The organism is Nonomuraea sp. NPDC050383, from assembly GCF_044459125.1.
Lineage (GTDB): Bacteria > Actinomycetota > Actinomycetes > Streptosporangiales > Streptosporangiaceae > Nonomuraea.
In genome coordinates this window covers 288,645-345,330 of record NZ_JBITIP010000007.1, presented here as the reverse complement: position 1 = coordinate 345,330, position 56,686 = coordinate 288,645, and the positions used below count along the sequence as shown (strand labels likewise).

The window sequence follows — 56,686 nt, the reverse complement described above, 5'->3', positions numbered from 1 at the left end:
TCCAGTTGCCGTGGAAGCCGAGCGGGACGCGCACGGGCAGGTGGACGCGGGCCACGGGCGGTCCCGTGAAGTCCTGGGCCGAAAGGATCACCAGGTCGGAGGCGCCCCGGTCGGGGTCGGCGACGTAGGCCATCAGGTACCCGTCGTCCTCCTCGCCGCCGCCGGACGGGTCGGCGACGAACGCCGCCTCCCCGACGGCGGCGTCACGTGCGAAACCGTGCACCTCCGTCGTGCCACGTCGCAGGTCGTGCTTGACCAGGGCGTTGGCGAACGCCTCGTCGGGGTGCGGGCCGTCGGGGGTGAACGGCACGCCGTACACCGGGCTCACCGCGGAGTAGCCGTAGCGGTGCGGGCGCGAGGCGAACGCGTCGTTCACGCGGGGGAAGTCCTGAGCCCGGTCGTCGATGCGGCGCTGGTCCACCCTGCCGCTCGCCGGGTCGATGGTCCAGCGGTCGAGCGTGGGCGAGATCGCGCCCGGGTCGGCGACGTCGACCGGCCCTTCGGACCTGATCAGGTCGACCGTGATCGTGGCGCCGTCGTCGTAGGCGTTGAGTATGTGGCTGACGTAGAAGGACTCGACCGGCAGCCAGCGGATGTCACCGCCCGCCCGGCGCAGGACGCCGACGCGTGCCTGGTGACCGGGATCCCACCGGAACAGCATCGCCGTCATGCTGAACGTCAGCGGGATGTCGAAGACGATGACGTAGTTCTCCGACAGCGCGAAGTCGTGCAGGAACGGGGTGTCACCGGACAGCGGGATGTCCGTCACACGGGTCACCGTGCCGGCGGGGTCGGTGACGATGTACTGCGCGAACGGCCGCCCGAGCGCATAGGCCAGGGAGTGCAGGTCGCCGGTGCGCGGATCCACCTTGGAGTGCGCGTTGGCGCTGGAGCCCTCGGGCGTGGCGGCCATCGGGCACGCGCCGATCGTGTCCAGCTCGTAGCCGAGCTCGTGAGGGAGCCCGCCGGCCTCGACGAGGGCGAGCGTGCGGCCGGCGTGGCCGAGCACGTGGACGTTCGGGGACGGCGGCAGGAACGCGGGCGGCTGCTCCCCGCGCTGCATCCTGTCCAGGGCGTCGGCGACCTCCGTCGAGCGGACCCAGCGGTTGCGGTACCACTCGGCGTGGCCGTCCCGGATGCGGACGCCGTGCACCATGCCGGCTCCGAAGGCGTAGAAGTGGGTGGCGGGATCCTCCACGCCCAGCGGGTTGGGTCCCATCCGGAGGTAGCGGCCCGTCAGGTCCGCGGGCAGGCGGCCCGTCACGGGCAGGTCGTAGGCGGTGACCTCCTCCTTGACCGGGGCGAAGTGGCCTTCGACGTAGCGGTTGCGCCGGTCCTCGGCGGCGTTCTGCATGGCGTTCTCCTCGTTCGGTACGGTGTACGACCGGAACGGTACCCTGCGCACAGGGGGTGACCAGCGGTTCAGCGAGTCGCGATCGCTCCTGTGCTAGGGCACGATTCGGCGCTGTCACGGCCTCCACCAGGCAGGCGATGGCATCCTTCGCGGGAGGCGGCCGTACCCTCTGTCCTAGGACAGCAGTCACTTGCGGCGTGAGGAGACGATCGACCATGGACCGGTCCGGGGCCGCGCCGCCGTACCTGCGGATCGTCGGTGAGATCAAGCGGCGCGTCGAGGCCGGCGAGCTGCGGGCCGGCGACCGTGTTCCCTCCACCAGGCAGGTCGCCGAGCAGTGGGGAGTGGCCCCCGCGACCGCCGCCAAGGCGCTGAACACGTTGCGGCAGGAGGGCGTGGTGGTGGCCATTTCCCGGGTCGGCACCGTCGTGGCCGAGTCCGCGCCCCGCTCGTTCCCGCCACCCCGCGTGCCGGGCGCCCCGCGCCGCAGGGAACGGCGGCAGCCCGCCCCTTCGGCCGCCGCCGACGGCAAGCGGGAGCGGATGGTCCGCACGGCGATCGCCATCGCCGACGCCCAGGGGTTCGACGCGGTGTCCATCCGCAGCGTCGCGGCCGCGCTCGGCATCCCCACCATGTCGCTGTACGGGCACGTGCGCGCCAAGGAGGAGCTGGCCGCGCTCATGGCCGACACCGCGTTCGGCGAGCTGGAGCTTCCGGCGATGCCCCCGGCGGGCTGGCGGGCGCGGCTGGAACTCGCGGCCCGCCTGCAGTGGCGGCTCTACCTGCGGCATCCCTGGCTGCCCCGGCTCGTCTCGCTCACCCACCCCCAGCCCATGCCCAACATGCTCAGATACGGGGACTGGGGGATGGGTGCCCTGCGGGAGCTGGCGATCGAGCCGGATGCCGGCAGGTTCGTGTGGTGGGCGGTGTGCAACTACGTCCGGGGGACGGCCACGAACCTGGAGCCGCAGGCCGAGTCGGAGCGGCACACGGGCCTGTCCACCGGGGAGTGGTACTCCGCCCACCTGCCGAGGTTCCGCGCCGGCATGCCTTCCGGCGCCCTCCCCACGCGGCCGGCGTCCCCGGGCGATCAGTCGGCCTTCGACCTGACCGGGTTCTTCGAGAGCGGCCTGCAGCTCCTGCTCGACGGGGTCGCCGTGCTGATCGGCCGGCAGCGCCTGTCGTAGGAACGCGCTGCGCGTGGCCCCACGCCGCCCTTCCTGAGGAACGTCTTCTGACGTGCGTCACCGCGTGGGGCCTGTGTCTCTCCCCCGCGCTCACCCTGTGCCCCACTCGGACAACGTGCCCCACTCGGACAACGCCAGGTCCACGAAAGCAGCGGGATGGTCCAGGTGGAGGAAGTGGCCGGCGTCCGGCCACACCACGGTCGTGGATCGGTGGTGCCCGGGCAGTCCCGCCTCCCACCGCGCCGCTTCCGGGACATTGTGGACGGCGAGCACCGGGCACGTCCGCCCGGCCAGGTAACGCTCGGATTCCCGGCGCACCCCGAACGCGCCCGGCAGGGTGTACATCCCGGCGTAGCACTCGGCCAGCACGTGACCGGGTGTGGCCAGCAGCCGCTCGGCGATCGGCGGGGGAAGCGGCCCGAGCTGCCGCGACGCCGCGGCCGCGCCGTCGGCGCGCAACGCCGCCAGCCGGCCGGGGATGAGCCGCTCCTCCGCCTCGTCCGCGCCGTAGGCGGGGGCGATGACCACCAGCGCGCTCACCAGCTCCGGATGCTCGACGGCCAGCGCGGTGACCACCTGGGCGCCCATGGAGTGCCCGATGGCCAGCACCGGCTCGTCCAGCAGCGGCAGCAGGTCACGGGCCAGGTCAACGGGCCGGTATCCGGTCGCCGGAGCCGGGGACCTGCCATGGCCGCGCAGGTCGGGGGCGATCACCCGGCGCTCGCCGAAGTCCAGCGCGTGCCACACCCGGTGGTCACCGCCCCAGCCGTGCACCAGGAGCAGCGGAGGTCCTTCACGCCCCCGGGTCTCCGCGTACACGTTCACGCGTCGTACCGGATGTGCTCGAACCGCGCGGCGCAGCCCTCGCCCGCCAGGTCCTGCACCCAGAGTCCGACGAACGCGCCGGTGAAGCCGAACGAGCGCACGTGACCGTCGACGAACTCGTCGGCGTGCTCGTCCGACAGGATCGTCGCGTCCAGCTCGGGGCCGTCGTTGAACCGCACGACCGGCCCGTCGAACTCCACCCGCAGCCTGACCTCGGGCCCCGCCGGCCCGAGCAGGTGCTCGGTGCGGGTGCCCCGGTCGCTGCTGGTCAGCACCAGGCCGTCGGTGGTCAGTGCGAGGTAGTGCCAGTTGCGTGAGTTGTAGTACGCGGTGATGCCCGCCGATTGATGGACGCTGCCCGGCTCGAACCGCATGACCGTCTCAAGGGAGCACCTGTGCGCCGTGACCGGGCGGGCGACCAGGCTCGGGCTGCGCAGGCCGTACGGAGACTGGCCGCCCTGAACGGTGAGGCCGCCGGGGCCGGCGACCAGCCAGTCCGGTGAGGCGGGCCGCCGCAGCGTGCTCCACTCCGGTCCGAGCCCGCCCGGGGAGTCCTCGGTCACCGGCCACGGATGGGCGGGCAGCGCCGGCGGGACCACCTCGACGGCGGGCACACCGCCCGCCACGCGCGGCCAGCCGTCCTCCCAGACCACGCGCTGCAGCGCGGTCTCACGCCCGAGCACGCACCTGCGGTTGTGGTACGGCCGGGCCATGAGGTGGGCGACGTACCACTCCCCCGTCTGCGTCCGCACCAGGCAGCCGTGCCCCGCCTTCTGCAGCTCCAGGCTCGGGTCGTGCCGCGAGGTGAGCATCGGCCCCGCCGGATCCTCCTCGTACGGCCCGGCGAGCGAGCGGGACCGCAGCACGGTGATCCCGTGCTCGAAACCGGTGCCTCCCTCGGCCACCATCAAGTAGTACCAGCCGTCGATCCGGTAGAGATGCGGGCCCTCGGTGACGTTGCGGTTGGGCAGGATCAGCTCGGGCTCGCCGCCGTCGAGGGGTTGCAGCTCGATCCCGGCGAACCCGCGTCCCGGCCGGGAGTCGAAGACCATGGTGAGCAGCCGGCTCCGGCCGTCCTCGTGGTAGAGGGCGGCGTCGAAGCCGCGGCCGGGCAGCCGTACCGGGTCCGACCACGGCCCCTCGATCGAAGGGGCGGTGATCAGGTAGTTGGCGATGTCCTTGTATCCGAGGGCGTAGTTGTCCATCACGCCGTAGACGAGGTGGAACAGCCCGTCGTGGTAGGTCAGGTCCGGCGCCCAGACGCCGCCGGAGTCGGGCACGCCGGACAGGTCGAGCTGCCCGCGCCCGGTCAGGATGCCGCCCAGCGGACGCCAGTTCACCAGGTCGCGGGAGTGGTGGACGCGTACGCCCGGGTACCACTCGAAGGTCGACGTGGCCAGGTAGTAGTCCTCCCCCACCCGGACGATCGACGGGTCGGGGTGGAAACCGGGCAGGACGGGATTGCGGATCATGCGAGCTCAGTTCTCCAGGTGGAGCACCACGGTGCTGAGTGGTCCTACCTCGATCGGGCGGCCGAGGGGAACGCGGCGGCCGGTGACGAGATCACGGGCGTGGCCGGAGCCGGTCACGTGCATGGTGCGAGGGCGGTCTTCCGAGGTGTTCATGCCGATGAGGTATGAACCGTAGGAGCATCGGTAGAACTGGGCCTTGCCGACGAAGAGCTTCTCGACCCCGGGGAAGTCCACGCCGAGCGCCGGGTCGGGCACATCGGCGGGGTGCGGGCCGACCTTGAGGACCTCACCGGCGAAGCCCTGGTGCAGCTGGGGGCCGGGCGGCGGGAAGCCGCCGGGCGGGATGTGGGAGGCGGCGGGGTCGTTGATGGCGAAGTTGAAGCAGACCCAGTCGGCCTCGGTCCAGGTGTCGCCGGTGGGCGTGACCTGGCACTGCTGGCGGATGGTGGCGACCCGGTGGGTGTCCGGGGTGATGTGGTGGACGCGGGCCAGGTCGTTGACGGCCTGCCGGGCGCGCCAGTAGAGGGAGACGTAGAGGATCTCCGCGCCGTTCTTGATCGCGACGACGCCGTTCTCCTCGTCCGAGAAGACGAAGCCGGGGGCGTCCCAGTCCATGGGGAAGCGGGTACTGGCCGGGGGAAGCGCCTGGAAGCCGGGCCAGTCGCGCTGGAGGAGGCGTAGGGCGCTCAGCCCGACCCGTGACCAGGTGTTGGTGAGCAGCAGGCCGAGGTGGCCGAAGAGCTGGTTGTCGGCGACCATGCGCTGGGCGTGCCCGGCGATCGAGGGGTCGCCGAGCACGGCCGCGGCCATGACGGGATTGCCGTCCCAGGCCAGCCGCTGGGCGTAGACGACGTCGCCCGGATAGTGGTCGTCGCGCCAGCCGACGGCGGCCTCCATGCGCATGGTGCGGTAGCCGTCGTTGTCGACCTCGGGATAGCGGAAGACGGCCCGCGCGTTGATCATCTTGACCAGCTGGGCCGTCAGCTCCGGGTCCTCGACCCCGTCGAAGCGAGTGACGGCCTCGTGGAGCAGGACCAGCCAGTCGGTCACCTCACCGTAGTTCCCGACGTACCCCAGCTCCCTGGTCAGGCCCTTCCTGGTGACCTGGTAGAAGTGCTCGCCGAGGATCTTGCTGGGGTTGCCGGCGGCGTCCTCATGGCCGAGGAACGGCTTCAGGCCGACGGCCTGGTGGATGTAGTCGCGGGCCTTCTCCTCGGCGAGCGGCGCCTTCTCCGGATTCATCAGCATCAGGGCGCGGTTGCAGCGGTAGATGCCGAGTGCGCAGATCTGCACCTGGTTGCTGTAGTGCGGCATGTGCTGACGCCAGTACGAGATGGACTCGGCCAGCATCCTGGTGTAGGCGTCCCGCCGTACCGGCAGGTCACCCTGGTCGGGCTGGGTGGCTCCGTCCAGCGGCGTGACCTCGACGTCGTCGAACCAGGCGGTGCCGCCGCCCTCGACCCGGAGGTCCAGCCGGAGCTCGACGGCGGCGGCCGGGGTGGTCAGCTCCGCGGTGATCCGCGTCCAGTCCTGGGTGCCGACGGGTGCGTGGAACTTGTTGTCGGTGCCGACGACCTTTCCGGCTGCGTCGTAGAAGAGCACGTCGAGGTACGCGCCCGGGGCCACGACGTCCTGGGTCCTGACCCAGACGCTGTAGCGATGCCTGCCCTGGCCGACGAGGGTGCGGTTCTGCGCGGTGTTCCAGCCCGCGGCGGCGCCGGCGGCGGCCGTGACCTTGACCGAGCGGGAGCCGCCGCGCTTGACCGCGTCGTCCCAGAGCCAGGTGGCCGTGCCCCGCCAGATGGCGGTGTTCCAGGAGGCGGGGGCCGTGCCGCCGCGCTCGAAGCCCGGGTTGGGCGCGCCCACGGCCCGCCCGCCGACCGGGCGTTCCAGCCGGTCGCCTAGGACGTCACGGAGCAGCAGCAGCGCCATGCCGACCTTGGCGAAGCCCTCCCACTGCTGGTCGGAGCCGGTCAGCACGGTCGGGTCGGTGAGCCACTTGGTGTAGCGGGCGTCGACGGCGGCCAGCACCTGGTCGATCGCGTCCGGGTTCCGGTGGGCCGGGCTCTCGGGCCAGTGATAGCCCTCGGCCAGCCCCTGGAAGGCCCAGGAGTCGAGCGAGGCGGGGTTGCCGTCGAGCCAGTTGCGGTGCTCGGTCAGCACCCTCGCCTTGATCTGCTCCAGCACCTCGCGGCCGGGTGCGGGCCGGACGGGCGCGTTCGGCACGGGACCCTGGACGCCGTCGCCGGGGAAGTACGGCTCGGCATGGGTGTAGATCCGGTAGAAGGGGCGGCTGGGCTTGTCCATCGACCGGTAGAACTCGGCCGCGTTCTGCCCGTAGCCCCAGATCCGGCCCATCGACCTGATCTCCAGCGTGACCCGCTCGCGGTCACGCGTCATCGCCTCCGGCAGCGGGAGCGTGTGGTAGTGGAAGCGGCCCGGCGCGTGGGCGTCCAGGCTGAGGATGTCCAGCGGGTCGACCGCGCCCAGGTGATAGTGGCCGACCTGCCTGCCCTCGCAGAAGAGCTGCAGCCGGGACTGGTCGGCCTCGCTCGCGGCGTGGTCGTCGCCCCAGAGCTTGATCGTGACGTACGTGGTGCCGCGCGGCGCGCACCTGACGGCGAAGGAGATCGTGCCGCCCCAGACCCCGGCGGGCTCCTGGGGGTGGAGCACGCGGGCGGACCGGCCGAGTCCGCCCGATACGACCTCCGAGCGGTCGGCGGTCACCGCGTGGGCGGCTTCGGAGGCCTTGTCCCCGAAGACCACCACGTCCAGCGGCTCGTCACGGCGCGGCGCGGCGGCTGCGGCCTCGCCGTTCCATAACCAGGTGGCGGCGGCCAGCGCGCCGGAGGACGCCAGCACGGCTCTCCGGCTGAGGTGGTGTGCCATGGGTCACTGACCCTTCAGGTAGGCGTCGGCCTGCTTGGCCAGCTCCGCCTGGACCTTGGCCAGGCCGGCCCGGTCCAGGGCCTTCTTCAGCTTGTCCAGCCCCTGGTCGACATCGACGGCGCCGATGAACAGCGGGTTGGCGAACTGCGTCATGGCCGCGGTGATCTGGGTGTTCTCGCGCTTCACCGGCTCGGGGTCGGGGACAAAACTGGCATACGGATCGACGGTGAAGTTGTCGATGTCCTGCGCCCAGTCGAACCAGGTCGCCTCGGACGCGGTCATGCCCTTGACCCGGCGCTCCAGCTTGGCCCGCCAGGAGAGCCCGAAGCCCGGGAACGTGTAGGTGGACAGCATCTCGTACTTGTCGTCCCCGATGGGGTTCCAGTCCTTGCCCTGGACGCCGTAGGTGATCAGGTCGTGGTTGTCCTTGATGGACAGCCAGTCCTCCAGTTGCATGGCCTTCTCGTTGTTCTGCCCCTTGGCGTTGAGCACGAGGAAGTTGTCGGCCTGGAAGGTCTGGTACGGCTTGGCGTCCTTGCCGCCCTTGAGCGGCATCACGTTGGCCAGCGTCGCCCCGGGGACGTTCTTGGCCAGCTCGGGGAGCAGCTGCGAGGTGAGGCCGTCGGTCATGGCCCAGGCGGTGGCGAAGCGGCCGGCCTTGAGCTGGGATTCGAGCGCCTTGGAGTCGAGGGTGAGCGCGTTCTTGTTGATCAGCCCGTCCTGGTAGTACTTGCGGACCAGGCGCAGCGCGTCGACCATGCCCGGCGCCTCCCAGAACGGCACCGGGTGGGACGAGCCGGTCTGCCTGCCGTCGGCGGCGAGGACGAAGGCGAGGGACTCGCCGGTGAAGGAGACGATGCTCGTTCGGGGGTTCTCCCACATGGAGGGGTTGAGCCAGCCGACCGGGTTCCACGCGACGAGCAGCTTGGGCATGCGGGAGTTCACCCCGATGGGGATGATGTCCTTGTTCTTCTGCTTGACGGTGTACCAAAACCTCTCCAGTCCGGAGAAGTCCGTAATCTCGCTCATTCCGTACTTGTCGGCAAGATCCTGGCGAATGGCGAAGTGGTGGAAGCGAGCGACCGAGTTGATCTGCGGGAGGCCGTACAGCTTGCCGCCCCAGCGGTTCAGCTCGATGATCTTCGGGTCGATCGTGGCGGTCAGGTTGGGGTACTTGCCGCTGGACAGCAGGCCGCTCAGCTCGACGATCGAGCCGCTGGCCGCGAGCTGGGACATGTTGAGCCAGCGCGCCTGCAGCGCGGTGTCGAACCTCTCCCCCGCGGTGAACTTCAGCAGCGCCTGCTGACCGTAGTTGGCCCACGGGATGAACTGCGGCTTGACGGTGAAGCCCAGATCGGCCTGGAGCTTCTTGTTGACCTCGGCCAGGACGGCGTCCCAGCCGGCCGGCACGTCGCCGGGAAGCAACAGGCTCAGCGCGAGCGCTCCGCCGCTCTGCGCGCCGCCGCCGGCCTGCGGCTTCTGGTCCGAGCAGGCGGCGAGGAGGGCGGCGAGGGACAGGCCGCCGCCGGTGGCCAGCAGGCGGCGCCGCGACATGATGGGGTGGGACACGGTTACTCCTGAGATGCGGGGAGCGGAATCAGCCCTTGGTGGCGCCGAGGGTGATGCCCTTCACGAAGTAGCGCTGGGCGAAGGGGTAGGCGAGCAGGATCGGGCCGATGGTGACGGCGGTGAGGGCCAGCCGGAGCTGGTAGACGGGGGTGGCCGCCTCGGCGAGCTGCGGCAGCATCTGCGTGAACGAGACGTTGGAGATGAGGTTCTGCAGCACGAGGGGGAGCGGGAACTTGTGCACGTCGTCGATGAACAGCAACGCCATGAACCAGTCGTTCCAGTAGTGCACGGCGTAGAAGAGGCCGATGACGGCCAGGATCGGCTTGGACAGGGGCAACGCGATCGTGAAGAAGATGCGCAGCTCCCCCGCGCCGTCGATCTTGGCCGATTCGAAGATCGACTCGGGGAGCTGGCGGAAGGCGTTGACCTGGACGAACACCAGGAACGGCATGACCAGCAGCGGCAGGATCACCGCGAAGTAGCTGTTCTGCAGCTTCAGGTACTGCGTGACCAGCAGGTAGAGGGGCACCAGGCCGCCGGAGAACAACATCGGCAGGTACGCGAAGACGGTCAGCGGCCGGCTGATGCCGGGCAACCGGCGGGCGATCACCCAGCTCAGCCCCGAGGTCACCGCCAGGGACAGGGCCGTCCCCACGACCGTGATGAAGACGCTGGCGACGTAGGCGTCCAGCACCGCCGGACCTGTGAAGATCATCTTGTAGGCGGTGAGGTCGAAGGCGGCGGGGAACAGGCTGTACCCGGTCGTGGCCAGCTGCGACTCGCTGGTGAACGAGCCCGAGATGATCATCCAGAACGGGATCGCGCAGGCGAACACGGCGAAGGCCACGCCGATGACGCTGACGACGGTGAACGGTTCCAGCTTCTTGGCGCTCACAGGATGCTGGTCTCCTTGGAGTACTTGCGCTGGATCAGCACCGCGATCACCACGAGGACGAAACCCACCACCGACTGGAACAGGCCGACCGCGGCGGTGGTGCCGAAGTCGCCGAGCTGGCGCAGGGCGCGGAAGACGTAGGTGTCGATGACGTCCGTGCTGTCGAACAGGGTGCCCTGGTCCCCGACGATCGCGTAGATGGTCCCGAAGTCGCCGTAGAAGATGCGGCCGACCCCCAGCACCAGCAGGACCGCCGTGGTGGGCTTCAGCAGCGGGAGGGTGATGCGCCAGGCCATCTGGGCCCGCGAGGCTCCGTCGATCATCCCGGCCTCGTAGACCTCCTCGGGGATGCCGGTGATCGCGGCCAGGAAGATGACGCTCAGGTAGCCGCCGAGCTGCCAGATCTTCACCACGGTGAGGATCCACGGCCACGGTCCCGGCTCCGTGTACCAGTCGACCGAGGGGAAGCCGAGGCCCCCGAGGGCGTCGTTGACGGCCCCGCCCCCGCCGGTGGTCCCGGCCAGCAGCACCTGCAGGATGATGCTGATCACGACCGGGGAGACGAAGTAGGGGAAGAAGACGACGGACTGGGAGACCCGCTTGAAGAAGGTGCTGCGGATCTCGTTCAGCATGATCGCCAGGATGATGCCGGCGGCCAGCGTCGCGGTCAGGAAGAGGATGTTGAGGAAGAGGGTGTTGAACAGGATCCGCGCCGCGTCCCCGGACTCCAGGAAGTAGGCGAAGTTCTCCCAGCCGTTCCACGGGCTGTCGAAGATCCCCAGATTGACGTCGAACTGCTTGAACGCCACCACCAGACCGGCCATCGGCAGGTAGTTGAAGACCAGGAAGTAGACGACCGCCGGCAGCGCGAGCAGCCCGATGATCCCGTTGGTGCGGGCCGCTCCGAGCCGGACACGGCGCCTGCCCGGCGGCCCGGAAGGCGGTCTCGTCTGAGGCTCTGGCCTCGTCTGTAGCGTGCTCATCACCGAAGTCCCGTCGCGAGGCGGCAGCAGATGGTTTCGACGTTGATAGAAACCGGTAGCTGCGAACGCTACGTCCGAGCGGCGGGCACGTTCAAGGTTGCGTTACGGAGACGTTACATAACGACCTCAAAGGACCTGAGCATCCTGGTACGGGGCTTGCTTGATCCATCACGGCGGACCGTTGACCATGTGCAGCCGTGCTCCTAGATTAGAAACCGGTCTCTATCCGAATGGAGGGCTTTCCCTGTGTCCCCACGCCCCAAGGCGCTGTTCGCCATGAGCGAGGAACATCTCGCCCTGCTCTTCCCCGCGCCCCTGCTGCGGCGGCTGGACACGCTGGCCGACATCGACGTCTCCCTGGTGGCCGAGCGCTTCGACGATCCGCGCCTGCCGCTGGCCGACATCGAGGTCCTCCTCACCGGCTGGGGCTGCCCGCCGCTCGACGAGGCGCTGCTGGCCGCCGCCCCGCGCCTGCGCGCCGTGCTGCACGCGGCCGGCTCGGTGAAGAGCCTGGTCACCCCCGCCTGCTGGGAACGCGGCCTGCTGGTCTCCTCGGCCGCCGCGGCCAACGCCGTCCCGGTGGCCGAGTACACCGTCGGCGCGATCCTGCTGGCCGGCAAGGGCGTCTTCGCCCTCAACGAGCGCTACCGGCGCGAACGCGCCTTCACCCTGGCCAAGATCGAGCAGGGCATCGGCAACAACGGTCGCCGGGTGGGCATCGTGGGCGCCTCCCGCATCGGCCGCAAGGTCCTCGAACTGCTGGCGCCGTACGACCTGGATCTGTGCCTGTACGACCCGTACACGCGGATTCCGGGCGTGCCGCAGGCGTCGCTGGAGGAGCTGCTGCGCCGCAGCGACATCGTCAGCCTGCATGCCCCCGCCACCCCCGAGACCTGGCACATGCTCGACCGCGAGCGGCTGGCGCTGATGCCGGACGGCGCGGTGCTCATCAACACCGCGCGCGGGTCGCTGGTCGACACCGACGCGCTGGTCACCGAGCTCAGGTCCGGGCGGCTGTCCGCGATGCTCGACGTCACCGAACCGGAACCGCTGCCGTCCGACTCGCCCCTGTTCGACCTGCCCAACGCCTTCCTCACCCCGCACATCGCCGGCTCGCACGGCAACGAGCTGTCACGGATGGGCGCCGCCGTCGTGGCCGAGCTGGAACGGCTGAGCGCCGGGCTGCCGCTGGCGCACCGGGTGAACCACGCCGACCTGGACCGAGTGGCCTGAATGGGACGGCGCGGCCTTCCGGATCGCCGGGGGTCGCGGCTCCGTGTGGCGCGGGAGCGCGTCGTCCGCGACAATCGAGCTGCTTCGACGCGCCGTGTCCGCCGGTCTTCCCGTCCGCTGCCGAGACCGGCCCGGCCACGCTTCGCGTGGTGCTGCGCGAGCCGTGCTCAGCACCACCGCTTCGCCTGACGACTGAGGAAAGGTGCGCCTTGCCACGAAAGCCGGGAAATCCACAGCACGCCGCGCCCACGCCGCGGAAGGCTGCCGTGGACGACGACGAGCGCGCCACCATCCGTGACGTCGCCGCCCGGGCCGGGGTCTCCGCCTCCACCGTCTCCCGGGTGATCAAGGGCGACTACCCGGTCGCGCAGGCCACCCGCACCCGTGTGCTCCGCGCCATGCGCGAGCTGGACTACGTCCTCAACGTGCACGCCCGCGCCCTGTCCGGAGCCAGCACCCAGATGGTCGCCTTCGTGCTCGACGACGTCACCGGCCCCTCCTTCGCCTACGTCGCCAAGGGCGTCGAGCAGCAGGCCACCGCCGAGGGCCGGCTGTGCATGGTCTGCACCACGCACGGCGATCCGGAGCGGGAGCTGCGGGTGGTGGAGGCCATGCGCGAGCAGCGCGCCGACGCGGTGATCCTGGTCGGCGGCGGCTCGGCCGACGACGCCTACCGCCGGCGCATGACGCACTTCGCGCACGCCCTGGACAAGGCCGGCTCCCGGCTCGTGCTCTGCGGTCGTCCGCCGCTCGGTGACGACGTGCCGACCACCGTGGTCGAGTACGACAACGAGGCCGGCGCCTACGCCATGACCAGCCACCTGCTCTCCCACGGCCACCGCCGGATCGTCTACCTCGGCGCCGCCACCGCCGACGACCAGAACACCACCAAGATCATCCGCGTGCGGGGTTTCCGCCGCGCGCACGAGGACCACGGCGTGCCCCACGACCCGGACCTCGTCCTGCCCTGCTCCTTCTCCCGCAGCGCCGGCTACGAGGCGACCAGGCGCCTGCTGGCGGCCGGGACCGAGTTCACCGCGATCTTCGCGGGTACCGACATGGTGGCCGCCGGGGTGCTGGCCGCGCTGCGCGAGGCGGGTGTGCGGGTGCCCGAGGACGTGTCGGTCGCGGGCTACGACGACATCCCGCTCGCCGCCGACCTGGTGCCCGGACTCACCACGGTGCACATCCCCACCGAGGAGCTGGGCCGCACGGCCGTACGGCTGGCGCTGGACCTGAGCCAGCCGCAGCATGTCGTCCTGGGCACGCACATCGTGGTCCGCGGCTCGGTCGGCAGGAGGGCTGTCACGTCTCACTAGTCTCCGGCGCGGCCTGACCATGAGCACGGCGTCGGCGTCCCGGCGAGGACCAGGCTCCCCTATCGTGCGGCAGGCGGAAGGTGCCCGGCGGGTCAGGCGGCGGCGGTCAGGCGGGCCTCGGTCGTCTGCGTCAGCACGGCGCGTGCCACCGCGTCCGCCTGGCGGAGCATGGCGGCGTCGTCTCCCGGGCGGGCGAACCCGGCGGCGCCTCCCGCCGTCCACGGCCCCAGGGCGAAACGGCGGGGATGAACGTCGCCCGCCCGGCCGACCATCCGGCGGTCCGTCAGGCGCACGTCCAGCAGTCCCCGGGTGTCCCGGCATTCGCCCCGGGCGTACAGACCGGCGATCAGCGGGTCGGCGGCGCGGCTCACGTCCGGCTCGGGCAGCCGCGCCTCGACCAGGACCCGCGCGCTCACCGAGCCCGGCACGGCGGTGCCGGACGCGCGCCAGCCGGCGAGCCGCTCGTCCTGCTCCACGCGGAGGCCACCGCCGAGGAACCTGACGACCCCCGCCCTGGCCAGCGCCCGCAGCTCGGCCAGCCGGGACACGGGGGGACCGCCGGCCAGGAAGCGGAACAGCCGCTCGAACCACGGATCGGGCGCCCTGTCCGCCAGGACGGCGCGGGCGGAGAGAAGGCCGTGGATCATGGCCAGGTCCGCGCTGTTCGCCGGGTCCGACCGCCGCTCCAGTCCGGCGGCCAGGTAGCCGTGCATCCAGCGTTGCAGCCCGGCCAGGTCGCCGAAGCGCATGCCGTGCAGCGGCCGTTCCAGCCGGTCCAGGTTCAGCCGGTCCGCGACGCGGGACACGGACCTGGTGACCAGCGCCCGCATCTCCTTGCCGCCCCACTCGGCCCGTTCGAAGACGGCCTCGAAGGCGTCCCAGCCCATCCGGGTCCGCCCCGGGTGCGCGGCGAACAGCTCGTGGTAGTACGTGTACGCCAGCTCCTTGGCGACGGCCTGCCGCAGCTCCTCCGGCGGGGTGGCGGAGGTGAGGAACCTGGGCAGGACGGGCGGCGGACCGGTGCGCAGGCGGCCCGGCGCGGCCTGGTACGGCACGCCGCGCCGCGAGCCCACGTACAGCAGCGGCTCGGCGCCGCCGGGCAGGTAGACGAGCTCGCCCCCGCGCCCGCTCGTGAACCGGCCGCCCCGCTGCGAGGCGAGCAGCGCCACGAGCCCCGCGAACGCCTGCCCGGCGCCGCGCACCAGCACCGGCTCGCCCGCCGGGAGCTGCTCCGGACCGGGGCCGGCCGCGTCCCCCGAGGGCAGGTACAGGAGCCCGTGGCGGGCGGCGAAGGCGGCCTGCCCGGCCTCGTCCGGCGACGGCCGCACGCCGTGATGTCCCTGCGCCAGGATGACCGCGTCGGCGTCCAGCCGGGTCCCGCCGGACAGCTCCACCCGCTCCCGGCCCGCGGCTCCGGTGAGCCCGACCGCCCGTTCCCGGTGCAGGTGCACCCGGACGCCGCGCGGCGCCCCGCGCACGGCCCGCTCGAACGCGTCCGCGGAGACGGTCACGTCGCCGGCCGCCGAGGTGGCGAGGAGCCGCTCCGGCTGTCCGGCGCTCCACACGCGGCCCGCGCCGTGCGGGTACGGGTCCACCATGTGCACGTCCAGGCCGCCGTCGCCGATCAGGTCCGGGGCGTCGGCGCAGATCCGTTCGAGCACGCACGTGCCCGCGGGCCCGGCGCCGACCACCACGACCGCGGCCGGCCGCGGCCTCCCCCGTTCCGCGTAGCCCTGTTTCATGATCATGAAACTACGCGGACCGCGGGTGATTGTCAACATTTCCTACTTGATATGCATGTTTTCGGTCAGAGCCGCTCCCCCTCGGTGTCGAGGCGGGTGAAGGTGGCGGCCCGGACGGCCGCGCGGGCGGCGAGGACGTGCCCGTTGCACACCTTGGTCTCCGTCCCGGACGAGTCGGTCACCTTCCAGGTCACCGGCTCAGGGCATGGCCGACCGGCCCGATCGTCGTTCCAGGTACGGCGGCACACCCGGCAGGTGGTGACGCCCGCGCCGGCGGAGAGGGTGTTGCCGTGCTCGGGGCAGACGCCCCACGGGATGCCGCAGGGCTGCTCCGGCTGGGACCGCAGCCTGGCCAGGTCTCCGGCCGCGCGCTGAAGGTCCTCGCCGCCCCTTGCCAGCCAGTCGGCGGCGTGCCTCGCCGCCCGGAGCCGGTCGCTTTCGGGTGAGCCGGCGGGTTCGCTGTCGCACAGCGACCGGACCTCGGCGGCGAGGGCCTCGGCGCGGCTCGCGAGATCGCGCAGTTGCGCGGGTGTGACGGTCAAGATGCCTCTCATCTCATCAAGACCGCCGTGGTGGCGGCCGGGAGGTGGTTGCGATGCTGCGTGCGGTGACCGCGGCGCCCCGTGGCCGCGTGACGACGCGGTGGTTCGACGTCTCCCCACCTTCATGATGCCTCCGCGCCGGCTGCGGCGCGCCGCCGTGGCGGGTCAGACGGCGCGGCCCTCCCAGGCCCAGGCGGCGATCTCGACCCTGTTGCGGGCGCCGAGCTTGGCCTGGACCCCGGCGATGTGGCCCTTGACCGTGCTCAGCGAGATCGACAGCTCGGCGGCGATCTCCTGGTTGGTGCGTCCCCGGGCGACGGCCCGTACGACCTCGGCCTCACGCTCCGACAGCGGCCGCGAGGGCGGGCGGGCGGCGCTGCGGGCGTCCGCGAGGCGGCGCAGCAGGCGCAGGGTGAGCGACGGCGAGATCAGCGCGTCACCGGCGTGCGCGGCCCGGACGGCCTCCACGAGCAGGGCGGGGCCGGCGTCCTTCAGCACGAACCCGGCCGCGCCGCCGCGCAGCGCGCCCTGGACGTACGCGTCGAGATCGAACGTGGTGACCACGACCACCCGCAGCGGGTCCGCCACACCGGGGCCCGCCAGGGCGCGGGTCACCGCGACGCCGTCGAGGCGGGGCATCTGGACGTCCACGAGGCACACGTCCGGGCGCAGCTCGCGGGCCAGCGCGACGGCCCGCTCGCCGTCGGCGGCCTCGGCGACCACGCTGATGCCGGGCTCGTCCTCCAGGATGATCCGCAGGCTGGCGCGGACCATCGCCTGGTCATCGGCCAGCAGCACCCTGATGGTCATCCGCGCTCCCGGGGAGGGAGGGGCAGCGTGGCCCGCACGGCCCAGCCGGCGGCGTCCGGGCGCGGGCCGGCGGTGAACGTGCCGCCGAGGGCGTCGAGACGCTCCCGCATCCCGGCCAGGCCGTACCCGCCGCGGTGCAGGAAACGGGCCGGTGCGGGCGGGGCGTCGTCGGTGACCTCGACGGTGAGGGTGCCCTGGTCCTGGGTGACGCCGACCGTCACGGTGCGGGCGTGGGAGGCGTGGCGGGAGACGTTCGTCAGGGACTCCTGCACGATCCGGTAGACGGTACGGGCCACCTCGGGCGGCCACACCGGCTCCTCCTCGGGCAGGGTCAGGCGCACCGGGGGACCGGCGAACCGCTCCACCAGCTCCCCCAGCCGCGCGGGCGGGTCCGGAGGAGGCGCGTCGTCGCGCAGCAGTCCGACGGCGCGGCGCGCCCCCGCCAGCGCGTCGGAGCCGGCGGCCTCGATGTCGGCCAGGCAGTCCTCCACCCTCTCCGGGTGCCTGCGGGCGACGACCCGGGCGGCCTGGGTCTGGAGCACCACGCTGGTGACATGGTGGGCGACGACGTCGTGCAGCTCCCGGGCCAGCCGCAGCCGCTCGTCCCGGCGTACCCGCTCGACCGCGGCCTGACGGCGGGCGTGCAGCAGGCGCGCCCCCAGGCCGAGGCCGACGGCGGCGAGCCACGCCGCGCCGTTGAGCACGGCCACGGTGGGGCGCCCGGAGAAGGAGGCCAGCGCGCCCGTGGCCACCGCCAGCCCGCCCGCCGCGACGGCCCCCGCCTGCCGCCACGGCAGCGCCCGTACGGCGGAGCCGGTGAGCACGGCCAGGGCCAGCGCCATGGCGGGGCCCGGCTCGGCGGGCAGGTGGGCGAGGCGGGCGGTCAGGACGGCCGCCGCCGCCACCGCCAGGCCCGCGACCGCCGCCCGGGCGCGGTGACGGCGCCGCAGCAGCGCGAGCCCGCACACCACCGCCCCGGCGGCGGCCCCGAACCACCACGACGCGCCGCCCCAGCTCACCGCGATCCGGTACGCCACGAAGACGATCGTCCCCGCGAACAGACCGCCCAGCCCGGCCTCCACCACCCGCCCGCGCACTGCGGCCAGGTCCGTGGCGGGGCCGGCGAGGCGCGCGAAGATCACGCCGTTCAGGTTAGAGGCCCGCGCGCCTCCGGTGAACCGGCCGAAAGTACGGTCCCGTCCGGCCGAACCCTGCTTTCGACCGGTGCCCCGCCCGAGGTCCCCACCCGGAGGATCGCCCCATGCCACCTGAGATGTCACCTGAGATGTCACCTGAAGCCCCCTCCCCGGCTGCGGGCAGGCCGCGGATCGCGGCGCTCGACGTCGTGCGCGGGTTCGCGCTGTGCGGGATCCTGCTCGCCAACGTCCAGCCGATCGCCAACACCGGCCCCGCCCTCGGGAACCCCACGGCCGTCCCGATGAGCGCGTGGATGGGCCTGTTCGTGGAGCAGCGCTTCTTCCCGATCTTCTCGCTGCTGTTCGGCGTCGGGTTCTCGCTGCTGCTGCGCTCCGCCGGGGAGCGCGTCGAACGGCCGCGGCTGCTCCTGCTGCGCCGCCTGCTGACGCTGCTCGCCATCGGGCTCGTCCACATGTTCCTGCTGTGGCGCGGCGACATCCTGTCCATCTACGCCGCCGTGGGACTCGTGGTGCTGCTGCCCTCCACGTGGCTGCCCCGGTGGGCCGTGGCCGGGCTGTCCCCGGTGCTCCTGGTGGCGGCGCTCCTCGGCAACGGCGGCCCCGCGCTGGTGCCGGGCCTGTTCCTGCTGGGCTCGGCACTCGTCCGGTACGGGGTGGTGGACCGGATCGAGTCGTCGACCAAGGGGCCCGCGGCGGTCGGCCTGGTCCTGCTCGCGGGGGCGGTCCCCGCGTTGTGGGCGCAGGAGAGCCACGGGCCCGGCCCGGTCGCCGTCTGGTTCCCCCTGGCCGGGTTGCTCCTGGCCGGGGTGTACGTGTGCGCGCTGCTGGTCCTGCTGAGGACGCCGCTCCGGCCGGCGTTGCGGGCGGTGTTCGCGCCGCTGGGCCGGATGGCGTTGACGAACTACCTCACGGCCACGCTCCTCGTCCTCGCGGCGAGCCGGCTGCTGCACGTGGAGTACGCCTCGTCGTGGACCGCGGTGTACGTCACCGCCGGCGTCGTCCTGCCGGCCCAGTGGCTGGCGTCTGCCCTGTGGCTGCGCCGCTACCGGCAGGGGCCGATGGAGTGGCTCTGGCGCTGGGCGACCTGGGGCAGCCGCCCGCCCTTCCGCCGCCACGGCGGCTGAGCCGGCTCCGGGAGTCAGCTCGCCCGCGGGCGGGCGCGGACGTGCAGGCGCTCGCCCTGCGGGCCGAACAGGCTGAGGACCTCCGCCGGCTCCGGGCCGGGGTTGGAGATGCGGTGCGGGAGGTGGGTGTCGAACTCGGCCGCCTCGCCCGCCGTGAGGACGAGGTCGTGCTCGGCCAGTCGCAGCCGCAGCCGGCCCGACAGCACGTACAGCCACTCGTAGCCCTCGTGCGTCTTCGGCGTGGTGTCGCCGGTGGGCGTGCCGGGCGGGAAGATCTGCTTGAACGCCTGGAGGCCGCCCGAGCGGCGGGTCAGCGGCAGGAACGTCACGCCGTGGCGGACGATCGGCTGCGGGCGCACGCGGGGGTCTCCCGTGGCCGGCGCTCCGACCAGGTCGTCCAGCGACACCTGGTGGGCCTTGGCCAGCGGCAGCAGCAGCTCCAGCGTGGGCCTGCGCCCGCCCGACTCCAGGCGCGACAGCGTGCTCACCGAGATGCCGGTCGCCTCGGCGAGCTGGTGCAGCGTGGTTCCCCGCTGCGTGCGCAGCGCGCGCAGGCGGGGGCCCACGGCAGCCAGCACCGCATCCTCGTCGTTTGCCATAACGGCAACAATACTTGTCGAACTCGCCACCCGCACGGCACCTTTGCCGCAACGGACCAACGGCAAGGAGAGCCGCATGACGGACGGGATGTACGACGTGGTGGTGGTGGGCGGCGGCCCGGCCGGGCTGAACGGGGCGCTGGCGCTGGCGCGGGCGCGCAGATCCGTGCTGGTGGTGGACTCCGGCGAGCCACGCAACGCCCCCGCCGCCCACATGCACAACTACCTGGGCCGGGACGGCACCCCGCCCGCCGACCTGCTGGCCGACGGCCGCGAGGAGGTGGCCCGCTACGGCGGCGAGGTCGTCACCGGCCGAGCCGTCACCGCGGCGCGCCAGGACGGCGGTTTCCTCGTGACGCTCGACGACGGCCGGGAGGTGCGGGCACGGCGGCTGCTGGTGACCACCGGGCTCACCGACGAGCTGCCCGACGTGCCCGGACTGGCCGGGCGGTGGGGCCGCGAGGTGCTGACCTGCCCGTACTGCCATGGCTGGGAGGTACGCGACCAGCGGATCGGGATCCTGGCCGCCGGGCCGATCTCGACCCACCAGGCGCATCTGTGGCGGCAGTGGAGCCCGCACGTGATGCTGCTGCTGCACCAGGCGCCGGCTCCCGGCGCGGAGGAGGCCGAGCGGCTCGCGGCGCGCGGCATCACCGTCGTGGAGGGCCCGGTCGCGGCCGTGGAGGTGTCGGGCGACCGGCTCACCGGCGTGCGGCTGGCCTCGGGCGAGGTCGTCGGGATCGACGCTCTGATCGTCTCGCCCCGGCTCACCGCCCGCGCGGGGGTGCTGGAGTCGCTCGGGCTGAAGCCCGTGGAGGTCGAGATGGGCGGCCAGACCATCGGCGACCGCATCCCCGCGGACCCCACCGGGGCCACGGCCGAGCCCGGGGTCTGGGTGGCGGGCAACGTGGCCGACCCGCGCGCCCAGGTCATCACCTCCGCCGCGGCGGGGCTCAGCGCGGGGGCGGCGATCAACGCCGACCTCGTCGCCGAGGACGGCCGCGTCGCCGTCGAGGCGTACCGGCAGCAGATCGGCACGCTGTTCGAGGAGGCCGCCTGGGAGGAGCGCTACCGCTCCCGGCCCGCCGTGTGGAGCGGCCGGCCGAATCCGCAGCTCGTGACCGAGGCCACCGGGCTGGCCCCGGGACGGGCGCTGGACGTGGGCAGCGGCGAGGGCGCGGACGCGGTGTGGCTGGCCGAGCGCGGCTGGCGGGTGACGGCGGCCGACATCTCGGTCACGGCACTGGAGCGGGGCGCCGGCCACGCCGCCGCGGCGGGCGTCGCCGACCGCGTCGAATGGGTCCAGGCGGACCTGCGCGAGCACGAGCCCGCCGAGGGGGCGTACGACCTGGTGTCGTCGCAGTTCATGCACCTGCCGGGCGAGACGCGGCGGCGGCTGTTCGCCCGGCTGGCCGCCGCGGTCGCGCCGGGCGGGACGCTGCTGATCGTCGGGCACCACCCGAGAGACCTGCGGACCACGGCGAACCGCATGCACTTCCCGGACATGATGTTCACGGCCGAGGAGGTGGCGTCGTCGCTGGACCCGGCCGCGTGGGAGGTGCTGGCCGCCGAGGCCCGCCCGCGCCCCGCGGTGGACCCGGAGGGACGTGACATCACCCTCCACGACGCCGTCCTCGTGGCCCGCCGCCGCCCCTGAGCCCCGCCCTGGGGTCAGGGGGCCCGCAGGCCGCGGATCACCAGGTCGACCAGGGCCGTGAACTCGGCGTCGATGCCGGGCTGGTCCCACTCGCGGGCGTAGGCCGGGTCGTGGAAGCGGCCCGAGGCGTCGAAGACGGCGCGTGCCAGCACCTCCGGGGTCGCGCCCGCCGCCGCGAAGTCCCCCCGGTCGAGCCCCTCGCGGATGATCTCCGCGAGCTGTCCCGTGAGGTCGGCGCAGTGGCGGTCCACCACCGCGCTGCTCTCCCCCACCAGCACCATGTACGTCGCGAACAGCTCGGGATCGTCACCCACCTTGCGGCGCTTGGCCGAGAACAGCTCGGCCAGCCAGCGCCGCAGCCGCTCCTCCGGGGCCCCGGAGCCGGCCACGACGCCCGACAGCGACGCGGACGTCCGGTCGAGCCAGCGCTGGGTGACGGCCTCGCGCAGCGCCGTCTTGGTGCGGAAATGGCGGTAGACGCTGCCGTGGCTGACCCCGAGCGCGCGGGCCACGTCGACCACGGTCGCCTTGGCGGGGCCGTGGCGGCGCAGCACCTCCTCGGTGGCTTCGAGGATGCGCTCGGCGGTGAGGACGTCGATCGTGGCCATGGTGACGACCGTACCGGGTGCCGGCGTCAGCGCTCGCTGTCGAGGAAGGCCATCTGCGTCTCCGGGTAGCGCTCGCCGGCGGCGGCGTCGGCGGGCACGGCCCGCTCGACGGCGGCGAGGTCGGCCTCCTCCAGCGTGATGTCCAGCGCGCCGAGCGCCTCGGCCAGCCGCTCGCGGGTGCGGGAGCCGACGAGCGGCACGATGTCCGCGCCGCGCGAGAGCACCCAGGCGATGACGATCTGCGCGACCGTGACGCCCTTGCGCTCGGCGATCTCGCGCAGGGCCTCGACGAGGCCGAGGTTGTGGCGCAGGTTCTCGCCCTGGAAGCGGGGCGAGTGCGCCCGGAAGTCCCCGGCGGACAGCGTCCGGTCCGGCGTGAAGTGGCCGGAGATCAGCCCCCGCGACAGCACGCCGTACGCGGTGACGCCGATGCCCAGCTCGCGCGTGGTGGGCAGGATCCGCTCCTCGATGCCGCGGGAGATGAGCGAGTACTCGATCTGCAGGTCGGCGATGGGCGCGGTGGCGGCGGCCCGGCGGACGGTGTCGGCGCCGGCCTCCGACAGCCCGATGTGGCGGACGTACCCGGCCTGGACGAGCTCGGCGATGGCCCCGACGGTCTCCTCGATGGGGACGTCCGGGTCGACGCGCGCGATCCGGTAGACGTCGATGTGGTCCACGCCGAGCCGCTGGAGCGAGTACGCGGCGAAGTTCCGCACCGCGGCGGGGCGGCCGTCGTAGCCGAGCCACGCGCCGTCCGGGGCGCGCAGCGCGCCGAACTTGACGCTGATCAGGGCCTGATCGCGCAGCCCGGCCGGAGCCGTGCGCAGCGCCTCGCCGATCAGCATCTCGTTGTGGCCCATGCCGTAGAAGTCGCCGGTGTCGAGCAGGGTGACCCCGGCGTCGAGGGCGGCGTGGATCGTGGCGATGGACTCGCCGCGGTCGGCCTCGCCGTACAGGGCGGACATGCCCATGCAGCCGAGCCCGAGGGCGGAGACACGTGGTCCGGTCGATCCGAGTGTACGAGTGAGCATGAGGACTCCTTGCGGATGTGCTGCTGTCGTCAGTCCCTACCCACTATGGCATTACAGATGACAGATTTCAATTTTTGTCAGTTGGTGGTGGGGCAGGCCGGCGATGCAGCAGCCCGAACCTCGACCACATGGCCTCGGCCGCCTCGATGGAGGCGCCCGTGTGCGCCGGGTCCACGGCGGCGAGCTGCGTGACCAGCGCCTGCGCCACCGCGATGCCCGCGGTCAGCGACGGGAAGAACGCCTCGCCCTCCGCCGGCACCATCACCACCTCCTCGGCCGCCGCCGCCAGGGCCGGGCTCGCCGCGTCGGTCAGCGCGAAGACCCGCGTCCCGCGCGAGCGGGCCTCGTGGGCCGCCAGCACGGTGCTCTCGTACAGCCGCCAGAAGCTGATGGCGATCAGCACGTCCTCCGGGCCGAGGGCCGCCACGGCGTTGGCCAGCTCGGCGTCTCCCGCCGTGACGGCCGCGACGGGGTAGCCGGCCAGCCGGGCGTTGTGCGCGAGCGCCAGGCCCACGGCCGCGTAGCTGCCGTCGGCCACCACGACGGTGCGGCGGGCGGCGGCGACGGCCTCGGCGATCGTCAGCAGCACCCTCTCGTCCAGCCGCCGGGCGAGCAGGGCCAGCCCGTCGAGGTCGCGGCGCAGCGAGCGGGAGCTGGGCGAGCCGGCGCCGGCGTGCTCGGCGGCGACCTGGCCGGCGCTCAGCGACGACAGGTAGCGGGCGCGCAGCTCCTGCTGGAGCGCGGGCCAGCCGGCGAAGCCGAGCGCCTGCGCCGTGCGGGTCACGGTCGCCACGTTGACCCCGGCGAGCTGGGCCAGCTCGGCCGCCGAGCCGTAGGAGGCGCGGCGCGGCTGCGACACGAGCACGTCGAGCACCGCCGCCGCCTTGGGCCGCAGGCCGCGCCCCGGCACCCGGGCGCGCAGCCACTCGTCGTAGGTGTCGGTGCTGGGGTCCGTCACATGATCCTCCCTCGGCCGGGAGTCATGGTACGCGTTCGTAACAGCGAAAAAATGCAACAGACATTGCATACATGGAGATTTGCACTATACGTTGCCATAAACCACCGACCAGGGAAGGTGCCATGACCCTGCTCACCCGGCTGGACCGGCTCCCGCTGAGCCGTCCCCACTATCTCCTGCTGCTGATAGGCGGCCTCGGCTACACCTTCGACGGCATGGACTCCGCGGTGGTGGCGTTCCTGCTGCCCAGCGCGCAGCAGGAGTGGGGCCTCGACAACGGCCACCTCGGCCTCATCGGATCGGCCACGCCGTTCGGGTTCCTGTTCGGCGCGACCGTGGCGGGGCTGCTCGGCGACCGCATCGGCCGCAAGAAGGTCATGATGTACGCGCTGGCCTTCTACGCGGTCTTCTCCGTGATCGCCGCCGCCTCGCCCAGCTACGAGGTGTTCCTGGGGGCCAGGGTGCTGGCCGGCGCGGGGGCTGGGGCCGAGAGCGCGATCATCGCGCCGTTCCTGTCCGAGTTCGTGCCCGCCAAGCGGCGCGGCTGGTTCATCGGGGCCCTGGCCGGCTTCTTCTCGTTCGGGTTCGTGATGGCGGCGCTGATCGGCCGGTTCGTGGTGCCCACGATGGACAGCGGCTGGCGGATCGCCCAGGTGCTCACCGCGGTGCCGATCCTGATGCTGCTGTGGTGGCGGCGCTCGCTGCCCGAGTCACCGCGCTTCCTCCTCCAGCAGGGCCGCCACGACGAGGCCGAGACGGTGGTCGCCGACCTCGAACGGCGCGTCGAGCGGGCCACCGGCCGGCCGCTCCCGCCGGTGCCCGAGGACGACGGCACGCCGCCGGTGTCCGAGACGCCGAAGGTCAACCTGATCAGCGCCCTGCGCTTCCTGTGGAGCCCGGCCATGGCCCGGCGGACCGCCGTGATCTGGCTGATCTGGTTCGTGATCACGTTCTCGTACTACGGGTTCTTCTCCTGGATCCCGACGCTGCTCGTCCAGCGCGGCATCACCGTCACCAAGAGCTTCGAATTCTCGATCATCATCTACCTGGCGCAGATCCCCGGCTACTTCTCCGCCGCCTGGCTGTCGGAGCGGCTCGACCGCAAGAACACCATCGCGATCTACCTGGCCGGCTCCGCGGTCAGCGCGTTCTGGCTGTCGCAGATGGACAGCCCGGCCACCATCACGCTGGCCGGCGCGGTCCTGTCGTTCTTCCTGAACGGGACGTACGCGGGCGTCTACTCCTACACCCCCGAGGTCTTCCCCACCTGGATCCGCGCCACCGGCACCGGCCTGTCCAGCGCGTTCGGCCGCGTGGGCAGCATCCTGGCGCCCACGATCATCGGCCTGTCGGCGGCGAGCCTCGGCTTCGCGGGCGTGTTCGGACTCACCACCGCCGTGCTGGTGGTCGGGGTCGTCTGCGTGGTCGTCTTCGGCCTGGCCACCGCCGGCCGTTCCCTCGAAGACCTGACCGAGCGGGGCGAACCCGCCGAAACCGCCAAGGAGGTGCGGTCATGACGGACCTGCGGGACGTGGAGGACCGGGTGCGTAAGGAGGTGGGCGTGCGGCTGTTCACCGTGCTGGCCTGGATCCCCGAGCGAAGCGCGCTGCGCCGCGTCCACAGCAGCCACCCGGAGGAGTATCCGGTGGGCGGCGAGAAGACCGTCGAGGTCGCGCGGGGCTGGCTGGCCCGGTGCGTCGAGGCGCGGCTGCCCTACCTCGGCCCGGACCGGGCCGCGGTGCGGGAGATCTTCGCCGACCACGAGCTGATCGAGAGCCTCGGCTGCGGCTCCGTCATCAACGTGCCCGTCGTGGACGGGGGAAGGGTTCTGGGAGTGCTGAACATCCTCGACGCCGAGGGCAGCTACGACGAGGAGTCGGTCGCGGCGGCCGAGTCTCTCGCGCCGCTGGCCGTGCCCGCCCTGCGCGCCGTCGCCGGAGCCGGCGGGCCCGCCGGAGGTGCCGCGTGAGCCTGCTGCTGCGCGACGCGCTCCTCCTCGACGTGGCCACCGGCGAGTACGCCGAAGGCGACCTGCGCTGCGAGGACGGCCGGATCGCCGAGACCGGGCGGGGCCTGCGGGTGCCCGACGGCACGCGGGTCGTCGACCTCGCCGGCGCGCCGGTCGTGCCCGGCCTCATCGACGCGCACGTCCATGTCACCGCCTCCACCGCCGACCTCGGGGCGCTGCCGTCCATGGCCCCGTCGTACGTGGCCGCGCACAGCGCCCGCATCATGGGCGGGATGCTCGACCGCGGCTTCACCACGGTCCGCGACGCCTCCGGCGCCGACTACGGCCTGGCCGACGCGCAGGCCGAGGGGCTGATCCGGGGGCCGCGGCTGCTGTTCTGCGGCCGGGCGCTGAGCCAGACCGGCGGCCACGGCGACCTGCGCGGCCGCGGCCGCAACGACCGGGACGACCAGCCGTGTTGCGCGGGCGTCGGCCGGATCGCCGACGGCGTGGACGCCGTCCGCGCCGCCGCGCGCGACGAGCTGCGCAAGGGCGCCCACCACATCAAGGTCATGGCCTCCGGCGGCGTCGCCTCCCCCACCGACCGGATCGACTCCACGCAGTACTCCATGGACGAGCTGCGCGCGATCGTCGAGGAGGCCGAGGCCGCCAACCGCTACGTCGCCGCGCACGCCTACACCGCCCGCGCCGTCAACCGGGCCCTGGAGGCCGGGGTGCGCTCCGTCGAGCACGGCAACCTGATCGACGACCGCAGCGTCGAGCTGTTCCTGCGGCACGACGCCTTCCTCGTGCCGACGCTGGTCACGTACTGGGCGCTCAAGCAGGAGGGCAGGGCGTTCGGGCTGTCGGAGGGGAGCTGGCGCAAGGTGGACGAGGTGCTGGACGCGGGCCTGCGAGCTCTCGAGCGGGCCGCCCGCGGCGGGGTCCGGCTGGCGTTCGGCACGGACCTGCTGGGCGGCATGCACCGGCACCAGAGCCACGAGTTCCGGCTGCGGGGCGAGGTGCAGCGGCCCCTCGACGTGCTGCGGGCCGCCACGGCCGGGGCGGCGGAGCTGGTGGGCATGGCCGGCGAGATCGGCACCCTCTCCGTGGGCGCGCACGCGGACCTGCTGGTCCTGGACGGCGACCCGCTGCGCGACCTGGGCGTCCTCGCCGAGCCGAAGCACCTTCGGTACGTCGTCCAGGGCGGCGAGGTGGTCGCCCCGGCCTGACCGCCGGAGGCGAGGGCGTCCCCCTTGTCGCGACTTGCCGCAGCTCGTCGCGGCTCGTCGCGGCTCGTCGCGGCTTGTCGCGGCTCGTCGCGGCTCGTCGCGGCTTGTCTCAGCGGCCGGTGAGGAGGTCGGCGATCGCGGCGACGCCCCGCCCGATGGCGTCCTCGCGGACGTTGCCGAAGCCGATGACCAGCTCGGGACGCCCGGCCCGCGGAGAAGGCGCCGGAGCCGCCCGGTAGCCGCTCATCCCGTACAGGCCGACCGAGCGCTCCCGCGCCGCGCAGACGACCGCCTCCTCCGTCACCGTCTCCGGCAGCCGCGCCACCGCGTGGAACCCGGCCGCCAGCCCCCGCAGCTCGACGCCCGGGGCGTGGCGGGCGAGCGCCGCCACCAGCGCGTCACGGCGGCGGGCGTAGACCGCGCGCACGCGGCGCAGGTGCCGGTCGTAGCGGCCCGAGCGCATGAGGAGGGCGAGGGCGAGCTGGTCGAGGCCGGGAGACCCGCGGTCGGCGAGGTGCTTCTCGGCGGCGACCGCGGGAGCCAGGTGCGGCGGGCACAGGATCCAGCCGAGCCGCAGCACGGGCACCAGCGCCTTGCTGACCGAGCCGAGCGCGACCACGTGGCCGGGGGCCAGCCCCTGCAGGGACCCCACGGGATCCCGGTCGTAGCGGAACTCGGCGTCGTAGTCGTCCTCGATGATCGTCGCCTCGCGCTCCCTGGCCCACGCGACCAGCTCCAGGCGCCGGGCCGGGGCCAGGGCGACGCCGGTGGGGCACTGGTGCGCGGGGGTGAGCACCACCGCGCGGGCGCCCGTCGCGGCCAGTGCCCGGACGTCCACGCCGTCCTCGTCGACCGGCACGGCCACGGTCTCCAGGCCCGCCCGCGCGGCGAGGATCCGCTGGTCGGGGTCGCCCGGGTCCTCGACGGCGACGAGCCGCACCCCCCGGTCCGCCAGCACGCGCAGCACGAGGCCGTAGCCCTGCGCGAACCCGGAGCAGATCACCAGCCGCTCCGGCGCGGCGACCGCGCCGCGCACCCGGCCCAGGTACGCCGCCAGCACGGCCCGCAGGTCCGCGTCGCCGTAGGAGGCCACGGGCGTCTCCCCGGACGCCTCCGCGGATGCCGCTCCATAGGGCGCGCCGTAGCCGAGCAGGGAGTCCGGCATGATCCGGGTGGCCTCGCGCAGCGCCCACAGCCAGTCCTGCCGGGGGAAGCTCGCCAGGTCCGGCACGCCGGGACGGAAGTCGACGGCCGGCCGCGGCGGTGGTCCCGGAGCGGATTCCGGTCCCTTCGCCGCCGGGGGCGGGATCGGGGCGCACGCGGCCACCCGCGTGGCCGAGCCGGCCCGCGTGACCAGGTACCCCTCGGCCTGGAGCTGGGCGAAGCAGTCCACGACGAGCCCGCGCGAGACGCCGAGCCCGCGAGCCAGGAGGCGGGAGGAGGGCAGCCGCTCCCCCGCCGCCAGCCGGCCCGCGCGGATCGCCTCGCGCAGCTCGCGTTCGAGCTGGGCGCGCAGCGGCTCGGCGCTGTCCCGGTCAAGGCGCAGGAGTAGTTCGGGTCCCGAACCGGTCCACTCCACAGACATGGAACTGGAGCTTATCCGCGTACCGGTTGCCCCCCTAGCGTTCGGCTGGAGGCCGGGTTCGGAAGGCCCTCCGCTGACTGACGTGAGGTGGTGTCGCGTGAACGCACGTGCGTGGGTGGCCTTCGCGGCCGTGTCGCTCCTGTGGGGCATGCCGTACCTGCTGCTGAAGGTGGGGATGGACGGCGGGATGCCGCCGGGGTTCCTCGCGTGGGCTCGGGTGGTGCTGGGCGCGGTGACGCTGCTGGTGCTGGTGCCGGTGAAGGAGGTGCGGGCGGCGTTCCGCGGGCGGCTGCGATGGCTGGCCGCGTTCGCCCTGGCGGAGGTCGTGGTGCCGTACCCGCTGATCGCGGTGGGCGAGCGGCACGTCTCCTCCTCGCTCGCCGCGACGCTGATCGCGGCGGCGCCGCTGTTCGTGGCACTGCTCGCCCTGCGCTTCGACGCGGCCGAGCGGGTGGGCGGGCGGCGGCTGGCCGGGCTGCTCGCGGGGCTGGGCGGGGTCGCGGCCCTGGTGGGGGTGGATGTCACGGGACGTCCGGACGAGTTGCTGGGCGCCGCGGCGCTCCTGGGCGCGGCGTTCAGCTACGCCGCTGGACCGATGATCTTCAAGCGCCGGCTGTCCGACCTGGACCCGCGCGCGTCGATGGCCGCGGTGCTGGTGCTGTCGTCGGTGCTCCTCGCCCCGGTGGCGGTCCTGGACCCGCCGCGGGCGATGCCGTCCGGGCCGGTGATCGCCGCCGTGGTGGTCCTCGGCGTGCTGTGCACGGCGGTGGGCATGGTCTGGTACGGCGTCCTGGTCGCCGAGGCGGGCCCGGCGCGGGCCCTGGTCATCACGTACGTGAACCCGGTCGTGGCGGTGGTGCTCGGCGTGGTCGTCCTCGGCGAGCAGCCAGGCGCCGGGATGGCGATGGGCCTGCCGCTCATCCTGCTGGGCTCGTGGCTGTCGACGTCCGGGCCGCGGCGGATCCCCGTGACGGCCGCCCGGATGTGACGGCCGCCCGGATGTGACGGCCTCCCGGATGTGACGGCCTCCTCCACGCCGGCCACGCGACCCGGCGCCGCACCGTCAGGAGCGGCGGCCACCGGTACGCCGCCCCCATCCGCGACCGCCGCCGCAGGACCCACCTGCCGGCGGAGTCATGATCTTCCGAGGTCTCCCGTCTGTCACACTTTGATCATGTTCGTTGTCACAGTGACCTACACCGCGCCCCTGGCTGAAGTGGACCAGTGGCGGCCAGCCCACGGCGACTGGCTGAAGGACCTCATCGCCCGACGGCTGCTTCTCGTGGCCGGGCGCCGGGTTCCGCTGACGGGCGGCGTCTATCTCGTCCCGGACATGCCCGCCGAAGAACTCGACCGCATCCTCGCCACCGATCCCTATGTCGTCAACGACGTCGCGACCCACGGTGTCGTGGAGTTCACGCCCCTGCTGGCCGCGGCCGGCCTGGAGAGCCTGAAGGTCTGAGGACCCGGCCGGGAATTGTCGGTGGCGTCCGGCATCATGGCTCCCGGACCGAGATGTTCCTCAGTACTGTCCGGCCAGGCGCATGAGGACCGTCTTCCCGGGTAGGTCATCCCGGCTCACAGCGCGTGCATCACCGCTCGCGCCAAGATCTTGAAAGGGCTCCCATGACAGCCGACCAGTCGCTCACCTGCCCTAGCTGCCAGGGCGTGGTCGTCGCCGCGCAATCCGCCTCCTACACGCCCGCTCGCGGACGGCTGATCGTCACCAATGGTTACTGCCGAGGCGACTGCTCCGACGCCACGCAGGCCCCCGAGCACGACAAGCCCGCCCAGACCACGGCAGGCTCCCACCGGTCGACGCCCGCGGAGACCGTTTCAGCAGCCCGGTAGCCTCCCACCGACCGGCCCGCGCCACGGGCGCGGCGAAAGACCACCAGGAGACCCCGGCCGCCGATGCGGCCGGGGTCTTCGTCGCGTACCCCCTGGTGCCCACTGGCGGAAGGCATACCCGTCCCGATATAGTCTCCGCGTAGACAATCTGCGCGGAGACTTTAAGGAGAAGACCATGTGGGCTTACGAGCACAGCGTCGAGACGACAGCTCCGGCCGAGGCGGTGTGGGCCCTGTACGCGGACGTCCCCGGATGGGTGCGCTGGGACGCCGGCCTGGAGCGGGCCGAACTGCACGGCCCGTTCGCGGCCGGGTCCGAGATCTCCATGACGCCCCAGGGCCAGGGCGAGGTCCGCGCCCGCATCACCAAGGCCGACGAGAACGCGGCATTCGCCGACGAGACGCCGTTCGGCGAGGTGACGCTGCGCTTCGCGCACACCCTCGAACCCGTCGCCGGAGGCACCCGGGTGACCCACCGCGTGGAGGTGACCGGCCCCGGAGCCGAGCACATCGGCCCGGCCGTCGCCGCCGACCTGCCCGACGCGGTGGCGGCCCTGGTCAAGCTCGCGGAGACGCAGTGAGCCTCGCCCCCGACGACAGTCCCGGGTTCCTGCTGTGGCGGACGACACTGCGCTGGCAGCGCGCCGTCACGGCGGCTCTGGAGCCCTTCGACCTGACGCACGTCCAGTTCGTCCTGCTGACGTGCGCGTGGTGGCTGAACCGGCAGGGCGAGCTGCCCAACCAGCTCGCCGTGGCCAGGCAGGCCGGCGCCGACGTGAAGATGGCCTCGCAGGTCCTGCGCAAACTGGAGGACAAGGGCTTCCTCGTCCGCGAGACCGACCCGGCCGACAGCCGGGCCAAGCTGCTGCGGGTGACCGACCGGGGCCGCGGCCTGGTGGAGCGGGCCGTCGCCGAGGTGGAGAGGACCGACGCGGCCTTCTTCACGGCGGCACCCGACCGCGACTCCCTCATCGCGACCCTGCGCTCACTGGCGGAGGAGGACCATTCATGATGATCCTGACCGCCCGAGAACAGGAGATCGCCGGGCTGACCTTGAACACCGAACCATCAGCCTGGCCCGAACTCCCCGGCGACAGTTGATCAAGTAAGTTCCTGAACCATGCCTGCGCAGCGCACGGGGTCTTCGGTGAAGCCGGCGCCCAGACCCCACAGCCAGTAGTCCACCGCGCGCAGCACAGCCCACGCGCGGGCCCGGAGCCGATCCATCTCGGCCGCATCGATCAGCGCGTCGAGGCACCAGCGAAACCGATGAGTGCCGGCCATCTCGTCATAGCGCGTCCAGAGCAGCTGACCCGTCTGGTACTCGCTTGCGCCCACCAGGGGCAGCGGATCCACGGCCAGCCACGGTTCGCGGCTTCCCCGCAGCACCTGCAGGTAGTGCAGATCCCGGTTCACCATCTCGGAGGATCGCTCGGCCGCCATCTCCCCCGCCAGTCCAAGCGCGATGTCCAGCACGCGGGCGGGGAAGGGCCGGCCCACCGCCTCCCACCGCTCGCGCAACGACTCACGCAGTCCCGCAGCCGCCTCCCATGTGGAGTGGAAGCCGCCTTCCGCCGGTACAGCCAGCCGACGCAATTGCTGTCCGATGAGCGGAACGGCCTCCTCCAGCGGGAGGTCACGCAGGGACCGCCTGTGGTCAAGCCGCTCCAACAGCAACACACCGCTGGACAGGTCCGCATCAACCAGCAGAACCATGCCTCGCCCGCTCCACACCCGCAGCGCCGCGACCTGATCGGCGACAGACTCGTCCGGCCGGCTCACCTTGAGCACCAGCGGTTCGTCACCGCGGCTGACCGGCACCGCCAGACCGTTGTCCCCATGCATGGGGTCGCCATCGACCCGCAGACCCCACCGAGCGCAGTGTTCCGAGACGATGTCGGGCAGCGCGGCCAGCCACTGCCGCCCGGCCTCCCCCTCACGCTGCCATCGCCCCCAGGCGCGGAACGACTCAGGAACCGCTATCAACGGCCCCCCTCGTCACACGATCGACCAGTCCTGTGCCGTCCCTGCGACGATCTCGAAGATCCGTTCCGGCGGGTGAAGGAGCCATGCGTGAACACCGGACGGCTGGGGCGGAGGGCGTTGGATCCAGGCCGCCGAGGGCCGCTGAGTTCACCGCCGGCTCCCGCTGCGAGCCGACCGATGAGCGTCGGGGCGTACGTGCAAACGCTCCCCTTGCGGGCCGAACAGGATGAGAAGCTCCACCACTCCGCCATCGGCGCTGCCCAGCCAGTGCGGCAAGGACGTGTCGAACTCGGCCGCCTCACCGGGCGGCAACGTCAGGTCACGCTCACCGAGTACGAGCCGCAGACGACCGTTGAGCACGTACAGCCATTCGAAGCCTTCGTGAGTCTGCGGGGTCGGTTCGAGCGGTCGCGGCGGGGCGGGGATGATCATCTTGAATGCGTGCACCTGGCCCGGCCGCCGGGACAGGGGTATGAACGTCATCCCGAACCGTCTGATCGGCCTGAGGTGGATCCGGGGGTCGCCGGTGCGCGGGGCGCCGACGAGATCGTCCAGCGGAACGTCGTAGGTGCGGGCCAGCGGCAGCAGCAACTCGATGGTCGCCCGGCGCTGCCCGCTCTCCAGCCGGGACAGGGTGCTCTCCGACACGCCGGTCGTCTCCGCGAGGGCGGCGAGGGTGATGCCGCGGTCACGGCGCAGCGCGCGAAGTCGTGGCCCCACCGCGCCAAGCACGTCGTCCGTTTCTCGATCCACGAGGCCATCTTGCCAGAACGGCAAGATTTCGTGCCAGATCGTGGTGCTCCTGGCAAGACTGAGCGCACATCGACAGAAGGAGCCCCGATGAGCACCACCGATGCGGTCACGTTCTGGGACGACGTCTACGCGGCCCGACCGGCGGCCGTCGACCCGCGGCCGAACGCGCGCCTCACCGAGACGGTGACGAGCCTGCCGCCCGGCGACGCGTTGGACCTCGGATGCGGCGACGGCGGCGACGCGCTGTGGCTCGCCGGCCAGGGGTGGCACGTCACCGCCGTCGACATCTCGGCCGTGGCGGTCGGGCGGCTCGCCGCCCTCGCCCGTTCACGCGGCCTGGACGACCGCGTCGTCACCGTACGCCACGACTTGCACGAGTCCTTCCCGCAGGGCGACTTCGACCTGATCTGTGCCGACTACCTGCACACCCCCCACGACCTGGACAGGGCAGCCGTCCTGCGCTCGGCCGCGCGCGCACTGCGCCTGGGCGGGCGGCTGCTGGTCGTCGACCACGGCTCGGCCGCGCCGTGGTCGTGGAACCAGGACCCCGGCGTCCGGTATCCGAGCCCCCGGGAGGTCGCCGCGCAAGTCGACCTTGACCCGGCGACCTGGACGGTCGAGCGGGCCGACACACCCCGCCGGAACGCGACCGGACCGGGCGGTCGCACCGCCGAGATCACCGACCACGTCCTCCTCATCCGGCGCACCGCCTGACACGGCGACCAGCACCGCTCCCGACGAAGGAAGGAAACCGCTGTGCCCAGCACCACGCGCCGCGACCACCGCGGCGACACCCCGCCGCCCCGGACCGGAAGCGACGAGACCGCGGTCCTGCGCGCGTTCCTCGACTACCTCCGGACCTCGATCGCCGCGAAGGTCGAGGGTGCCCCCGAACCCCAGGCGCGAACAGCCGCGGTGCCGTCGGGCACGAACCTGCTCGGCCTGCTCAACCACCTGACTTTCGTGGAACGCTCGATGTTCCTCGGGGACGACGTCACCGACTGGCAGGCGACGTTCCATGCCGCGCCGGCGGACAGCGTGGCCGACGTCGTCGCCCGCTACCGGGAAACGGTCGAGCGCGCGAACGAACTGCTCGACGGGTGCCCCGATCCGGGCGCGCCGATCCCTCGGCCACGGCCGGGACGCCCCGCTCCCAGCCTCCGCTGGGCCCTCACCCACATGATCGAGGAGACCGGCCGTCACGCGGGCCACGCGGACATCCTGCGCGAACTGATCGACGGCGCGACCGGCCGCTGACCCACCTTCTCCATGACAGGACACCTTCTCCAGGACAGGACCACATGATCACCGCAACTCGTCCGTTGTCGCGCCGCTTCTTCCGACCCGCGCGCATGGTGGCGGCCGTCACGCTCGTCGGGAAATGGCACGGCGCCGGACGCCGGTGCGGTGTCGGAGGCGGGCGCGGTGTCGGAGGCGGGCGCGGTGTCGGGAGCCGAGGCGGCTCCGGATGGCTGGGCCGGGTGGCGGTGCGGGGGCGAGGAGGGAGGCTCTGGCCGTGGCGAACCACGTGTCCTGGCTCGACCCGCTCGTCCTCGCGGCCACGGTGCCGTCGCGGCCGCTCGCCATACGCGAGATCGGCGAGCGGCCTTTCATCCGCACGCTGGCCGCCGCCTCGGGCGCGCTGTTCATCGACAGGGAGCGCCTGTCCGCGCTGCCGTCGGCCGTCGCCGCGGTCGCCGACGCCCTCAGAGCGGGCGACACCGTGGTCGCCTTCCCCGAGGGCACAACGTGGTGCGATCGCGGGATGGGCCGGTTCCGCCCGGCCGTCTTCCAGGCGGCCGTGGACGCGGACGCCCCGGTCCACCTGGCCGTGCTGCACTACCGCGAAGGAACGGCGACCTCGACCCGTGCCTGCTACGTCGGGGACGACTCGCTGCTCCCCTCCATCGTCCGGGTGGCCGCGACCCGGCGCCTGGCCGTGGAGGTCACGCTCTTCGCCCCCATACGGCCGGCCGCGCCCACGAGCAGACAGCCGGAAGCCCGCGCGGCCCTGGCGAGGATCGTCGAGAGCCAGGTACGCGCCACCGTGCTCGAACCCCACGGTCATGAGTAGCTCGGCTGTATGCGGTGACCGGCGACTGCACGCCGTCGGATTCAAACAGGCCCCCGCCCTCCCTGCACACCTGGGACGAAGGCGTAGCGGCTGCTGGCATGCTGAGCGGGGAGGGTCTGGATGAAACCCATCGGGTCCCTCTCCCTCCCTCCCTGCTGCCGCTGGGATTCATCTTTACGGTTCACCGATCGACGGTGGAGGCTTATTAAGCTCTCGACGAATATGAGCCGCCTCTGCGCGCGCTGCTTTCGCTTCGACAACAGCCTTATCGCGATCGGAAGCGAAGATCAGGACTAGTGCCAACACATCCAGTGCTTCCGCTATTTTCTCGCGCCATGCCGCAAAAGCTTCCGTACTTCTCTCACCGGGCGGCTTCTCCGAGCGCACCGCCCTCAACTTCTGGAGCGCGGCGCGCAATTCCGGAGAAATATCCACATCAGCTCACCCCCTTCCACCAATTAGGGGAAGAAACCTCTGACAGGCCGGGCATGGCGCGATCAACGTACCATGCTCTTCAAGAGGGTATGGGTTACCCCTTGCGCCTCCACCGATTCTTACCGATTGATACGTAGCACCATCCAACGGGATGCCAGCCTCTTCGAATAGAATCGCGCATCCCACTTCTCCGCAGCCGCCATGATGCCGAGAATCGGCAACGGCTCTTGCTACCCGTCCAGGCATCGTGCCAGTACGCGTATCCGTAGCATAGGCGAACCTAACCTGCTCTCCGTCTGCGGAAGTAATCTTAGAAGCCACGTTGGGGCGGACCTGCGGATCGACACTCAGCGCCGCATCGGCAAAATCGAGCAGATCATCGTCAGCATTACCGCAGTTATGGACGAGTACCAGCGCGGTACCCGCTTCTACGTAGAATGTGTGAACGTCAGCGACCGTCAGGTCGTAGACCGTCGGGTGGTTCTGCCGCTTTGTGGTGCTGACCACCTGGACGGTGATGCCGGTCGGGGTGCGGAGGTGGTCAGCACCCGTCAGATGGTCGGCGCGGACCCACTGGCGATCCTTTGCGACCCAGAACAGGTGGTGTTCGGTGGCGAGGATGACGCCGGTCTTGTCGCCCTTCTTGCCATCGGTGTCGACGGTGATCTGGACGAGGTTGAGGTAGGCGACGCCCGAGAAGGCGGCGAGAACCGGCTTCGGCACGGTCTTGCCCGTCAGCGGGTCGGTGGCCAGGACCTTGTCGCCGGGCCTGATCCGCTCGATCGCCTTGCTGGTGCCGTCTGCGAGTTTGACCTTGGTGCCGGCGACGAAGCTGTTGGGGGTGAGACAACCCCTGGGGCCTGCCGAGGCCGCCTTGGGCTTGCCTCCCGAGAGCTTGCTTCCGGCTCTGCCCGCCGCGGCGCCCGCGGATTCGCCGCCTCCGGCCGCCGCCCCGCCGCCGCGGCCCAGTGCGCTCCTGACCTTGCCGGCCGCCTTGCCCGCCGCTCCGGCGACCGCCCTGCCGGTCGCGGTGGTGGCAAGTTTGCCGAGGGCTGCACTCACGCCCTTGCCGACGACGCCGCCTGCCGCGCCTGTGATGGCGCCGACCGCTGCCGACTTGAACGCTCCTCCGGCGGTCCATTCGTCGCGCGGTGTCGAGACCAGGTAGCCGGCCAGGTTGCCTGCCGCTCCGCCCGCGGCGGCGCAGCCGATGCTGCCGGCACCCATCGTGGCCGCCTCGCAGCCGACCGTGACGACGACCGCGACGGTGACGTTGACGATGGTGGCCTTGTGCTCGTGCCAGATCTTCTTGGCCTTGCAGCCGAAGCTCCACCGGCCGCAGTGGGGCGGGTTGCTCGGCGGGGGAGGTGGCGAGTAGGACCCTCCGCCACCACCGCCGCCGCCACCGCCACCGCCACCGCCGGAGGGCCGGTTGCACGGGTTGGAGGCGATGATCCCGCACTGGGTGCCGCCGTCGTACATCAGGCCGGTGGGGTCGGAGCCGGTGACCGGGTTGTTGTCGGCGTAGGCGTAGCCGTTCCAGCTCTGCGGGTCCGAGGCGTCGAAGACGGGGTCGACGGAGATGAAGCGGCCCGTCTCGGCGTCGTACTCGCGGGCGCCGAGGTGGGTCAGGGCGGTGGCCTCGTCGATGACGCCGCCCACGAAGCCCTTCTGGCCGGGCCAGGACGCCGGTGCGACGCCGCGTTGCTGCCCGAACGGGGTGAAGCGGCGGCGGGTCGTCGCCTGCGTGGCGGTGTCGTCGACGGAGGAGTCGGCGGTGCCGTGGTGGTCGGCGCCGAGCCAGGTGACGCCCTTGCTGGTACGGGTGGCGACGGTCTGGCCGGCGAAGTCGTAGTAGCGGGTCGCGCTCTTGGCACCGGTCTTGGTGTCGAGCCGGATCTCCATGCCGGCGACGTACAGGGTGGTGGAGGTGGGATCGCGGCGGATGAGCCGTTCACCGCCGGCGTCGTAGACGAAGGTGCTGACGCCGGAGGGGTCGGTCGACTTCGCGAGGTGGCCTTCGACGTCCCATTCCAGCAGGCGGCCCGAGCCGCGTTCGGTGGTGTTGCCGGACTTGTCGTAGGTGTAGGTGTCGATCTGGCCGTCGCGCGGGCCGCCGTCGTACGCGACGGAGCTCAGCGTGTGCGGTTGCGGTTTGCCGGGTCCGGCGTAGGTGTAGGTCTTGGTGATGTCCCCGGTCGCCTGGTGGTCGATCTCCTTGGTGCGGTTGCCGACGCTGTCGTAGGCGAAGGACTGCCAGTACGGCGCGGGTCCCCCGACGATGCTCTGCGAGGGTCCGGTGGCGCAGTCGTCGGTGGAGGTCCAGGCGTCGGTGAGGCGTTGCAGCCAGTCCTGACGGAAGCACTGCACGTCTGGTGTCTGGCCGGAGGGCGTGTCGGCGATCTTGGTGATGTTGCCGGACGGGTCGTAGGTGTAGTGCGTGTCGGCCACCGAGATCGGAGCGGTCTCCCGCTCGAACACCGAACGCGCGAGCCGGTTGGTGCCCTCCTCGTAGAAGTTGGTCTGCTTGACCCGCTTCAGGCCGGTGCTCATCGTCATGTCGAGGACCTGGCCGAGCTTGCCGTAGGTCGTCGAGGTGACGTAGTTGGTCAGGCCCCGCATCGTGGTCGGGTTGCCGAGCTGGTCGTAGTCGTACAGGATCGTCTCGCCGAGCAGGCCGCCCGCGGCGGGCAGCACCGTGCGGTGGACGGTGCCGTCGGGGTTGTAGTCGGTCGTGGTCTTGTACGTGTCGGCCAACCCGCCTTCGGCGGCGGGTATGACGGTCTGGGTGCCGGTGGGCCGGTAGGCGTTGTCGTAGCCGGTGACCGAGCTGGTGTAGGCGTCCATGGCACCGGTGGCCGCGTTCTTGACATAGCGGGTGGAGCCGGTCGGCTGGCCCTTGACCACGGTGCCGTCGGGCAGCTTGTCGAACGTCCACTCGGCGAGCTTGGTGCCCGCGGCGGAGGTGCCGGCGTATTCGGCGGTCTTGCGGCCGAGGGCGTCGTAGGTGAGGAACAGACTGGAGCCGCGGGCGTCGGTGACCGTCGTGAGCAGGTCGTTCTTGTCGTCGTAGGTGAGCTTGGCGGTGCCCTTGTCGGGGTCGTCGACCTGGACCATCCGGCCGCGCAGGTCGTAGTGGTAGGTCCAGACGTTGCCCGCGGTGTCGGTGACGGTGGCGGGCTGTCCGGCGCGGGTGTAGGTGTACTTGGTGGCGTCGTAGTCGCCGGTCGGGGCGTCGCCCTTGTACTGGCGGACCTCGGTCGTCTCGCCCTGCCCATTCATGATCTTCGTGATGGGGGTGGAGCCGGCGGGCGGGTCGACGCTGATGCGGTCGCCGCCGTACGTGGTGGTGGTGCGCCACTGCTCGGTGCCGCGCTTGCGGAAGATCTGCGCGGTCGGCCACTCCATGCCGTTGTAGACGGTGACGCTCTGGCCGGGCACGTCGTCGTCGCTGCCCGGGACCCACAGCGTGCTGCCGGGATCGCCTTCGGTGTAGTAGTCGGCGTTGGTCTTGTAGACCAGGCCACGGGTGTCGTAGAGGGTGTCGTTGATCAGCCGGCCGCCGCCCGGCGCGGGCTCCTGCTTCTGCCTGGGGCGCAGGAGTCCGTCGTAAAGGGCGTATCCGGTGGTGTAGGTGGCGCCGTCGGCGCGCAGCGTCGAGGTGGAGACGGTGGTGGGGCCGTCGGCGCGGATCTGGTAGCCGAACTTCATGTTCGGGGTCGAGGCGTAGCCGGTCTTGGCGTGGCCGGGCAGCCAGACGCCGGTCAGCCGGCCGAGCGGGTCGTAGGCCAGGTCGGCGCGCTTGCCGTTGGCGTCGGTGGTCGCGGTGGCCAGGCCCCAGGCGGGCTCGATCTCGGTGGTGGTGACGTGGCCGAGGGCGTTGGTCTCCTGCTTGGCGGTGACCAGGCCGGTGGCCGGGGTGTAGGAGGTCTTCGTGGTGGTGCCGTTGGGGTCGGTGACCACCAGGGGGCGGCCGTAGACGTCGAAGGTGGTCGAGCCGGCGGTGACGTACTGGGGGCCGCCGTTCCAGGAGCCGAGCTTCTCGGTCCTGGTGACGTCGCCCTTGGACGGTGCCGCGCCGAAGGTCCCGCCGTCGTAGTACTTGCGGACGTCGGAGGTCACGTCGGCCGGCCGGTCGGGGGTGACGGTGCACGCCTTGGTGACGGTCTCGACGCGGACGGCGTAGGAGATCATCCAGCGGGCGGCGTCGCGGGCGTAGGTGGTGCGGACGCAGCTGTCGTCGTCGGCGGTGGCCTGGTCACCGAGGTCGTTGACCTGGGTGGGCAGGCCGTCACCGTTGTAGTCGGTGTCGGTCGTGTTGTACCGCCAGCCACCCGACGCCAGCGCGGTGCGGGTGCGCTCCTTGTCCTCGCGCACCATGCTCGCCGTGGTGGTCCCCCACGAACGCACCCGCTTGGCGGTCTGCTTCGTCCAGTAGCCGGTGATCGTGCCCGTCATGGCGGGCCCGGTGGGGCCGTCGTAGCGGATCTCCTCGCGGACGCGGCCCTGCAGCGGGTCGGCGTCGTCGACGGCTGTTCCCGTGGAGTCGGTGACCTTTACGTCCCGTTTGCCGCCGCCGGACTGCTCGTCGCCGTCCATGCCGCGGAAGTAGGTGAACTCGGCCTTGGAGCGCTGCTCCCCCGCCGCGCCGCGCAGCACCCGCACCTTGCCGTAGCCGCGCCACTGCGACCAGGTCTTGTACTTCTCCTTGGTCAGTCCGTCGTCGTCGTCGTGGTGCCAGGCGCCGCCGCCCAGGTACTCGTACGTCTCCAGCGTGTCGGGGGCGCCGCCGGTGCGGTCGATCTGCTGGACCTGGGTGACGACGTACTTGTGGAACCAGTCGAGCTTGGGCGAGGTGGCGCCCTCGGGCGACCAGTACTGCGGGTAGCAGCGGCGGGTGTTGGAGTCCGGGTCGGGGGTGTCGCCGGCCTTGCAGTCCGCGTCGGAGTAGGTGACGGACAGGGCGCCGCCGGTCTCGTTGTCGATCGCCGAGATCCGCCACTTGGTCAGCGGCGGGCGTCCTTCGAGCGCGTCGACCCGGTTGGGCCGCTGCACGCCGGCGAACCTCACCGGCGGCAGGGACGCGGTCCCGCCGACCTTGCCGGTGTGCTGGATCCCGGCCAGCCACAGCGCCGGCGCCGTGCCGTCGCCGGGCGCGCGCATCTGCTGGTCGAGGGTCCAGGTGTCGACGTCCTTGTACGCGCTCCCGGACAGCACCTGCGTGGTGACGGCGGCCAGCCGCTTGCGGGTCCAGAACGTGGGCGAGTACCGGTCGAGGCACTTGTCGCCGGAGTCGCAGTTCTGGTCGTAGGGGACGTCGGGCCAGTACTTGGCGTTGTCCTTGGTGAACTTGCTCTCCGCGCAGTCGAAGCTCGACGTCGCGATGCACCGCTCCTTGGCGTCGAAGACCACCCGGGCCGGGGCCGAGGAGGAGAAGATCGCGTCCGAGCGCTGCCCGTAGTCGATGCGCTTGAGGTAGCCACTGCGGTCGTAGGCGGTGGGGGTGCCGTTCGGGACGCCGTCGGTCAGGGTGGTGACGTCGCGGCGGTAGTAGTTCGTCTCGCGGCCGTACCAGAAGGTGCTGACCGTGCCGTGCGGGTCGACGACGTAGTCGAGGTTCCACCGCCACGCCTGCTTGCACCAGGAGTCGGAGAAGGAGTCCTGGTGGCAGGGCTCGCCGTCGTCGTCGCCGAACACCGGGACGGTCCACGTGGACTGGGTCTCGGCGCGGCCCTCGGCCCAGCCCGGCAGGTGGTTGCGGCCGAAGTAGTACTGGGTGCCGTCGGGGGTGGTGACGCGCCAGTACTCGCCGTCCTTGTCGCCGTTGTCGGCGCCCGACAGCTTCTCGATCTTGGAGCCGTCGTCGTCCTTCGGCTGCCAGGTGCCGGTGGCGTCGTCCAGCACCAGCTCGGTGGCCTGGCCGTTCAGTGACAGGGTGGCGTTGTCGTTGCCCCAGCACTGGTCGTTGCGCTTGGGGGTCACGCCGTCGTCGGCGCAGGCCTTGTACCGGCGCTCGACGAAACCGGGCCAGTAGTCGAAGCCCTCGCCGATCCAGGACGCCTGGTTGTTGGTGGCGACCGTACGGCCGTCGATGCCGCCGGAGGAGTAGACGAAGCCGACGTTCGGGGTCGGCCCGCCCGGCGTCGGGGGCAGGCGCAGCGGATAGGACCAGGAGAACGCGCCGCTCTGGTTGCTCACGTTCCACGTCGCCGACGGCGACAGCGACGTCGCCTCGTACGTGCCCGCGGAGCCGGACGGCGCGGCCTCCGCCGCCAGCGTGGTCGCGCCCGCCGCGAGGTCGACGTCGGCCGCCAGCCGGCCCGTCTTGACGTCGTTGCGCGTGGGCAGCGGCGTCCGGGTCTGGCACTCGGGCCGCTCCGGCGTGGTGGCCGCGCACGCGGGCAGCTCGACCAGGCGTAACCGCGAGGCCCAGTCGCCGCCGTAGGCGTACCGGAAGCCGGAGTAGTCCACCTCGACCGCCATCCGGGCCGGAGCGGACGGCCTCAGCCGGAGGCCGAGACCGTCGATGCGGGACCTGGCCGCGGTGGGCGCGTCCAGGGTCCGTACCTCGACGGCGGGGGCGGCGCCGGCGGTGGCCGGCGCCTTGCCGTTCTTCTGGACGGCGGCCGGTCCCAGCCAGATCGGGAGCTGCCCCGCCCGCGCCTTCGCGGAGCCACCACCGGCCGCGGTCACCGCCGTACCCGGCCGCGGCCAGGTCACCGCGGGCGCGCCCTTGAGGTCGTACGCGGCGCCCGGATCCGTCAAGAGCCCCTGTGCCTTGACGGCGTGACCGGGTACGGCATGCTGCTCCTGGACCTGGTGCCATGCCGGGTCGTCGTCGCTCGCCTGGGCGGCGATCGGGCTGAGCAGCGTGGCGGGCACCACGACAGCCAGGAGTGCGGCGATCTGGGTCCAGCCTCGCCTCGAAGCGAGCACGGCTTTCCTCCGGTTTGTGATCATGGGAACGTGGTCAGCCGTCGATGGGCAGGTTCATCGCGATGTTGACGACCTGCCGGTCGGTCAGGGTGCCGGTGTAGACGCGGACGTCGTCGATGTCGCCGCCGAAGTAGTCCACGGCGGCGCTGTTGTACCTGGCGCGGCCGATCTGCAGCGCGCCCGCCGCCCAGCCGCCGGTGACGGGGCGCTGGTCGTTGAGCTGACCGTTGACGTAGAGGCGGATCTGCTGGGCCTGCTCGTCGTACACGCCGGCCAGATGGGTCCAGGTGTTGAGCACCGAGCAGTCGACGGGCTCGGCCGAGCTGGCGCGCGTCAGGGTGCCGCTGGAGGCGCTGGAGCCCGTCGCGAACGACCAGCGCGGCACCGCGACGCCGTTCTCGGGGATGAGCCGGTAGCCGAGGTAGAAGGAGCTGTAGGCGGCTCCGTCCTGGGCGAGGACGGTCATCGCGCGGCTCGGCAGCGCGCAGGTGTCGTCGCCGGCCAGCCGCACCCAGGCCGTGACCGCGTAGCTGTGGTCGGTGCGCAGCGGCGCCGACGGGGTGGCGGCGTAGCCGGTGGTGCCGTTCAGGCTGAGCGCGCCGCCGCCGTCGAAGCCGTCGCCGGTCCAGGTGGCGCCGCCGGTGAGCGTCGCGGGCCAGCGGCTGTCGGTGGTGTTGACCGCGGTGGTGCCGGTGGTCTCGTCGAGCTTCCACCAGCCGCGCTGGATGGGCGGCTGCTTGGCCATCGCGGCGATCTCGTTGCCGAGGGCGGGGTCGTTGACGGTGCGCGGGTCGTCGGACAGCTCCCGCTTCCAGATCTTCACCTCGTCGATGTCGCCGGCGAAGTTCTCGATGTAGGCGCCGCGCGACTTCACCCGGCCGAGTTGCAGCGGGCCGGTCGCGTCCCAGGGCTTGTACGGGAAGGCGCCCGTCGTCGTCTGCGGGATGCCGTTGACGTACAGGCGCAGCTGCCGCTCCGGCGCGTCCCACACCCCGGTCAGATGCGTCCAGATCCCGGTCGTCGGCTCGGTGTCGCCGATCGCCCGCACGATGGTCTTGTCGTCGACGTCGGCGTCGAACTTGCTGAAGATCCACCGCTTGGAGCCGGAGGAGTAGTAGAGCTGGAAGCCCGTGCCGCGCACGGCGTCCTGGCTGACCACCGTGGAGTTCTTGCTCTTGTCGTTCAGCAGCACCCAGGCCGAGACGCTCATGCTCCGGTCGGTGTGCACCACCGGGCCGTCCGTGCTGCCGTAGCCGGTGCCGCCGTCCAGGTGCAGGCCTCCGGCCACCCGCCCACCGGCCCAGTTCGTGCCGCCGGCCAGCGTCGCGGGGTGTGTCGTCGCTCCGGAGTCGGCCGCCGTGGAGCCCGCGGTCTCGTCCAGCCGCCAGTGTCCCTCGGGGCCGAACCCGGCGTTGACGTAGAAGCTGTAGACGGCGGGGGTCTTGCCGACGTTGCCCGCCCGGTCGACCGGGTAGACGTACAGGGCGTTGAGCCAGTCGTGGCGGGGCGCGAGCCGCACGTTGACGCTCGTCTGCCCGGCGGGGATCGCGATCTGGGTGGCGGCGGTGGCCAGTGCCGGGTCGTCGAGCGCCCATCGGAAGGCGGTCACGTCGCTCTCACCGTCGCCGGGGGCCAGCGTGAATCCGCCCGCCCAGCCCACGCTGCCCTGCCAGGCGTCCGGGGTGTCGGCCGGGTAGTCGAGGGAGCTGACCTTGGGCAGGGTGGCCGGGTCGATCGTGTCCACGGTGAACTCGCACCACTTGCTCCACGCGCTGGAGTCCGTGCCGTCGTAGGCCCTGACCTTGTAGCCGTAGGTGTGGCCGGTGGTGAGCCCGGCCAGCTTGACCGAGTGGTCGGTGGCCGAGGTGGTGTACTTGTAGGCGGTCCTGCCGTCGCCGGGCATGGTCGAGGTGATGTCGTCCCACACGCCGGTCGCGGTGTTGTAGTGGTGCAGGACGAACTCGGCCCGTACGCCGTCGTTGGCCTTGTCCGGGTCGTAGATCTTGGCTTTGAGCTGGAGCGGGTTGGCGGCGTCGCCGGCGTTGACCGCCGGGCGGGCGGCTCCGGTGGCACAGGGGGTGGCCGGGTAGGTGCCGATGCCCGAGGGCGCGGCCGGCGGGGTGTTGTAGTCGATGACGAGCTTGGGAGAGGTGCTGAAGCCCTTCCACCCCCACACGCCGCTGCTGGTGTCGTTGGAGTCCCTCAGCCCGAACGTCGTGTTCGACCAGCCGGCCTTGGCGGCCTTGACGATCGCGCCGGTCACGTTGAACTCGATGCCCTTGTCCGGGCAGGAGGAGCTGTAGCCGGCGTCGGAGGCCACGCTGTCCTGGTGGTCGATCCAGGACGGCTGATGGCTCCAGTTCGTCGAGCTGGAGATGCCGCCGGTGAGCCAGAGCTGCACGGCCTGCGGGCTGGAGGTGCAGCCCCAGGACTTGACCTGCGTGATGCGGAACGTGGCCTTGAGGATGTGCTTGCCGTTGACGTTGTCGGAGTCCATCCGGAAGAACGACCGCTTCAGGCCGCTGCCGTAGTTGCCCGCCTCCGGCATGTGGCTGGAGTTCCAGTACTCCTGGGACGGGTAGGCCTGGTCCACGTACGTCCAGGCCAGCTTGGAGCCCGACCACTGCGGGTCGATGTACACCGGGAAGGTGGTGTCGGGAGCGGTCAGCAGCTTCTTGTCCGGCGTGAGCGCGATACGGTCCTGCGCCACGTCGAGGCCCATGACCGCCTGCCTGCCCTCGCGACGCGGCCCCGCCACCAGCGACGACGGCGCGGCCGCCGTCCCGGAGGAGTCCCACATGCGCGGCGGCGGCGAGTGGAAGAGCTCCGATCCCGCCGGCGTCACGGCGCTCAGGCCGCCGGTCGCCGTCCTGCGCACCGTCAGCCCGTTCGCGCGCATGCCGAAGTCGAGCCTGTCCAGCGCGGGGTTGGCGGCGGCGTCCCGGTTCTTGACCACGAGCACCTCGGAGAAGCCGAGCACCGACGCGGTCACCTTCAGGTCGACGCCCGGAAGGACCTCGCCGTACGTCGCCGTGTCGCCGTCCAGCGCCGGCTTCGGCAGGCTTCCCGGCCATGTCATCGCCACCGAACGGCCGCCCTCGCCGATGGAGGCCAGGGCGGCCGTCCCGCCACCGGAGAAGGTGAGATCCAGCGGGGTCGCCGTGGTGTGGACGGTTCCGTCCGCCGCGAAGACCAGTGTCGTGTCGACGTCGGCCCAGCCGCCTCCCCGCCGTACCCGCTCGGGCAGTGCCGAGGTCTGTGAGGTGAAGGAGCCGTCGGGGTTGGCGAACACCTGACGGTTCTCCGTGCGCAGCGACAGCACCTCCACCCGCTGCTTGCTGCTGCGTGCCTGGTCCCGGGCCTCCGCCTCGGTCCGTGGCGGCGGGTCCGCCGTCGCGGCCAGCGCGGCGGGTGCGGCGTGCAGGACGCCGCCGGCGGCCAGGCCGCCGGCCCACAACGACATGACCACGGCGAGGAGCGCGCGGGGGGTGCGGCGGCGCATGAAGTCTCCTGAGAATCTGCGTCCGGTGATGATCTCGGCTCGCACCATCTAAGGAAATTTCGGATTTGAGAGCGTCAACCTGAGACATGAAGATCACTGAAACGTCCGCTGTACGGCCAGGCCGGAAAGGTCAACCGGCTGCGGTACGGCGCCCGCTCGTCTACCGCCCAGGTTGTAGCGGCTGTCAGCCGGGCGACTGATGAGGAACCCGGTCGACGGCGGCTACCATGCGCTGATGCGCGCAAAGGTGGTGTCGTCCCTCAGACGGCTCGCCATGGCGAACCCCTTCCTCACCGACCTGATCTTCAGCGTCATCGTGGCAGGCATCACTGTGGCGTTCGGGTTCGTCCTGTCCGGGGACGCGGCCGAGCTGGGCTACGCGCAGCGCCCGCTGGACGCCGTCGGCGTCGGGTTGACGCTGGTGACCAACCTCGCGCTGGCGTGGCGACGGCGCACGCCTCTCACGGTGCTGGGGATCTGCTGCGCCACGGCGATCGTCCTGCACGCGGCCGGTTACGATTCCAGGCTGAACGAGGCGCCGCCGCTGCTGGCCCTCTACACCGTGGCCAGCCGGTCGCGCCCGCTCGTGTCGATCCCGTGCACGCTGCCCGTGGCCGTCTCCTGGTGGCACGCGGCGTTCCTCGCCCCGCCCGCGTTCACGGGAATGAACATCGCGCAGGCGAGCCTCCTCATCGCCGTCGCCTGGACGTTCGGCAACAGCACCAGGATGCTGGTCGAGCGCAACAGGCGGCTCGGCTACCTCACCGAACGGCTGCATCACGAGCAGGACGAGAAGGCGCGCCGCGCCGTCACCGAGGAACGGGTGCACATCGCCCGCGAGCTGCACGACGTGGTCGCCCACCACATGTCGGTCATCGTCATCCAGGCGGGGCTCGCCCGCTACGTCTTCGCCTCCGACCCCGCGACCGCGCGTGGCGCGCTCACCACCATCGCCGACACCGGCAGCGAGGTCATGGGCGAGATGAGACGGCTGCTGTCCGTCCTGCGCATCGACCCCGACGACGAGGCCGACGGCTACGACCCGGCACCCGGCCTGCAACGGCTCGGGCCTCTGGTCGAACGGGTGCGCTCGGCCGGTGTGCCGGTCCAGGTCTCGATCACCGGCGCCGTGCGCCCGCTGCCGTCCGGCATCGACCTGTGCGCGTACCGGGTCGTTCAGGAATGCCTCACCAACGTGCTCAAACACGCGGGCCCCGCGACGGCGCGGGTCTCACTGACGTACGGCGCCGAGCTGGAGTTACGAGTCTCCGACGACGGGGGCGGGGCGGCCGTCCCCGCCAAGGAGGGCGGTCACGGCTTGATCGGCATGCGCGAACGCGTCAAGCTCTACAAGGGAACGATCACAGCCGGAGCCGGGCCGTCAGGCGGATTCGAGGTCGTGGTCACCCTGCCCCTGTCCTCCACGGAACCGGACACATGATCAAGGTAATGGTCGTCGACGATCAGATTCTCGTCCGTGCCGGACTGACGGCCCTGCTGCGTGCCGTGCCCGAGCTCGACGTCGTCGGCGAGGCGGCCGGCGGCGAGGAAGCCATCTCCCTGGCGGCGGAGACCCGCCCCGACGTGATCCTCATGGACATCAGGATGCCGGGCATGAACGGCGTCACGGCGACCGAGCGCATCCTGTCCGCGGACGGCGACCACCGGCCGCGGGTGCTCATCCTGACCACGTTCGACCTCGACAAGTACGTCTACAACGCCCTGCGCGTCGGCGCCTCGGGCTTCCTGCTCAAGGACACCCCGCCGGAACGGCTCATCGCCGCCATCCAGACGATCGCCTCCGGCGACATGCTCTTCTCGCCCAGCGTCACCCGGCGCCTCATCGAGGCCTACACCCATCGGACCGTCCCGGCCGCCGCCCCGCCCTCTCCCGCGCTGGACCTGCTCACCGCCCGCGAGAGCGAGGTGCTCAAACTGGTCGGGCACGCTCTGTCCAACGCCGAGATCGCCGCCCTCCTGAGCGTCAGCGAGGCCACCGTCAAGACGCACCTCAACCGCGCCATGGCCAAGCTCGGCCTCGGCAGCCGCGCCCAGGCCGTGGCCCTGGCCTACGAGTCCGGCCTCGTCGTCCCCGGCCAGGAGACGCCCTCCCCAGGGTGACGGCTCAGGTGTCGTCAAGGGTGGCCAGGTGGGCCGTGACGTCGTCGGCGAAGCGGGCCAGCAGGCGGCCGAGGTCCTTGCGGTCCTGCTCGGGCCAGTGGGCGATGGCGCCGGTGAACCAGCCGATGAGCGTGCGCGCGTAGCGGTCGGCGGCCGCCCTGCCCTCGTCGGTCGGCTCGATGAAGCTGACCCGGCGGTCATGCGGGTCGCCGATGCGGCGGACCAGGCCGCGCCGCTCCAGCTGCTGGACCTGCCGCGTGACGTGCGGCTGGACGAGCTGCATCTTCTCCGCGATCTCGCTGATCCGCAGCGGAGCGCCGGCCAGGTGCACGGAGACGAGGACGGAGAAGGCCGGCCGATCGGCCTCGATCCCGGCCGCGTCCATGGCGTGCTCGGTCAGGCGGCCGCGGCTGATGGCGGTGCTGAGCTGCGCGAGGCGGGGCATCACGGCCAGCACCTGGTCGTCGTCCCCGCCGACGGGGTCTTCGAGTCCGGCGTTCATCGCAGCTCCCAGTTGCATACTTAAAACATGTATCTATATGGTGGTCCGTGGTGGTGCTCACGGCCGCACCGCGCTCGCAACAAGGATACCTAAAGCATGCATCTATCGCTGCCGCAGGCCGAACAGGAAGGATCCCCCATGAAGCGCAAGATCCTCATCTCCGGGGCCAGCATCGCCGGCCCGTCGCTCGCGTACTGGCTGGACCGCTACGGCTTCGAGGTCACCGTCGTGGAGAAGGCCTCCCACCTGCGCGGTGGCGGGTACGCCATCGACATCCGCGGGACCGCCCGCGACGTCGTCGAGCGCATGGGCCTGCTGCCACGTCTGCGCCCGCTGCACGTGAACACCCGCCAGATCACCTTCCTCGACCCCGGCGGCGCCGTCCTCGCCAGCCTGCGCCCGGAGGCGCTCACCGGCGGCGCCGAGGGCCTCGACCTGGAAGTACGCAGGGGGGACCTGGCCGACTGCCTCTACGGCCTGGTCAGGGACAAGGTCGAGTTCCTGTTCGGCGACTCCGTCGCCACCCTCGACGACCGCGGCGGCCACGTGGAGGTCACCTTCGACAGCGGCCTCCGGCGCACGTTCGACCTGGTGATCGGCGCCGACGGGCTGCATTCCAACACCCGCGGCCTGGCCTTCGGCCCGGAGGAGCGCTACCACCGCTACCTCGGCTTCTGCTTCGCCGGTTTCACCATGCCCGACGACTTCGGTCTCGAGCGTGAAGGAGTGCTGTGGAACGTTCCGGGCCGGGCCGCCGCCCTCTACGCGCACGAACCCGGAGAGCCGATGCACGGCTTCCTGACCTTCGCTCGGGACGAGCCGCCCTTCACGGCCTTCCGCACCCCGCAGGCGCAGCGCGACCTCGTGGCTGCGACGTTCCCCGACACGGTGTGGGAGATTCCGCGGATGGTGGCGGCGATGCGCGCGGCCGACGACCTGTTCTTCGACGTCGTCAGCCAGATCCACATGCCCGCCTGGTCCACCGGCCGTGTGGCCCTCGTCGGCGACGCCGCCCACGCGACGTCGTTCATGTCGGGTCAGGGGTCGAGCGTGTCGCTCGTGGGCGCCTACGTCCTGGCCGGCGAGCTGGCCACCCAGAGTGACCACGTCGCCGCCTTCGCCACGTACGAGAAGACGGTCCGCGACTTCGTGGAGCGGAACCAGGCCCTCGCGACGGAGGGCGGCGGCGTGGTCGCCCCGCGCACCCGGCAGCGCCTCGACGAGCGCAACGCGATGTTGCGCGGCCGGACGGCGCTGCCGTCCGGCGCCGCGGGCGGCGCCGCGCACACCGCCATCGTCCTGCCGGACTACGAGCGCGCCCTCGGGGGCTGAGCCGGCCCGGCAGGTCAGGCGCGTGGCGGGATCGTGGCGGCGTCCAGGAGAGGGGCCAGCTCGCGGGTCACGGTCGTCAGGGCGCGCACGTCCCGCTCCGCCCGCGCGATGAGGATCGCCCCCTCCAGGGCGCTGATCATCAGGGTGGCGAGCGGCTCGGCCCGCTCCTCCGGCACGCCCATGCCGGCCAGGGCCCGCGCCACCGGCCCGGTCCAGCGGGCGAACGCGGCCGCGGCGGCGGCCCGGGTCGACTCGGCCGCGTCCGCGCAGTCCACGGTGGCCGCGGCGACGGGGCAGCCGCCCGCCTCGAACCCGGCGGAGCCGTACTCGTCGATCCACTGGGCGGCCATCGCGGCGAACAGCCGGCTCGGCGACGGCTCCGGCATGGCGGCGAGGAACCGGGCGACGCGGCCGGCGGCGTAGCGGCCCGCCCAGTCCACGGCCTCGTTGACGAGCTGCTCCTTGCCGCCCGGGAAGTAGTGGCGGAGCGAGCCCCGGGGCGCCCGCGCGTGGGCGGCCACGTCCCGCATTCCGGTGGCGGCCACCCCGTCACGGCGGATGAGCTGCGCCGCGCTGAACACCATCCGCTCCCGCGGCCCCCGCTCCGCACGCGCCATCCCGGCCTCCCGCCTCGGCCAAGCGTCCCCGCGACCGGCCCACCTCTGGGCAGCCCCTGGGAGCACAGCCTACCGGTCCCGCCCTATGACGCTTGTCATAGGGCGGTCTATTATGACGACTGTCATATACCGAGAGGTCAGGCGGTGGTGCTGCGTGGACGTCGGGTTCATCGGCCTCGGGGTCATGGGGCAGCCCATGGCGCTCAACCTGGCCCGCGCCGGGACTCCCCTCGTGGTGTGGAACCGCACCCCGGCCAGGGCCGAGCCGCTGCGCGCGGCCGGCGCGGACGTCGCGTCAGGGGCCGCCGAGGTGTTCGGACGGGCGCGGGCCGTGATCCTCATGCTGTCGGACGAGGCCGCCGTGGACGCGGTGCTGTGCCGGGGCACGCCGGACTTCGCCGCCCGGGTCGCGGGACGCGTCGTCGTCCACATGGGGACGACGTCGCCCGGCTACTCCCGCGACCTGGAGGGGGACGTGCGGGCGGCGGGCGGCGGCTACGTCGAGGCGCCGGTCTCCGGCTCCCGCGAGCCCGCCGCGGCCGGGCGGCTGGTGGCCATGCTCAGCGGGGAGCGCGCCGACGTAGAGGAGGTGGCGCCGCTGCTGGGGCCGATGTGCCGGGAGACGTTCGCCTGCGGGCCGGTGCCGAACGCGCTGCTGACGAAGCTGGCGGTGAACCTCTTCCTCATCACCATGGTCACCGGCCTCACGGAGGCGTTCCACTTCGCCGACCGGCACGGGCTGGACCGGCGGCGGTTCGCCGACATCCTGGACGCCGGTCCCATGGCCAGCGCCGTGTCCCGGATGAAGGCGCCCAAGCTGCTGGCCCGGGACTTCGGGGTGCAGGCGGCGGCGCTGGACGTGCTGAAGAACAACCGGCTGATCGCCGAGGCGGCCCGGGCGGCGGGCCTGGCCTCGCCGCTGCTGGACGTGTGCCACGCCCTGTTCGGCGAGACCGTGGACCTGGGACACGGCGGGGCCGACATGGTGGCGGTGCTCCACGCGATCGAGGCCCGGACCAAGGCCGTCTGACGCGGCCTCAGGCGCGGCCCCCGTCGTCGCCCCCGTCGTCGCCCTCGTCCCCGCCGGGCGCCGCGGCGGGGGAAGACCGGCGGGCCAGCTCGGCCTCGGCCCACTCGGCCCACTCCTTGCGCATGGCGAAGAAGCGCCGGCCGTACTCCATGGTCAGCCGCCCGTAGAACGACAGGTTGTCCTCGCCCCATGTCACCTGCTCCTGGAGCACGGCCAGCTCGTCGCGCCGCTCCTCCATCAGGGCGGCGCGGTCGCGCAGGTACGCGCGGGCCTGCTCGGGTTCGAGCTGACCGAGGAAGAACACGCGCAGAAGCGTGCCGTCACGCTGCGCCGGCTTGGGCGTCTCCTCGACCAGCCATCGGCGCAACTCCTCGCGGCCGGCGGCGGTCGCCCGGTACTCCTTGCGGCCGCGGGGCCCCTCGGCGGCGACCTCGATCAGGCCGTCGGCCGTGAGCTTGGCCAGCTCGCCGTACAACTGGCTCTGGGTCGCCGACCACACGTTGGCGAGCGAGAGCTCGAAGAGCTTCATCAGGTCGTACCCGCTCGCGCCGTCAAGCTCCACGATCAGGCCCAGCACCGCATGCCGCAGACTCATACCTCGAACCATATCCTTCTGGATTGACATGTCAAAAGTGGAAGGTCTAAGTTCGACATGTCGAAGTTGGAATGTCACCGAGAGGCGGCGTCATGCTGAAGTACTACGGCCGGACCTTCCTGCCCTGGATCGCCCTGGCGATCGTGAGCGAGTTCGGCGCCCTCGCGGGCGCGATCACGGGCCTCGTCGCCGCGGTCGTCCTGCTCGCCCTCGACCGGCTGCGCTCCGGGATCGCCTGGGACGCGCTCATCCTGGAGACTTCGACCACCGTCTACATGGCGCTGCTGACCGCGCTCTCCTTCGCGGCCCCCGGCTCGGCGGTGCTGGGCTACGGGGCGTCGCTGGCCATCGCGTGGCTCGCCGTCACCGCGTGGGGCACCCTGGCCGCCGGCCGCCCGTTCACCGCGGGCATCGCCCGCCGCCAGGTCGCCCCCGAGATCGCCGCCATGGAGGGGTTCCGCCGGGTCAACGTGGTCATCACCACGGCCTGGGCCGCCGGCTTCACCGTCACCGCGATCGCGCTGGCCTGCGTGCAGCACTGGGCGCCGCACTCCACCGCCGTGCTGGTGGCCTGCAAGATCGCCGGCTTCACCCTGCCCGCCGTGTTCACCGCGCGCTACTCCGCCAAGGCCCGCGAGCGCGCCACGGCCGCGGCCACCACCACCGCCGCCGCCCGGCCGAGCCTGTGAGGAGCACCGAGATGTCCCAGTCGAACGAAACCTCTCCGTCCGCGTGGCTGGACGGCCACCTGGCCCCCGTCCCCGACGAGATCGACGCGGCCGGGCTGCCGGTCGAGGGCGCGCTGCCGCCCGAGCTGACCGGCCGCTACTTCCGCAACGGCCCGAACCCGCTGCCGGGCACGCCGTCGGCCCACTGGTTCACCGGGGCCGGCATGGTCCACGGCGTGCGGCTGCGCGACGGCCGCGCCGAGTGGTACCGCAACCGCTGGGTGCGCACCACCGAGCTGACGGACGGCGCGCCGTTCGTGCGCGCCGACGGCAGCTTCGACCACGCGGCCGTCCCGGCCAACACCCACGTCGTCCCGCACGCCGGGCGGATCCTCGCACTGGTCGAGACCGGCCTGCCGTACGAGCTGACGCCCGAGCTGGACACGGTCGGCCCGTGCGACTTCGGCGGGCTGCTGACCGGCGGGATGACCGCCCACCCCAAGGAGGACCCGGTCACCGGGGAGCTGCTGTTCTTCGGCTACGGGCTCGTCCCGCCGTACCTCACCTACCACCGGCTGTCGGCGGACGGCCGGCTGGTGGAGAGCCGCGAGGTCGAGGTGCCCGGCCCGACGATGATGCACGACTTCGCCATCACCGCGAACCACGTGGTCTGGCTGGACCTGCCGGTGGTCTTCGACATGGCGCTGGCGCGCCGGGGCGGGGGCATGCCGTTCCGCTGGGACGACGGCTATGGGGCGCGGCTCGGCGTGATGCCGCGCGCCGGCGGCCCGGCGCGCTGGTTCGAGGTGGACCCCTGTTACGTCTTCCACGTGGGCAACGCGTACGAGGACGACGCGGGGCGGGTCGTCGTGGACGGGGTCCGTTACCGGCCGGAGGAGTTCACCGCGTTCTGGCCGAGCATCGGCGGGCCCTCTGCCGGCACGCCGGCCACCGGAGGCGCCCCGGTCTCGGCGGCGGCCACGGGGCATGCCCGGCTGCACCGCTGGACCCTCGACCCGGCCACCGGCGCCGTCAAGGAGGAGCCGATCGACGACCGGGCCGTGGAGTTCCCCACCCACGACGAGACCCGCACCGGCCGCCCCCACCGCTACCTCTACACCGTCGCCCGGGACGCGATCGTCAAGCACGACCTGCGCTCCGGCTCCTCGGCCGCGCTCGATCTGGGCGCGGACCTGGCGCCGGGGGAGGCGGTGTTCGTGCCGGCCGAGGGCGCCCGCGCGGAGGACGAGGGCTGGCTGCTGTCGATCGTGTCCGACCGCGCCGGGCACGGCTCCGAGCTGCTGGTCCTGGACGCCGCCGACCTGTCCCGTACGGCCTCGGTACGGCTGCCGCGCCGCGTCCCGGCCGGCTTCCACGGAAGCTGGATCCCCGACCCCGCGACGTAGCCGCCGGGAAGCCCGGCGCGCGTCAGAGCCAGCCGCGCTCCTCGGCGATCAGCGCCGCCTCCGCCCTGGTGGCGGCGCCGGTCTTGCCGATGGCCGCCGACAGGTGGTTGCGCACGGTCCCGTTGGACAGGTGCAGCGCCCTGGCGATCTCCGACACCGTGCCGCCCTGCCTGGCCTCGCGCAGCACGTCGCGTTCCCGGGCGGTCAGCGGGCTGGCGCCGCTGGCCAGCGACTCGGCGGCCAGCGCCGGATCGACCACGCGCAGTCCCGCGTGGACCCGGCGGACGGTGTCCACCAGGTGCTCCGGTGAGGAGTCCTTCACCACGAAGCCCGACGCGCCGTTGCGCATGGCGCGGGCGAAGTAGCCGGGCCGCCCGAAGGTCGTGCAGATCACCACCCGGCACGACGGCACCAGCGCGCGCACCCGCTCGGTGACGTCCAGGCCGTCCATGCCGGGCATCTGCACGTCGATCAGCGCGACGTCGGGGCGGATGCGCGCGACCGCCTCCAGCGCCTCCTCGCCCGAGCCGGCCTGCGCCACCACCTCGATGTCCGGCTCCAGGCCGAGCATCGAGGCCAGCGCGCCGCGCACCAGCGCCTGGTCGTCGGCCAGCACCACCCTGATCACGCCCGCTCCTCCCGCCGGCCCCTGACCATGCCCGGGAAACCCGCTCACGGACGGCTCGCCCGCAGCCGGAAGCCGCCCTGCGGCAGCGGGCCCGCCTCCAGGCTCCCACCGACGGCCCGCAGCCGCTCGCCGAGCCCGGCCAGGCCGCTGCCCGCCGTCCCCGCCTCGGTGCCGCCGCCGTGGCCGTCGTCGCGGATCTCCAGGCTGGAGGCGTCCAGGCGCACCTCGCAGCGGGTCGCGCCGCTGTGCCGGATGACGTTGGTGACGCCCTCCCGCAGCACGTACGCGAACGGCTCCCGGAGGTCCTCGGCCACCTCCTCCACGCTCGACGGCAGGACGGCCGCGATGTCCGCGGCGCGCAGCGCCACCCGCACCCCGCTCAGCTCCGCCATCAACGAGGGCCTGCGCACGCCCGACACGGTGGCGCGGATCTCCGCGTGCGCCTGCCGGGAGAGCCGCTCGACGTCGCGCAGCTCGGCCAGCGCCTGATCCGGCTCGGCGCCGCGCTCCAGCAGGCGGCGGGCCAGCCCCGCCTTGGCGGTGATCGCGGTGAGGCTGTGGCCCAGCACGTCGTGCAGGTCGCGGGCCAGCCGGGCCCGCTCGGCGGCGGTCGCCAGCGCCTCGATCTCCTCGTTCGCCTGGCGGAGCTGCACGAGCAGCCGGACGAGCAGCACCACGGCCACGGGCGCGAGCGTGTCGGCGAGCACGGACGGCACGGCACCCCACACCGCCTCGCCCGCCGTGGCGTACAGGATCAGCAGCCGCGCCGCCGCGGCGGCCACCGCCAGCAGCAGCCCCCAGAGGGCGGGCAGCAGCCACACCGCCGCCGCCAGCGCGTACGCGAGCGCGCCGAGCGGGGCGTGACCGGCCGGGTCCTGCCGGACGAGTGTCAGGGCGACGGCGAGGGCCAGCAGCCAGGCGAGCACCGCGACCCGCTCCCTGGGCGGCCGGCCGACGCCGTACGCCATGGTCGTCACCCAGCTCGCCCCGTACACCAGCATGAGGGCGATCGCGAGCGGCCCGCCGTGCCCACGCCCGCGCAGCAGGTCCCACAACGGCCAGGCCAGGAACGCGACCAGCACGAGCAGGCCGCGCGCCTCTCTCCACCCCCGGCCGGGGTGGCGCGGCGACCACGCGGGCCACGCCGCGAGCCCGAAAGGTCGCTGCCGGAGCATGATGTCCACCTCGCCGGAGTTCGTCAGGAGCGTGCGCTGTCGCGACGGTACCGGGCCGCCACGGCGACGCCCAGCACCACCGTGTACGCCGCCAGGACGGCCGCCGCCTCCCCCACCCGGCCGCCGCCGGACAGGGCCGCCCCGTGACTGATCTCGGCCAGCCAGTAGCTCGGCAGCACCCTGGCCACGGCCGCCAGGCTCTCGGGGAAGGAGCTCACCGGCACCAGCAGCCCGCCGACGAAGCTGAGCAGCAGCAGGACGCCGCCCTGGTAGGCCTGCAGGCCGCGCGGCGTGGACAGCTGTCCGACGAGCAGCCCGAGCAGCGCGAACGGCACGGTGCCCAACCACACGCCGAGC

Annotated in this window: 48 protein-coding genes (2 of these 48 only partly in view); 21 read left to right on the top strand and 27 right to left on the bottom strand. The window is 72.3% G+C overall.

Annotated features, from left to right (window positions below; genetic code table 11):
* On the bottom strand, positions 1-1,354 hold the 5' portion of the coding sequence (locus ACIBG4_RS20195; protein WP_397203066.1) for a carotenoid oxygenase family protein. Its footprint begins 14 nt before the window's first position; 1,354 of the gene's 1,368 nt are visible here — the first part of the coding sequence; the start codon lies at positions 1,352-1,354; its stop codon lies off the left edge, out of view.
* 215 nt (positions 1,355-1,569) lie between these two features.
* On the opposite strand from ACIBG4_RS20195, the gene ACIBG4_RS20190 reads away from it, so the two are divergent.
* Positions 1,570-2,541, top strand: coding sequence for a GntR family transcriptional regulator (locus ACIBG4_RS20190; protein ID WP_397203065.1), 972 nt, complete (start codon positions 1,570-1,572; stop codon positions 2,539-2,541).
* A 90-nt stretch (positions 2,542-2,631) separates the two neighbouring features.
* Here the strand turns inward: ACIBG4_RS20190 and ACIBG4_RS20185 are convergent, their stop codons facing one another.
* Genes ACIBG4_RS20185 through ACIBG4_RS20160 form a run of 6 tightly spaced genes read right to left on the bottom strand, consistent with a single transcriptional unit; the run spans position 2,632 to position 11,174 of the window.
* On the bottom strand, positions 2,632-3,366 hold the full coding sequence (locus tag ACIBG4_RS20185; RefSeq protein ID WP_397203064.1) for an alpha/beta fold hydrolase: 735 nt from the start codon (positions 3,364-3,366) through the stop codon (positions 2,632-2,634).
* Positions 3,363-4,838: a glycoside hydrolase family 43 protein gene (locus tag ACIBG4_RS20180; RefSeq protein WP_397203062.1), complete on the bottom strand. Its 1,476-nt coding sequence runs from the start codon at positions 4,836-4,838 to the stop codon at positions 3,363-3,365. Before ACIBG4_RS20180 ends, ACIBG4_RS20185 begins: the two co-directional genes overlap by 4 nt.
* 6 nt (positions 4,839-4,844) lie before the next feature.
* Entirely contained in the window at positions 4,845-7,727 is a 2,883-nt protein-coding gene (locus tag ACIBG4_RS20175) for a hypothetical protein (RefSeq protein ID WP_397203061.1), read from the bottom strand.
* Between the two features lie 3 nt (positions 7,728-7,730).
* Positions 7,731-9,296, bottom strand: a complete 1,566-nt coding sequence (locus ACIBG4_RS20170) for a DUF3502 domain-containing protein (RefSeq protein WP_397203060.1) — start codon at positions 9,294-9,296, stop codon at positions 7,731-7,733.
* 28 nt (positions 9,297-9,324) lie between these two features.
* The gene (locus ACIBG4_RS20165; RefSeq protein ID WP_310714815.1) at positions 9,325-10,191 is read right to left on the bottom strand and encodes a carbohydrate ABC transporter permease; all 867 of its coding nucleotides are present in this window, start codon (positions 10,189-10,191) and stop codon (positions 9,325-9,327) included.
* The gene (locus ACIBG4_RS20160; protein ID WP_397203059.1) at positions 10,188-11,174 is read right to left on the bottom strand and encodes an ABC transporter permease; all 987 of its coding nucleotides are present in this window, start codon (positions 11,172-11,174) and stop codon (positions 10,188-10,190) included. The genes ACIBG4_RS20165 and ACIBG4_RS20160 overlap by 4 nt, the downstream gene beginning before the upstream one ends.
* 246 nt (positions 11,175-11,420) lie before the next feature.
* On the opposite strand from ACIBG4_RS20160, the gene ACIBG4_RS20155 reads away from it, so the two are divergent.
* Both ACIBG4_RS20155 and ACIBG4_RS20150 read left to right on the top strand, forming a co-directional pair.
* The gene (locus tag ACIBG4_RS20155; RefSeq protein ID WP_397203058.1) at positions 11,421-12,407 is read left to right on the top strand and encodes a hydroxyacid dehydrogenase; all 987 of its coding nucleotides are present in this window, start codon (positions 11,421-11,423) and stop codon (positions 12,405-12,407) included.
* Between the two features lie 266 nt (positions 12,408-12,673).
* Positions 12,674-13,726 (top strand): LacI family DNA-binding transcriptional regulator, encoded by a 1,053-nt coding sequence (locus tag ACIBG4_RS20150; protein WP_397203057.1) that lies wholly within the window; start codon positions 12,674-12,676, stop codon positions 13,724-13,726.
* Between the two features lie 92 nt (positions 13,727-13,818).
* On the opposite strand, the gene ACIBG4_RS20145 is transcribed toward ACIBG4_RS20150, so the two are convergent.
* The 4 genes from ACIBG4_RS20145 to ACIBG4_RS20130 form a co-directional block, all read right to left on the bottom strand.
* A complete protein-coding gene (locus ACIBG4_RS20145) occupies positions 13,819-15,468 on the bottom strand; it encodes an FAD/NAD(P)-binding protein (RefSeq protein ID WP_397203056.1) in 1,650 nt (549 codons plus the stop codon).
* A gap of 65 nt (positions 15,469-15,533) precedes the next feature.
* Complete coding sequence (locus ACIBG4_RS20140) at positions 15,534-16,010, bottom strand: hypothetical protein (protein WP_310714806.1); 477 nt, start codon at positions 16,008-16,010, stop codon at positions 15,534-15,536.
* A gap of 165 nt (positions 16,011-16,175) precedes the next feature.
* Complete coding sequence (locus tag ACIBG4_RS20135) at positions 16,176-16,820, bottom strand: response regulator transcription factor (RefSeq protein WP_310714804.1); 645 nt, start codon at positions 16,818-16,820, stop codon at positions 16,176-16,178.
* Positions 16,817-17,962, bottom strand: a complete 1,146-nt coding sequence (locus ACIBG4_RS20130; protein ID WP_397203055.1) for a sensor histidine kinase — start codon at positions 17,960-17,962, stop codon at positions 16,817-16,819. Before ACIBG4_RS20130 ends, ACIBG4_RS20135 begins: the two co-directional genes overlap by 4 nt.
* A 143-nt stretch (positions 17,963-18,105) precedes the next feature.
* On the opposite strand from ACIBG4_RS20130, the gene ACIBG4_RS20125 reads away from it, so the two are divergent.
* Positions 18,106-19,101, top strand: coding sequence for a DUF418 domain-containing protein (locus tag ACIBG4_RS20125; RefSeq protein WP_397203054.1), 996 nt, complete (start codon positions 18,106-18,108; stop codon positions 19,099-19,101).
* A gap of 14 nt (positions 19,102-19,115) precedes the next feature.
* Here the strand turns inward: ACIBG4_RS20125 and ACIBG4_RS20120 are convergent, their stop codons facing one another.
* Positions 19,116-19,700 carry a helix-turn-helix domain-containing protein gene (locus ACIBG4_RS20120; RefSeq protein WP_397203053.1) on the bottom strand — a complete coding sequence of 195 codons (585 nt, stop codon included), beginning with the start codon at positions 19,698-19,700 and terminating at the stop codon, positions 19,116-19,118.
* A 76-nt stretch (positions 19,701-19,776) separates the two neighbouring features.
* Here ACIBG4_RS20120 and ACIBG4_RS20115 point away from each other — a divergent pair, with 76 nt between their 5' ends.
* Positions 19,777-21,357, top strand: coding sequence for an FAD-dependent oxidoreductase (locus tag ACIBG4_RS20115; protein WP_397203052.1), 1,581 nt, complete (start codon positions 19,777-19,779; stop codon positions 21,355-21,357).
* A 14-nt stretch (positions 21,358-21,371) separates the two neighbouring features.
* Here ACIBG4_RS20115 and ACIBG4_RS20110 read toward each other — a convergent pair whose 3' ends face one another.
* The 3 genes from ACIBG4_RS20110 to ACIBG4_RS20100 all read right to left on the bottom strand — a co-directional run bounded on the left by ACIBG4_RS20110 (position 21,372) and on the right by ACIBG4_RS20100 (position 23,954).
* The gene (locus tag ACIBG4_RS20110; protein ID WP_397203051.1) at positions 21,372-21,965 is read right to left on the bottom strand and encodes a TetR family transcriptional regulator; all 594 of its coding nucleotides are present in this window, start codon (positions 21,963-21,965) and stop codon (positions 21,372-21,374) included.
* A 26-nt stretch (positions 21,966-21,991) separates the two neighbouring features.
* A complete protein-coding gene (locus ACIBG4_RS20105; protein WP_397203050.1) occupies positions 21,992-22,996 on the bottom strand; it encodes an aldo/keto reductase in 1,005 nt (334 codons plus the stop codon).
* A 67-nt stretch (positions 22,997-23,063) separates the two neighbouring features.
* Entirely contained in the window at positions 23,064-23,954 is an 891-nt protein-coding gene (locus tag ACIBG4_RS20100; RefSeq protein ID WP_397203049.1) for a MurR/RpiR family transcriptional regulator, read from the bottom strand.
* A gap of 122 nt (positions 23,955-24,076) precedes the next feature.
* Between ACIBG4_RS20100 and ACIBG4_RS20095 the strand changes: the two genes are divergently transcribed.
* The 3 genes from ACIBG4_RS20095 to ACIBG4_RS20085 are packed head-to-tail and all read left to right on the top strand — an operon-like array spanning position 24,077 to position 27,134.
* Positions 24,077-25,471 carry an MFS transporter gene (locus ACIBG4_RS20095; RefSeq protein ID WP_397203048.1) on the top strand — a complete coding sequence of 465 codons (1,395 nt, stop codon included), beginning with the start codon at positions 24,077-24,079 and terminating at the stop codon, positions 25,469-25,471.
* Positions 25,468-25,923: a GAF domain-containing protein gene (locus tag ACIBG4_RS20090; protein WP_397203047.1), complete on the top strand. Its 456-nt coding sequence runs from the start codon at positions 25,468-25,470 to the stop codon at positions 25,921-25,923. Before ACIBG4_RS20095 ends, ACIBG4_RS20090 begins: the two co-directional genes overlap by 4 nt.
* Complete coding sequence (locus ACIBG4_RS20085; protein ID WP_397203046.1) at positions 25,920-27,134, top strand: amidohydrolase family protein; 1,215 nt, start codon at positions 25,920-25,922, stop codon at positions 27,132-27,134. Before ACIBG4_RS20090 ends, ACIBG4_RS20085 begins: the two co-directional genes overlap by 4 nt.
* Positions 27,135-27,243: 109 nt before the next feature.
* On the opposite strand, the gene ACIBG4_RS20080 is transcribed toward ACIBG4_RS20085, so the two are convergent.
* The gene (locus tag ACIBG4_RS20080; protein ID WP_397203045.1) at positions 27,244-28,719 is read right to left on the bottom strand and encodes a PLP-dependent aminotransferase family protein; all 1,476 of its coding nucleotides are present in this window, start codon (positions 28,717-28,719) and stop codon (positions 27,244-27,246) included.
* 97 nt (positions 28,720-28,816) lie between these two features.
* Here ACIBG4_RS20080 and ACIBG4_RS20075 point away from each other — a divergent pair, with 97 nt between their 5' ends.
* From ACIBG4_RS20075 to ACIBG4_RS20060, 4 genes are all read left to right on the top strand, one after another.
* Positions 28,817-29,707, top strand: a complete 891-nt coding sequence (locus tag ACIBG4_RS20075; protein ID WP_397203044.1) for a DMT family transporter — start codon at positions 28,817-28,819, stop codon at positions 29,705-29,707.
* A 186-nt stretch (positions 29,708-29,893) separates the two neighbouring features.
* Positions 29,894-30,181: a YciI family protein gene (locus ACIBG4_RS20070; protein ID WP_397203043.1), complete on the top strand. Its 288-nt coding sequence runs from the start codon at positions 29,894-29,896 to the stop codon at positions 30,179-30,181.
* Between the two features lie 564 nt (positions 30,182-30,745).
* Positions 30,746-31,150: an SRPBCC family protein gene (locus tag ACIBG4_RS20065; RefSeq protein WP_397203042.1), complete on the top strand. Its 405-nt coding sequence runs from the start codon at positions 30,746-30,748 to the stop codon at positions 31,148-31,150.
* Positions 31,147-31,581 carry a MarR family winged helix-turn-helix transcriptional regulator gene (locus ACIBG4_RS20060; protein ID WP_397203041.1) on the top strand — a complete coding sequence of 145 codons (435 nt, stop codon included), beginning with the start codon at positions 31,147-31,149 and terminating at the stop codon, positions 31,579-31,581. The genes ACIBG4_RS20065 and ACIBG4_RS20060 overlap by 4 nt, the downstream gene beginning before the upstream one ends.
* Positions 31,582-31,670: 89 nt before the next feature.
* Here ACIBG4_RS20060 and ACIBG4_RS20055 read toward each other — a convergent pair whose 3' ends face one another.
* Positions 31,671-32,555: an aminoglycoside phosphotransferase family protein gene (locus ACIBG4_RS20055; RefSeq protein ID WP_397203040.1), complete on the bottom strand. Its 885-nt coding sequence runs from the start codon at positions 32,553-32,555 to the stop codon at positions 31,671-31,673.
* A 147-nt stretch (positions 32,556-32,702) separates the two neighbouring features.
* A complete protein-coding gene (locus ACIBG4_RS20050; protein ID WP_397203039.1) occupies positions 32,703-33,308 on the bottom strand; it encodes a helix-turn-helix domain-containing protein in 606 nt (201 codons plus the stop codon).
* An 87-nt stretch (positions 33,309-33,395) separates the two neighbouring features.
* Here ACIBG4_RS20050 and ACIBG4_RS20045 point away from each other — a divergent pair, with 87 nt between their 5' ends.
* The 3 genes from ACIBG4_RS20045 to ACIBG4_RS20035 all read left to right on the top strand — a co-directional run bounded on the left by ACIBG4_RS20045 (position 33,396) and on the right by ACIBG4_RS20035 (position 35,382).
* Positions 33,396-34,022 carry a class I SAM-dependent methyltransferase gene (locus tag ACIBG4_RS20045; protein ID WP_397203038.1) on the top strand — a complete coding sequence of 209 codons (627 nt, stop codon included), beginning with the start codon at positions 33,396-33,398 and terminating at the stop codon, positions 34,020-34,022.
* 42 nt (positions 34,023-34,064) lie between these two features.
* A complete protein-coding gene (locus tag ACIBG4_RS20040) occupies positions 34,065-34,565 on the top strand; it encodes a DinB family protein (RefSeq protein WP_397203036.1) in 501 nt (166 codons plus the stop codon).
* A gap of 124 nt (positions 34,566-34,689) precedes the next feature.
* Positions 34,690-35,382: a lysophospholipid acyltransferase family protein gene (locus ACIBG4_RS20035; protein WP_397203035.1), complete on the top strand. Its 693-nt coding sequence runs from the start codon at positions 34,690-34,692 to the stop codon at positions 35,380-35,382.
* Between the two features lie 174 nt (positions 35,383-35,556).
* On the opposite strand, the gene ACIBG4_RS20030 is transcribed toward ACIBG4_RS20035, so the two are convergent.
* From ACIBG4_RS20030 to ACIBG4_RS20020, 3 genes are read right to left on the bottom strand one after another with little or no spacing between them, the layout of a single operon-like run.
* Positions 35,557-35,817 (bottom strand): hypothetical protein, encoded by a 261-nt coding sequence (locus ACIBG4_RS20030; RefSeq protein ID WP_397203034.1) that lies wholly within the window; start codon positions 35,815-35,817, stop codon positions 35,557-35,559.
* A gap of 6 nt (positions 35,818-35,823) precedes the next feature.
* The gene (locus tag ACIBG4_RS20025) at positions 35,824-42,753 is read right to left on the bottom strand and encodes a polymorphic toxin-type HINT domain-containing protein (RefSeq protein ID WP_397203033.1); all 6,930 of its coding nucleotides are present in this window, start codon (positions 42,751-42,753) and stop codon (positions 35,824-35,826) included.
* A gap of 34 nt (positions 42,754-42,787) precedes the next feature.
* Positions 42,788-46,255 carry a LamG-like jellyroll fold domain-containing protein gene (locus ACIBG4_RS20020; RefSeq protein WP_397203032.1) on the bottom strand — a complete coding sequence of 1,156 codons (3,468 nt, stop codon included), beginning with the start codon at positions 46,253-46,255 and terminating at the stop codon, positions 42,788-42,790.
* A 235-nt stretch (positions 46,256-46,490) separates the two neighbouring features.
* Here ACIBG4_RS20020 and ACIBG4_RS20015 point away from each other — a divergent pair, with 235 nt between their 5' ends.
* Both ACIBG4_RS20015 and ACIBG4_RS20010 read left to right on the top strand, forming a co-directional pair.
* The gene (locus tag ACIBG4_RS20015; protein ID WP_397203031.1) at positions 46,491-47,696 is read left to right on the top strand and encodes a sensor histidine kinase; all 1,206 of its coding nucleotides are present in this window, start codon (positions 46,491-46,493) and stop codon (positions 47,694-47,696) included.
* Positions 47,693-48,376, top strand: coding sequence for a response regulator (locus ACIBG4_RS20010; protein WP_397203030.1), 684 nt, complete (start codon positions 47,693-47,695; stop codon positions 48,374-48,376). The genes ACIBG4_RS20015 and ACIBG4_RS20010 overlap by 4 nt, the downstream gene beginning before the upstream one ends.
* Positions 48,377-48,380: 4 nt before the next feature.
* Here ACIBG4_RS20010 and ACIBG4_RS20005 read toward each other — a convergent pair whose 3' ends face one another.
* A complete protein-coding gene (locus ACIBG4_RS20005) occupies positions 48,381-48,878 on the bottom strand; it encodes a MarR family winged helix-turn-helix transcriptional regulator (protein ID WP_397203029.1) in 498 nt (165 codons plus the stop codon).
* A gap of 138 nt (positions 48,879-49,016) precedes the next feature.
* Here ACIBG4_RS20005 and ACIBG4_RS20000 point away from each other — a divergent pair, with 138 nt between their 5' ends.
* Positions 49,017-50,210, top strand: a complete 1,194-nt coding sequence (locus tag ACIBG4_RS20000; RefSeq protein WP_397203028.1) for an FAD-dependent monooxygenase — start codon at positions 49,017-49,019, stop codon at positions 50,208-50,210.
* Between the two features lie 14 nt (positions 50,211-50,224).
* On the opposite strand, the gene ACIBG4_RS19995 is transcribed toward ACIBG4_RS20000, so the two are convergent.
* Positions 50,225-50,827 (bottom strand): TetR/AcrR family transcriptional regulator, encoded by a 603-nt coding sequence (locus ACIBG4_RS19995; RefSeq protein WP_397203027.1) that lies wholly within the window; start codon positions 50,825-50,827, stop codon positions 50,225-50,227.
* Between the two features lie 112 nt (positions 50,828-50,939).
* Between ACIBG4_RS19995 and ACIBG4_RS19990 the strand changes: the two genes are divergently transcribed.
* Positions 50,940-51,857 carry an NAD(P)-dependent oxidoreductase gene (locus ACIBG4_RS19990; protein WP_397203026.1) on the top strand — a complete coding sequence of 306 codons (918 nt, stop codon included), beginning with the start codon at positions 50,940-50,942 and terminating at the stop codon, positions 51,855-51,857.
* Between the two features lie 7 nt (positions 51,858-51,864).
* Here ACIBG4_RS19990 and ACIBG4_RS19985 read toward each other — a convergent pair whose 3' ends face one another.
* Positions 51,865-52,452 (bottom strand): PadR family transcriptional regulator, encoded by a 588-nt coding sequence (locus tag ACIBG4_RS19985; protein ID WP_397203025.1) that lies wholly within the window; start codon positions 52,450-52,452, stop codon positions 51,865-51,867.
* Positions 52,453-52,544: 92 nt separating this feature from the next.
* On the opposite strand from ACIBG4_RS19985, the gene ACIBG4_RS19980 reads away from it, so the two are divergent.
* Complete coding sequence (locus ACIBG4_RS19980; protein ID WP_397203024.1) at positions 52,545-53,141, top strand: hypothetical protein; 597 nt, start codon at positions 52,545-52,547, stop codon at positions 53,139-53,141.
* An 11-nt stretch (positions 53,142-53,152) separates the two neighbouring features.
* Positions 53,153-54,526, top strand: a complete 1,374-nt coding sequence (locus tag ACIBG4_RS19975) for a carotenoid oxygenase family protein (protein ID WP_397203023.1) — start codon at positions 53,153-53,155, stop codon at positions 54,524-54,526.
* Positions 54,527-54,548: 22 nt separating this feature from the next.
* Here the strand turns inward: ACIBG4_RS19975 and ACIBG4_RS19970 are convergent, their stop codons facing one another.
* The 3 genes in view from ACIBG4_RS19970 to ACIBG4_RS19960 are tightly spaced (at most 44 nt apart) and all read right to left on the bottom strand, a layout consistent with a single transcriptional unit that may run on beyond the window.
* Complete coding sequence (locus ACIBG4_RS19970) at positions 54,549-55,154, bottom strand: response regulator transcription factor (protein WP_397203022.1); 606 nt, start codon at positions 55,152-55,154, stop codon at positions 54,549-54,551.
* 44 nt (positions 55,155-55,198) lie between these two features.
* Positions 55,199-56,329, bottom strand: coding sequence for a sensor histidine kinase (locus tag ACIBG4_RS19965; protein ID WP_397203021.1), 1,131 nt, complete (start codon positions 56,327-56,329; stop codon positions 55,199-55,201).
* Between the two features lie 23 nt (positions 56,330-56,352).
* Positions 56,353-56,686: the 3' end of an ABC transporter permease gene (locus tag ACIBG4_RS19960; protein WP_397203020.1), read on the bottom strand. 389 nt of this gene lie beyond the right edge of the window; only the last 334 of its 723 coding nucleotides appear in the window; the start codon falls outside the window, past its right edge; the stop codon is at positions 56,353-56,355.

Coding starts and splice junctions, on each gene's coding strand:
- ACIBG4_RS20190 (WP_397203065.1), top strand. CDS start 1,570: ATGGACCGGTCCGGGGCCGCGCCGCCGTACCTGCGGATCGTCGGTGAG.
- ACIBG4_RS20180 (WP_397203062.1), bottom strand. CDS start 4,838: ATGATCCGCAATCCCGTCCTGCCCGGTTTCCACCCCGACCCGTCGATC.
- ACIBG4_RS20175 (WP_397203061.1), bottom strand. CDS start 7,727: ATGGCACACCACCTCAGCCGGAGAGCCGTGCTGGCGTCCTCCGGCGCG.
- ACIBG4_RS20160 (WP_397203059.1), bottom strand. CDS start 11,174: ATGAGCACGCTACAGACGAGGCCAGAGCCTCAGACGAGACCGCCTTCC.
- ACIBG4_RS20145 (WP_397203056.1), bottom strand. CDS start 15,468: ATGAAACAGGGCTACGCGGAACGGGGGAGGCCGCGGCCGGCCGCGGTC.
- ACIBG4_RS20135 (WP_310714804.1), bottom strand. CDS start 16,820: ATGACCATCAGGGTGCTGCTGGCCGATGACCAGGCGATGGTCCGCGCC.
- ACIBG4_RS20125 (WP_397203054.1), top strand. CDS start 18,106: ATGTCACCTGAAGCCCCCTCCCCGGCTGCGGGCAGGCCGCGGATCGCG.
- ACIBG4_RS20120 (WP_397203053.1), bottom strand. CDS start 19,700: ATGGCAAACGACGAGGATGCGGTGCTGGCTGCCGTGGGCCCCCGCCTG.
- ACIBG4_RS20115 (WP_397203052.1), top strand. CDS start 19,777: ATGACGGACGGGATGTACGACGTGGTGGTGGTGGGCGGCGGCCCGGCC.
- ACIBG4_RS20110 (WP_397203051.1), bottom strand. CDS start 21,965: ATGGCCACGATCGACGTCCTCACCGCCGAGCGCATCCTCGAAGCCACC.
- ACIBG4_RS20105 (WP_397203050.1), bottom strand. CDS start 22,996: ATGCTCACTCGTACACTCGGATCGACCGGACCACGTGTCTCCGCCCTC.
- ACIBG4_RS20095 (WP_397203048.1), top strand. CDS start 24,077: ATGACCCTGCTCACCCGGCTGGACCGGCTCCCGCTGAGCCGTCCCCAC.
- ACIBG4_RS20090 (WP_397203047.1), top strand. CDS start 25,468: ATGACGGACCTGCGGGACGTGGAGGACCGGGTGCGTAAGGAGGTGGGC.
- ACIBG4_RS20080 (WP_397203045.1), bottom strand. CDS start 28,719: ATGTCTGTGGAGTGGACCGGTTCGGGACCCGAACTACTCCTGCGCCTT.
- ACIBG4_RS20070 (WP_397203043.1), top strand. CDS start 29,894: ATGTTCGTTGTCACAGTGACCTACACCGCGCCCCTGGCTGAAGTGGAC.
- ACIBG4_RS20065 (WP_397203042.1), top strand. CDS start 30,746: ATGTGGGCTTACGAGCACAGCGTCGAGACGACAGCTCCGGCCGAGGCG.
- ACIBG4_RS20045 (WP_397203038.1), top strand. CDS start 33,396: ATGAGCACCACCGATGCGGTCACGTTCTGGGACGACGTCTACGCGGCC.
- ACIBG4_RS20035 (WP_397203035.1), top strand. CDS start 34,690: ATGGCACGGCGCCGGACGCCGGTGCGGTGTCGGAGGCGGGCGCGGTGT.
- ACIBG4_RS20020 (WP_397203032.1), bottom strand. CDS start 46,255: ATGCGCCGCCGCACCCCCCGCGCGCTCCTCGCCGTGGTCATGTCGTTG.
- ACIBG4_RS20015 (WP_397203031.1), top strand. CDS start 46,491: ATGCGCGCAAAGGTGGTGTCGTCCCTCAGACGGCTCGCCATGGCGAAC.
- ACIBG4_RS20010 (WP_397203030.1), top strand. CDS start 47,693: ATGATCAAGGTAATGGTCGTCGACGATCAGATTCTCGTCCGTGCCGGA.
- ACIBG4_RS20005 (WP_397203029.1), bottom strand. CDS start 48,878: ATGAACGCCGGACTCGAAGACCCCGTCGGCGGGGACGACGACCAGGTG.
- ACIBG4_RS20000 (WP_397203028.1), top strand. CDS start 49,017: ATGAAGCGCAAGATCCTCATCTCCGGGGCCAGCATCGCCGGCCCGTCG.
- ACIBG4_RS19995 (WP_397203027.1), bottom strand. CDS start 50,827: ATGGCGCGTGCGGAGCGGGGGCCGCGGGAGCGGATGGTGTTCAGCGCG.
- ACIBG4_RS19990 (WP_397203026.1), top strand. CDS start 50,940: ATGACGACTGTCATATACCGAGAGGTCAGGCGGTGGTGCTGCGTGGAC.
- ACIBG4_RS19985 (WP_397203025.1), bottom strand. CDS start 52,452: ATGAGTCTGCGGCATGCGGTGCTGGGCCTGATCGTGGAGCTTGACGGC.
- ACIBG4_RS19980 (WP_397203024.1), top strand. CDS start 52,545: ATGCTGAAGTACTACGGCCGGACCTTCCTGCCCTGGATCGCCCTGGCG.
- ACIBG4_RS19975 (WP_397203023.1), top strand. CDS start 53,153: ATGTCCCAGTCGAACGAAACCTCTCCGTCCGCGTGGCTGGACGGCCAC.
- ACIBG4_RS19965 (WP_397203021.1), bottom strand. CDS start 56,329: ATGCTCCGGCAGCGACCTTTCGGGCTCGCGGCGTGGCCCGCGTGGTCG.